Here is a 56,019-nt window from a genome sequence, read left to right as displayed (position 1 = left end):
GAATTGCGGGCGCTGATCGGAGCCCACGAAGCCAGCTATGTCGGGCTTCACAGGGTTGTTCATCAAGCGGGCAGCAGCAGCTGCGAACGCGAGAGGGCAGACCGGATTGAACAGAAAGCATTGCTGGCCATCTGCTCCTACCCTGCGACCAGCCGAGGCGACCGCCGGGCCAAGGCCGATTACCTGTTGACCGCCGAGACTCGGGGTGAACTCGACCTGGAAGAGCACATGCAGGCCATCCTGCACTCGATGAAGCGCTGATCGCGGCTCGACCGGGGCATCTCCACAACGAGACATCGCCGACTTTACCACCATGGCAAGCGGGTCGGACATTGCCGGTATCTCTAGGTCGATGCTCTATAAACTTGTTTGGCGAAGGCAAACTGCGTGCGAGCAAATTCGGGCGCGCGCACGTTAATCCTCAAATTCGAATCGGAGCGGTATTTGAGGGAGATGACCTGATCAATGGGGCAGCGTTCACAGCGGCCACAAATCGACTGCCGTAGGGATTTGGTGGGCGATGCAGGGATTGAACCTGCGACCCCACCCGTGTGAAGGGTGTGCTCTCCCGCTGAGCTAATCGCCCGCTCTTGCCCGAAGGCCAAGCGAGCCGCGATATAAGGGAGGCAGGTGCGGGAAGTCAAGGCGGTGTGGGGCGTTCCGGCAAGGATCGGATTTGCCGTCCTTTCAGCCGGTCTCCGACGCGATGCCGGCCGCTTTCCGGTCAGTTTCCGGCAGCGGCAATCAGCTTCTGCGCCAGATCGAGCGTCAGCGCGTCGAAATGCGAGATGACCGCCGAGGGTTCGAACTCGCGAACATGGCGGTCGGTGTAGCCGAAATCGACCGCCACCACCGGGATGCCGGCGGCTTTCGCCGTGTCGATGTCGGTTTGCGAATCGCCGACCATCAGCGCGCGGTGCGGGTCGCCGCCGGCCAGCTTGATGGTCTCGATCAGGTGGCGCGGGTCGGGCTTGCGGAAGGCGAACGTGTCCTGCCCGGCGATCGCGGAGAAATGTCTGGTCAGGCCGAGCGCCTCGATCAGCGCCAGCGAGTTGGCTTCGTATTTGTTGGTGCAGATGGCGAGGATATAGCCGGCCTCCTCGAAGCGTGCGATTGCCTCGACGACACCGGGGTAGGGGCGCGATTTGCCGGGGATGTTGAGCGTGTAGTGGTCGAGGAAAAGTTTCAGCAGGCGGTCGTGCTCCTCGACGGCAAGCGATCGCTGATGGGCTGCGTGCGCCCGCTCGATCATCACCCGGCCGCCGTGACCTACAAAACGCCTGAAGCCGGCTTCGTCAACCGCGGCGATCTCGCTGGCGGCCAGGCTGTGGTTCAGGCTGTCGAGCAGGTCCGGCGCTGTGTCGATCAGCGTACCGTCGAGGTCGAACACGATGATCGGTCGGGTCATGATCTGTCCTGGGCAGGTGTGCAATGGGCAGGCGATAGCGGCTGCGGCGCGTCAAGGCAAGCGCTGGGCCGGCTCGCTCAGGCTGGCCTGCCCATCAGGCCGGGCGTTCGCGGCGGACCGTCCTACATGAAAAACCCGCCTCGGCGGCGGGTTGTTGGCGCAAATCAGCCCGTCGCCGAGGGCTTTGACCGGACCGGCAAAAATGCTACGAGCCCGGCAGCGAATTTCCGGGACAATAGCCGACATGGATGCAAGGCAGTTGAAGGTCGAGGCCGCGCGAGCAGCACTTGCCCATGTGGGCGACGGCATGCGGCTCGGCATCGGCACCGGCACCACAGCCGAGGAGTTCGTGCGGCTGCTTGCCGAAAAGGTCGCCACCGGCATGACCGTCATCGGCGTGCCGACTTCGGAACGCACCGCGTTGCTGTGCCGCGAGCTTGGCGTGCCGCTGTCGACGCTGGAGGAAACGCCAGAGCTCGACCTCACCGTCGACGGCGCCGACGAAGTCGACCCGGAACTGACCTTGATCAAGGGCGGCGGCGGCGCGCTGCTGCGCGAGAAGATCGTCGCCGCGGCGTCCCAGCGCATGATCGTCATCGCCGACCGCTCCAAGATGGTCGAGACGCTCGGCCGTTTTCCCCTGCCGATCGAAGTCAATCCGTTCGGCCTGCGCGCCACTGAAATCGCGGTTGCCGCAGCGGCTGACAAGCTCGGTCTTTCCGGACCGGTCACATTGAGGATGACGGGGCAGCAGGCTTTTGTTACAGACGGCGGCCATTTTATCCTCGATGCATCTTTTGGCCGCATTCCGGATACAAGAGCGCTTTCGAATGCTCTCCACGCCATTCCGGGCGTGGTCGAGCATGGTCTTTTCATCGGGCTGGCTTCAGCGGCCATCATCGCCGGCGGCGACGGTATCCAAACCGTCCATGCCGCCCGAAAACCAGGGAGTTCTACCGATCATGATGTTGCATAACCGGGTTCGCAGCCTTTCCGTCCTTCTGGCGGCCTCGGCCGTTTTCGCCTTCTCTTCGCCGGCGTTTTCGCAGGATGTCACGGAATCGCACCTGAAGGCCGCCCGCGCGGCGGTCGCTGCGATCCACGCGACCGACCCGTTCGACAACATCCTGCCGCAGGCAGCCGCAGCGCTCGAATCGCAGCTGATCCAGAAGAACCCGGACATGCAGGAACTGATCGGCAAGACGATCAGCGAGAAGGCGCTGGCGCTGGCCTCGCGCCGCGCCGACCTCGAGAAGGAAGCCGCACTCGCCTATGCAAAAGTGTTCTCCGAAAAGGAACTGGCTGACATCGCCGCCTTCTACAATTCCGATTCGGGCAAGAAGCTGCTCGATAGCGGCCCGACGGTGACCCGCGAACTGGTCAAGGCAGCCGACATCTGGCAGAACGGCCTCGGCCGCGATCTCGCCCAGCAGGTCGGCGAAACGCTGGCCGCAGCCGCCAAGGCAAAGGCGCAGGCAGCACCTGCCGCGCCCGCCGACGGAGCCGCCGCTCCGGCCGATGGCGCAGCGCCCGCCGATGGCGCGGCCCCCGCGGACAACAACTGACCCGCATTTTCAAATGGCCTTGCGGCCTCCCGCGAAAGCCCGGCTTGTCCGGGCTTTTCTTTTGATGGTTTGCGGCCTACCTGTCTGACACATTTCTGAAGCCTGGAGAGCCGCGTCATGGCTGGTTACGACTACGATCTTTTCGTCATCGGCGGCGGTTCGGGCGGGGTGAGGGCGGCGCGCGTCGCCGCGGCTCTCGGCAAGCGTGTCGGCATCGCCGAGGAATACCGCTTCGGCGGCACCTGCGTCATCCGCGGCTGCGTGCCGAAAAAGCTCTACGTCTATGCCTCGCAATTTCCCGAGCACTTTGCCGACGCCGCCGGCTATGGCTGGACAGTGCCGGAAGCCAGTTTCGACTGGCAGACGCTGGTCGCCAACAAGGATCGCGAGATCAGCCGGCTGGAGGCGATCTACGTCAGGAACGTCGAGGGCGCCGGCGGCGAGACCTTCCACTCGCGCGCCATGATCGTCGATCCGCATGTCGTGCATCTCCTGGGCGAGGATCGCACCGTCACAGCAGACCAGATCCTGATTGCCACCGGCGGCCGCCCGGCGGCGCATCCGGCGCTGCCTGGCCATGAACATTGCATCTTTTCCAACGAGGCTTTCGACCTCAAGGAATTGCCCAAGGCGATCATGATCGAGGGCGGCGGCTACATCGCCGTCGAATTCGCCAACATTTTTCACGGTCTCGGCGTCGACACCACGCTGGTCTATCGCGGCAAGGAGATCCTCAGCCGGTTCGACATGGACCTGCGGCGCATGCTGCACGAGACGATGGAAAAGAAGGGGATAAGGATCCTCTGCCATTCCGTGTCCGAATGGATCCGCAAGCGGCCGGACGGCCGGCTCGACGCGCTCGTCAGCGGCGGCGAGGTGCTGACCGTCGACCAGGTGATGCTGGCCATCGGCCGCATTCCCAACACCGAGAATATGGGCCTGGAAGGCATCGGACTGGAGATGACCAAGACTGGCGCCATCGCCGTCGACCAATATTCCCGCACCAACATCGACAGCATCTGGGCGATCGGCGACGTCACCAACCGCGTGCAGCTGACGCCTGTGGCGATCCATGAGGCCATGTGTTTCATCGAAACCGCCTTCAAGGGAAATCCGACCGCGCCCGATCACGAGACGATCGCGACCGCCGTCTTTTCACAGCCGGAAATCGGCACGGTCGGCCTGTCGGAGGACGATGCCGTCAAACGCTTCCCCGACATCGAGATCTACCGCGCCACATTCCGGCCGATGCGGCACACGCTGTCCGGGCGCGACGAGAAGATGCTGATAAAACTGGTGGTCGATGGCGCGTCGAAGAAAGTGCTTGGCGCCCACATATTGGGGCCGGACGCCGGCGAGATGGCGCAGCTTCTCGGCATCCCGCTGAAGGCCGGCCTGACCAAGGACGATTTCGACCGTACGATGGCCGTGCATCCGACGGCGGCGGAAGAACTGGTCACCATGTACAAGCCGACCTATCGCGTGAAGGACGGCGCGCGGGTGGATTGACGGCAAAGCCGGACTGCGGAACTCCGCCGCGGCAAGGTATTTGCCACGGCGGAGATAGGAAGCGGCTACAGCAGCGTGCCGCGCAGGATCACCAGCGCCACCGAGAAGTAGATCACCAGCCCGGTGACATCGACCAGCGTGGCGACGAACGGCGCCGATGCGCTTGCAGGGTCGAAGCCGATACGTTTCAAGGCGAACGGCAGCATCGACCCCGACAGCGAACCGAAGGTGACGATGCCGACCAGTGCAGCGCCGACCGTCGTTGCGATTAGCGGCCAGTGCGGGCCATAGTCGTAGAAGCCCATATATTGCCAGAGAGCGATGCGGCAGATGCCGACCACGCCGAGCATGGCCCCAAGCACGAGACCGGTGGGCAGTTCGCGCAGCGCCACCCGCCACCAGTCGCCAAGACCGATCTCGCGCAGCGCCAGCGCACGGATGACCAGCGATGTCGCCTGCGAGCCGGAATTGCCGCCGGAGCTCATGATCAGCGGGATGAACAGCGTCAGCACGATCGCCTTCTCCAGCTCACCCTCATAGCTCTGCATGGCGTTGGCCGTCAGCATCTCCGAGATGAACAGCGCGCACAGCCAGCCGCCGCGTTTCTTGATCATGGCGAGGAAGCTCATCTTCATGTACGGCTCGTCCAGCGCCTCCATGCCGCCGAAACGGTGCACGTCCTCGGTCGTCTCCGCGATCATCGTGTCGATGATGTCGTCGATGGTGACGATGCCGATGATCTTGCCATGGTCGACGACCGGAACGGCGAGCAGATCGTATTTGGAGATCGTCTGCGCCAGGGTTTCGCGATCGGTCAGCGGGCTGACCGTCACCGGAAGATGATCCGGCGCCACCGTCATGATCGAATCGTCGGGCTCCCCGGTGATCAGCCGGCGCAGGCCCGTCGAGCGCACAAGCAGGTGCGTCTGCGGATCGACGATATAGATCGCGTAGACGGTCTCGCGCGTCCGCTCCACCTTGCGGATGTAGTCGAGCGTTTGCCCGACGGTCCAGTCCGAGGGCACGCTGACGAACTCCGTCGTCATGATCGATGCGGCGCTGCCTTCGGGATAGCCGAGGATGGAGAGCAGCGTTGTGCGCAGCGGCGGCGCAAGCCCGCCAAGCAGCTCGGAACGGGCCGGCTCTTCCAGCTCGCGCAGGATGTCGGCGGCACGGTCTACCGACATGGCGGTGAGCAGCTTGCCCGCCTTGGCGCGCGGCAGCGCCTCCATGAGTTCGGGCGCGCCGTCGAGTTCCGGCTGGTCGAAGATTTCGACCAGGCGTTCGAACGTCACTTCACAGAGCAGTTCCGTCGCGGTCTCTCGGGGCTCCCTGTTCAGGGCCTCGACAATGTCGGCGACGTGATCGTTGGCTAGGATGCGGGCAATCGCGACGGCCTCGTCGCTTACCACTGTGGTAAATTCGTTCATGGCTCACTCCTTGCCGTCCGGCAGGACATGAACCATGTGAGGTCACGTCTGGGCGGACGGCTGTTGCGTTCGACTGTGACTGTCGCCAGGCATGGCGCGGTGACCTTTCCGCTTGCGGGTTCGCGTTTTTACTATCTGCAAGCGGGCGCAACATAGGAGCGCGCCTTGCCGTGTCAATCGCGGTGAGGAGGGAAAGTGCCGACGAGCGGCCGGTATCGCGAGACTGTGATCACCGGCCGCCGTTCGACCAGGCGGACCGGGGTGGAATAACGGTTACTTCTGCTTCAGCCGGCGCGAGAAACGCAGCCACTTGTCCTCGACCGGCCTTGGGGCTGGCAGTGGCTGCGCGAGAATGGTGGTGAGCTCGACGGGCAGGGTCGGAACCAGCGGCTTCTTGGTGGCGACGCCGTCGGCGATCGCGACGATGCTGTGATAGAATTCGCTGCCCGTCATCGATCTTGGCGCAACCGCTTCGTGCATGACGCTGATCACCGTGACATCGGGGCAGTTGTCCTTGATGGCTTGGTGGAAGGCGACCTTGCCATCGGGGTCGAGCGCGCCGGTCGCCTCGTCGAGGAACAGCAGCCCCGGCTGCTGCAGCACGATGCGAGCCACCACCAGCTTTTGTTTCTGGCCGCCCGACAGCACCTGGTCCCAGCTTTTGCCTTCGCGGCTTTCGTCGCCCATGTGCTCGATAAAGTCGCCGAGCCCCGCCTTGTGCAGCGCCGACGCGACCTGCGCGTCGCCATGGTCCTGCTCGGAGCCCGGAAGGCAGACCAGTTGCTTCAGCGTCACCTGCTGCAGCTTGACCTCCTGGGCGGCATAGAAACTCTTGACGCCCTCGGGGAAGACGATGGTGCCGCGGCCATAGGGCCACAGGCCGTTGATCGCCTTGATCAGCGAAGTCTTGCCGCTGCCGGATTCGCCTTTCAGGAAGGTCCACTCGCCACGCCGGAAGCGCAGATTGGCGGCGCTGAGGAAGGGCGTTGCATCCTCACCCTGATGCGCCAGTTCGAGCTTCTGGATGGTAAGGCCGAAGACCGGGTTCTGGCTGGCATAGCGGAAGTCGGAGCGGCCTGTCTGGCTGTAGAACTCCTGCGGGTGCTGAACATTCTCGATCGCCTGCGCCAATTCGATGACGCGCTGGCTGTTGGCGCGCAACGTGGCAAGGGCAGGCATGACGTGGATGAACCACGAGCACTTGCTGATCAGCGCGTTGACCTGCTCAGAACCTGTTATGTAGCCCTTGAGGTCGAGGCCGTTGTGGATGAACGGCACCAGACCCGGTCCGTAAGCAACAACTTTGGCACCGACAAAATTATAGACCGATTCGAATCCCGCATAGACGGTGTTGACGATGTTGAACTTCGACCAAGTGCTATCGATGTCGAGATAGAGCCGGCCATGTATCGTCTTCTGCACGTCTTCGCCTTGCGAGGCCGCGACATGGAAACTGCGGCGCAATAACGTGATCAGTTCGCCGCGATAGCTGCCTTCAGCCTTCTGCATCCTGATGTTTAGCCACTCCAGCATTCCGCCGAGTTTCATCGCGATCCAAGTGTTGAAGGGGACGTAAATGGCGACCGCCAGCAGCGCAAGGGCGGCGCTGCCATAGCTTCCTAAAAACTCAAGTCCCTTCACCTCCACCGAGTTTTTCAGCAATGCGCCGCCAACAAAGTAGAACGAGGTGAAGACACCGAACACGCCCATAGCAAGCCCTATGGCGCCGCCTGTCATATCCTTGATCGATTCCTGCACGCGCTGGTCGATATTGTCGGGCGCTGCCGTGCCGGACGAGCCATGCTGGGCATGGTAGTGCGTGTGGTTGGTGTCGAGTAGCGCCTCATTGAATCGGCTGTTTAGCCAGCCGCGCCATTTGCGATGCAATGTCGCCGACACAAACTTGGAGGCACCTGTGATGCCCATGTCCTTGAGCACGACCAACAGCACAAGCAGGCCTGCATTGGTCAGCAGCGATTCAAGTGGGGTGGTATTCGCGGCGTCGTGGAAAAAAGCGATTGAGGTCGCTAGTTCACCCGCCGCCACGGTAAACCAGACGTCGGCTTTGCTGGAGAGCGCTGTCAGCAAGGCTATCACCAGCGTCAGCGTCCAGGCTTCCCTCCAGCGGCTCGAGAACCAGTAGGCTCTCATCAGGCCCCAGAAGCTGCGCATCGACGACACCGGCGTCAGAAGCGATCGCCCTGCGGCATCGCGAGGTGTTTTTTCCGGTACTGACTCTTGCGATGGTCTACCGACCCGAATCACGATCCCGCCCAAACCTTTTTTCTTTTGTTACGGATGGTAACACCAATTGATCATTTTCCATTAATTTAAAACCGGGCCGACCGGATTGCCTCGGCAGCCGTGGCCGTGAGGCAACAGATTACACGCTGAAACATGGCGACAACGGCCGGCAAAAATCGGAATATTGCTATTGATTTCAAATACTTGATCTGCGGTGGCATGCCGCCGGACAAGCTTCCCCTAGGGAAGGTTTTCACACGGTTTTGTGAACTCAAATCGTACGAACTGAGCGATTTTCTCAGTGCGGGGCTGCCCCGAACACCAGAAAGTTGCCGTCCGGGATCCCGCCGGACTTGCCGTCATCGTCATTGCCGGAGGCAGGAAGTGACCGGAAAATCGTCTGAGCGGCGCGTTCCGTCTTGTCGGGTCGGCTGATGAACTGCGTTTGACAATTCATCCGTCCGGGATTGAACCTTGCCCGGCATCGTCGACACCCATGCATATCCGGTTCTCCAACAAGGAAGCTCCCAATGCTTGCACGCGCGGCCGCAATCCTGTCCCTCTTCGCCTGGCTGCCCCTCGTACCTTTGGCGCATGCCGGCGAGCAGAGTATCCCGGCCAGCGCCGAAGGCCAGATCGAGTTCAACACGCCGTCCGGCAACATCGGCTGCATCTACACGCCCAAAGGCGGCACAAGCACCTATGAGCCAAGGGATGGTGGCCCGGAGCTGAGCTGCTCGCGCGTCGAGCCAAGCTACGTCACGATTATCCTGGGTCCAAAGGGGCCAGCCACGCTGATCAAGAACCCAGGCGAGCAGGGCTGCTGCAGCGATGTCGACAAGCTTGGCTATGGCAACAGCTGGAGCGCCGGGCCGTTCTCGTGCCAGTCGTCAACCAAGGGACTGACCTGCACGGCGACGAACGGCCATGGATTTTTCATCAGCAAGGCCAAGGCGACGGTGAAGTAACGTTTGCTGCTGTCGCGGAGAGGAGAGGGCGGTCGGCTCAGCCGGCCTTTTCCAGTTCGCCGCGCGCCTTGGCAGCCGCAACCTGGCGAATGGCATCGGCCAGCGTGTCGGCATCCTGTGCGCCCATGACCGCGTATTTGTCCTCGAGCAGGAAGCACGGCACACCAGAAATGCCCATGCGCGACGCGGTGGCGATCTCGGTGCGCACCGCCTCGACATCGGCCTCGGTCGGCAAAAGCGTGGCGACCACGGACGCATCCATGCCGGCCTCACGCGCGGCCTCGACCAGCACGGCATGATCGCCGATGTTGGCGCCTTCCTCGAAATTCAACTGGAACAGCCGGCGCACAAGCCTGTTTTGAACAGCTTCGCCGGCGGCCCCAGCCCAGCGGATCAGCCGGTGCGCATCCAGCGTGTTCGGCGCCACCTTGATGGCGTCGAAGGCGAAAGAAATGTCCTCCGCTTCGCCGAGCGGCTCGATGCGGGCGTGAATCTCGCGGATGCGCTCGTCGCTGCCGAATTTTGCCAGCATGTATTCGCGGCGATCCTTGCCTTCCGGCGGAATGGTCGGATCGAGCTGGAACGGTCGCCAGCGGACATGCACGTCGACATCGCCGACGGCGGCGATTGCCCTGTCGAGCCGCTTCTGGCCGATGAAGCACCACGGGCAGACGACATCGGATACCACATCGACGGTGATGGCGTTCGGTTCGCTCATCTCGATCTCCTGACTTTTCAATTCGGCTTGCGCCACCAGGTCGGCAGTTGATAGCCAAATATGGGCGTCTTTTGCGGATGTGCCAAATAGTTCCAGTAGGCAATCCATTGCTGCGAGTTGTGCTGCATCGGCACCATATAGTTGCCGGAGATCAGCAGCCGGTCGAGAACGCGAACGGCGGCAACATAATCCTCCTTGGAACGGGCGCGCAGCATCGCCTCGATTGCCGCGTCCACAGCCGGATCGGCGACGCCGGCGAGATTGAACGAGCCTTCCGTCCTGGCCGCGGCCGAACTCCAGCGTCCGCTCTGCTCGATGCCGGGTGACAACGAATTGTTGAAGCCGCTCGATCCGACCAGGACCTCGAAATCGAAGCGCTGCTTGCGCGACTGGATCTGATCGCCGTCGAGGCTGCGAATGGTGAGGTCGATGCCGATCTTCTCCAGCGTGCGCTGGTAGATGCCGGCAAGGCGCTCCTCGTCCTGCGAAGCGGTCAAGATCTCGAAGCCGAAGGGTTTGCCTTCGGGATCGAGCATCGTTCCATTCTGCACGTGGTAGCCGACACTTTTCAGCAGATCGAAGGCTGCCTTCAAGACGCGGCGGTCCTGACCGGATCCGTCGGTCACCGGCGGCCGCCATGTACCGTCCATGACATCGGCCGGCACGCGGCCGGGGTAGGGCGCCAGAAGCGCTTTCTCCCTGTCGTCGGCTGGATGGCCGAGCGCGGAAAGCTCGGAATTCTGCCAGTAACTCATCGTGCGCGTGTATTTGCCGCCGAACAGGTTCTTGTTGGCCCATTCGAAGTCGTAAAGCATGCCGAGCGCGCGCCGCACGACCGGGTTGGCGAATTTCGGCAACCGCGTGTTGAACAGGAAACCGGTCACCACGGGCGGAATGCCGGTGTCGAAGGTCTGCGCGACCACATCGCCCTTGTGGAAGGCCGGAAAATCGAGATCGCGCTCGCGTTTCACCGGATCGCTGTCGTCGTCGATGGCGCAAAGGCCTTTCTTGAACGCTTCGAGCTTGGCATTGGCGTTGAGGAAATACTCGATGGTGATCTGGTCGTAATTGTCGAAGCCGCGCTTGGCCGGGACGTCCTTGCCCCAATATTCGGGGTTGCGCTTGAACACGATGCGCTGGCCGGGCTGCACCTGAGCGATCGTATAGGGGCCACTGCCGATCACCGGCTTGAGCGTCGTCCTGTCGAAAGTCTCCTTGTCGAAGGTATGCTTCGGGATGATCGGGGTCAGCGCGATGATCAGCGGGAATTCGCGATCGGCCTTGTCGTTGAAGGTGAAGCGCACGCTGTGGTCGCCGGTCTTTTCGAGCTTGGCGACCCTGGCCATGCGGTCGCTGTAGGGCGGGCGACCTTTCTCGGTATAGACGTCATAACTGAACAGCACGTCCTCCGGCGTCACCGGCTGGCCGTCCGACCATTTGGCATTCGGGTTGAGATGGAATTCGATGCTCTTGCGCTCCGGGTCCATGTCGGCGCTGTCGGCCAGCAAACCGTAGAGCGTGAAAGCCTCGTCGGCATTGCGTTGCATCAACGGCTCGAAGACCAGATTGCCGAAGATCGTGTCCATCATGCCGCGCGCCGTCGTGCGCAGGCTCTTGAGGATGAAAGGATTGAGATTGTCGAAGCTGCCGACGACGCAATAGGTGATCGAGCCACCCTTCGGCGCATCGGGATTGACGTAGTCGAAATGCGTATAGTCGGCCGGCAGCGCCGGTTCGCCCTGCATGGCGATCGCGTGCTTCGGCTCCGATGCGGCCGGCTGATGCGAAAGTGCGAGAAACGACATCGCGGTGATCAGCCAAACAACAACGCGGCCCATGACCGTCTCCTTAACAGGTCGGCTTGATGATTCGGTGCGCACCCTAGCATGAGGCGGCTGTGCGCCGGCCAACCGCGCGCTCAACAATTGCTGACGCCGGGCTGGATTCGGCATCGCTTGCAGTGTAACACGCCCTCCGAAGTCATTCTGTTGCCTCATTTCGGCAACAGGTAGCTGGACCACACGGCACGAAGAAGCCGGTCCCGGGATCATTTGAGAGGAAGTGCACGACATGACGAGCCTGAACAGCAACGCGTACCGCCTGTCGGTCATGGCCGCTGGCGTGATCGGCTTTCTGGGCGCAGGACTCCCCGCCGCTTCCGCACAGCAGCAACAGCAGATTCCGCAAGGCTGGTTCAAGGCCTGCACCAAGCAGGAAGACGTCGACATCTGCAACGTCCAGAACATCACCACCGCCGGCAACGGCCAGTTGGTCACCGGCGTCAGCCTGATCGAGCTCAAGGGCAAGGTGAATCGCAAGGTGTTCCAGGTGACGGTTCCGACCGGCCGTCTGGTGCCTCCGGGCATCGGCCTGCAGATCGACACCGGCAAGGCGCAGAAGCTCGACTATGTGATCTGCTTCCCGGATCGTTGCGTGGCCGAAGTGCCGCTGACCGACCAGCTCGTCGCGGCATTCAAGAAAGGCCAGGCGATCACGCTGACCTCGGTGAATTTCCAGAACCAGCCCAATCCGATCAAGATCGCCCTGCAGGGCTTCAGCGGCGCCTACGACGGCCCGGCGCTGCAGCAGTCGGACATCGAGGACCGGCAGAAGAAGCTTCAGGACTTCGTCGCCAAGAACAACCAGGATTTCGCCAAGAAGCTCAAGGAAGAGCAGGACAAGGCGAAGACCGCCAACTGATCGGCCGATATCGCCGAGCCAACAAAAAAGCGGGGCATGCCCCGCTTTTTTTGTGCCGCCTCTCCGCGGGTTAATGCCTTGACTGCCGTTTCGGCTGGTAGCCGCCGTCCGGCTTCTTGTCGAACATCTCCTTGATCTGCGGATGCCGGACCGGCTCACCCGACTGATCCTCAAGCAGATTCTGCTCGGAGACGTAGGCGATGTATTCGGTCTCCGAATTCTCGGCGAGCAAATGATAGAAAGGCTGATCCTTGCGCGGCCGCACGTCGGCGGGGATCGCTTCATACCACTCGTCGGTGTTGGCGAATTGCGGGTCGACGTCGAAAATGATGCCCCTGAATGGAAACAGCCGGTGGCGAACCACCTGTCCGATTGCGAATTTGGCTGTTTTCATCGTACTCACCACTGAATTCCTTGGGCTTATTTGGCGCAGACCGCGCATCAATTCAATCCCGAGGCGCTTGACGCCCTATTAAGCAACGGGCTAGCCCGGCGTCAGGGTTTCGGACCAGCATAAAAATGTCTGACGTCGTCGGTCTTGTTCTTCCGTTCTTCGGCTTGATTTTTGTCGGGTTTCTGGTGGCGCGCATCACCAGGCAGCCGCTGGAGGCGCTCGGCTGGATGAACACGTTCATCGTCTATGTCGCGCTGCCGGCACTTTTCTTCCAACTGCTTGCCAAGACGCCGTTCGAAGACCTGACGGAATGGCGCTTCATCTTCGGTTCGGTCGTCTCCACCCTCATGATATTTTCCTTGATGTTCATGGGGTCGGTCCTGACCTCGCGCGGCGAGATAGCGCAATCGACCATCAAGGCGCTCGCGGCCGCCTATGGCAATATCGGCTATATGGGACCGGGGCTGGCATTGCTGGCCTTCGGCGAGGAGGCGGCTGTGCCGGTCGCCTTGATCTTCTGTTTCGAGAACATCATGCATTTCGCCATCGCACCCATGATGATGGCGCTGTCGGGCGACGAGAAGACCACTCCTCTCCGGCTTGCGCTGGGTGTCGTGCGCAAGATCGTGCTGCACCCGTTCATAATCGCAACCGTCCTGGGTGTCGGTGCCGCCTATATCGGCTTTCGACCGCCCGTGGCGGTGGAGCGATTTCTGGAATATCTTTCCCGGGCGGCCGCACCTTGCGCGCTGTTTGCCATGGGCGTCACCCTGGCGCTCAGGCCGCTCAATCGCGTCCCGCATGAGATGGTTCCGATCGCGGTGCTGAAACTGATCCTGCACCCGTTGCTCTGCTATGTCGTGCTGAGCTGGATCGGCAATTTCTCTGAGACATGGCTCTTCTCGGCGGTGCTTCTGGCGGCATTGCCGACCGCCACCAACGTCTTCGTCATCGCCCAGCAGTATGGCGTCTGGGTGCAACGGGCGTCGGCCAGTGTGCTGATCACAACCTGCCTGTCGGTCGTGACCGTCACCGGGCTGCTCTACCTGATCCGGCACAATATCCTAGCGCCGGACCTGTTTCCCTAACCCGCCGGCAAGCGCGGCAAAACCGCTGCCTGGACGAAGTCCCTCGCGCATGAAAAAAGCCCGAAGCGGCGCGAAGCCTCCGAGCACGCCGAGCCCGGCAACGCGGGCCATCTGGGCCGGCAGCATGTCGGAAAGCAGCGACATGTTGAGCAGGTTGACCGCGCTGCTGCGCGCCAGAATGTCGGGGCGGCGCTTGAAATCGTAGGCTGCAAGCGCCTTGGCTGCACCTGGATCGGCTCTATTCTCACAAGCGATTCCAATTAGATCGTCGACGTCCCTGATGCCGAGATTGAGGCCTTGCGCACCAATCGGGGGAAACACATGGGCGGCTTCGCCGACCAGCGCCACCCGATCTCGGGCGAAACGCAGTGGCGTCACCGCCGAAAGCGGATAGATCTGCCGGCCCGACTCAACCGTCACCCGGCCCAGCATCGACTGCATCTGCTGTTCGACCCGCTGAGAAAGCGTCGCATCGTCCAGTGCGGCGAGGTCGGTCGCGGTCTCGGGCTTGACCACCCAGACCAGGCTGGAGCGATTGCCGGGCAGGGGAACCTGCGTGAACGGACCGGTCTCGGTGTGGAATTCGGTCGAGGTGAAGGCGTGGTCGCCGCTATGGCCGAAATTGAGGACGAGAGCTGCCTGCGGGTAGGAGCGGGCCGAGGTCGAGATGCCGGCCGCCTGGCGCGCCGGTGACAACCGCCCATCGGCCGCCACCGCCAGCGCTGCGTCGGCCGTGCTGCCGTCGGTCAGGACGGCACGGACGTGCTCGGCGTCGAGATGCCAGTTCGCCACCATCGACTGCTGCCATTCGATGCCGGCATGCGCGACAACCTTGCTGGCGAGTGCCGGGTTGAGGACGCTGTTGGGAAGGTTCAGCCCGAACTGGTCCTCGTCGATCTCGCTGGCACGGAAGGTGACGACCGGGCTGCGGATCAGCCGTCTGGTGGCGTCGACGATGCGCATCACTTTCAAAGGCGCCGCTTTGGATTTGACGGCTTCGAGCACGCCAAGCCGATCGAGCACTTTCAAGGCAGGGTTCATCAGGGCCGTCGTGCGGCCATCGGGGGTGGTGGCCTCCGGCCCGACCAGTGTCACCGGGAAACCTTCGGCGGCAAAACCGAGCGCCGCGATCAGCCCTGCCGGCCCAGTGCCAGCAACCAGTATCCGCGCGGTTTGCTCGTGCTCCAAGATCGGCTTCCGGCTTGCAATGCGAGGCGGTCCACCCGACCTGCCGTTCGATCAAGCATATAGGTCAGATCATGCCGCTTGATCAACGCGGCGATTCGGCCCATTCGGATGACATGACCGGCCAGCAGGACGACTTCCGCCATCTCGATCGCGCCGGCCGCGCCATGGCCAACATAGCGCGCAATCCTCGCGTCGCGGTAAACGTCGTTGTCGGCGCTTGTATCCTGCTTGCCTGGCTGTCTCTTGCGGCGATGGCAATCCGCGGCGCCGAAGGCGGGATTGCGGGCGCCGGCGCCCCTGGCGACACGATCCTGCGCAGCCTGCCGCAACTGCCGCTGCCCGATTTCCTGGAACGGTTCTTTGTGCTGTGCCTCTCACCGGTGCCTTTGAACGCAAGTCTCGGCTTGCAGGCCGGCGCGCTCGTTTCGATGTGGTTCCTGATGGCGATTGCGACGATGCTGCCTTCGGCGGCGCCGATGATCCGTACCTATTGCGAGATCGCCGATACGGCTCGCATCAAAAGCGAGCCGGTCGTTCACCCGCTGGTGCTGGTCGCCGGCTACCTCAGCGTTTGGCTCGCCGCTTCAATGATGTTCGCGGCGCTGACCCTGGCCGCCCATGCATTCGCTTCGTCAGCCGGGATGCTCGATCCGGTCGTTGGCCTTGCCGGTGCGCTCGCTCTTCTGATTGCCGGCCTCTACCAGTTCAGTGGCCTGAAGGAAGCCTGCCTGAAGAAATGCAAGAACCCCTTCTCGATCCTGTTTTCGAACTGGAGCGCAAGGCCTCTCAGCATCTTCCGGCTTGGCGTCGAGCAAGGCCTGTGGTGCCTCGGCTGCTGCTGGGCACTGATGCTGGTGATGTTCGCCGTCGGCGTCATGAACGTCTTCTGGATGGCGTTGATCGGGCTGTTCACCCTGATCGAAAAACAAACAGCCAGCAGGGTTCCAACCCGGCTGGCCGGTGCGATACTGCTTGTCTGGGCAGCCGCGCTGCTAGTAGTCTCGCTGTGAGTGGGGGAAAATCGATGGCAGACCAGAGCTGGGCGATGAAGGGAGAGCTCGTACTCTCCTGCAATTGCACGGTTTTTTGCCCTTGCGTGCTGTCGCTCGGCAATCATCCGCCAACAGAAGGCTATTGCCAGACATGGGCCGGGTTTCGCATCGACGCAGGCCATTTCGGCGACGACGACCTGTCCAATCTCAATCTCGGGCTGGTCATGGAAATCCCCGGCTACATGAGCCGCGGCAACTGGACCGCGGGCCTGTTCATCGACAGCCGCGCCTCTGTCTACGCGGTCAAGGCGCTGACAAAGATCTTCACGGGCAAGGCAGGTGGAACCACATCGCTGCTCTCCATCCTGGTCGGCAAATTCCTCGGCGTCGAGCAGGTGCCGATCACCTATGAGACGCGTGACAAGACGCGTATCTTCCAGATACCCAGGATTATCGACGGAGCGGTGACACCCATCCCCGGCAAGGACCGCGACAAGGACACGGTGATCAGCAATTCGGAATACTGGATCGCCCCTGAGATCATCGTGGCCAGGTCCGACAAGAGCAAGATGCGGGCTTTCGGCCGCAACTGGAATTTCGCCGGCCGTTCGGCCGAAATCTGCAAGCTGGATTGGCGGGGCCCGTGAGCAAGAACACAACGGCCCGAAAAGCCGCCAAAAAGATCACGGACCGGATTCCCAGGCCGAAGAAGAAGGTCACCTGGCCACAGGCGAGGGCGTTCTCCGTCCACCTCTTGACCGCCTCGGGGTCGTTCCTGGCCTTCCTGTCGCTGGTCGCGGCAAGCGAAGAGCGCTGGACGGCGATGTTCTGGTGGCTCGGGCTCGCCCTGTTCGTCGACGGCATCGATGGGCCGATCGCGCGGAAGCTCGAGGTCAAGGAGATCCTGCCGACATGGTCGGGCGAACTGCTCGACAACATCATCGACTACGTGACCTACGTGCTGATCCCGGCTTTCGCGCTCTATCAGCGCGGCTTCATGGGCGAGGGCCTGTCATTCCTGTCGGCGGCGATCATCGTCGTTTCCAGCGCCATCTACTATGCCGACACCGGCATGAAGACGAAGGAGAATTTCTTCAAGGGTTTCCCCGTGGTCTGGAACATGGTGGTGTTCACCCTGTTCGTCATCGAGCCCGGACAATGGGTTTCGTTCGCGGTTGTGGTGGTGGCCGGCGTCCTGACTTTCGTGCCGATCAACTTCATCCACCCGGTGCGGGTGGTGCGGCTGCGGCGCATCAACCTTGGGATGACTCTCCTGTGGTGCGCTTTCGGCGCGCTTGCCCTGGCCCAGGCGGCACTCGCTGCCTTCTACGATCAGATCGGCGTGCTGGGCGAGCAGGTCAGCACCTTCACCAAGATCGGCATCACCATCACCGGGCTTTACCTTGCCTGCATCGGTGGCATCATGCAGTTCTTTCCCAATCTCGGTGCCAAAAAGGCCTGATCAGCCACTCCCACAGAGAGCCCAGCCCACAGGAAGCCTAGCAATGTCCAAAGCGATCCGTATCCACGCCAATGGCGGCCCGGAAGTTCTGACCTATGAGGACGCTGACCCCGGCCAGCCGGGATCCGGGCAGATCCTGGTCCGGCACACCGCGATCGGCCTCAATTTCATCGATGTCTATCACCGTTCGGGCCTTTATCCGCCACCCGGCGGCTTCCCGCTTGTGCCAGGCAGCGAAGCCGCCGGCGTGGTGCTGGAGGTCGGCCAGGGCGTCGACTGGCTGAATCCGGGCGATCGCATCGCCTATGCCGTGACGACGGGGGCTTACGCGCAACAGCGCGTCATCGATGCCAGCCGCGTCGTCAAGGTTCCGGATGGCATCAGCGACGAACAGGCCGCGGCGATGATGCTGAAGGGCATGACCGCGGAATATCTGCTTCGGCGGACGTTCAAAGTGAAGGCCGGCGACACGATCCTGTTCCATGCCGCGGCAGGCGGCGTCGGGCTGATCCTTGGCCAATGGGCAAAACACCTCGGCGCCACCGTCATCGGCACCGCCAGCTCGTCCGACAAGATCGAGCTCGCCAGGGCGCATGGTTTCGATCATGTCATCAACTACAAGGAACAGGATTTCGTTGCCGGCGTCGCTGCCATCACCGGCGGCAAAAAATGCGACGTCGTCTACGATTCGGTCGGCAACGACACATTTCCGGCTTCGCTCGACTGCCTGCGGCCGCTTGGCATGTTCGTCAGTTTTGGTCAGTCATCGGGACCCATACCGCCGTTCAGCATGTCGTTGCTGGCACAGAAGGGCTCGCTGTTCGCAACAAGGCCGACACTGTTCGTCTACAACGCAAAACGCGAGGACCTCGACGCTTCTGCTGCCGCCCTGTTCGAGGTCGTGCTCAGCGGCGCGGTCGAGATCAAGATCAACCAGCGCTACGCGCTCAAGGACGCCGGCAAGGCGCATTCCGACCTTGAGGGCCGCAGGACCACAGGGACGACCATTCTCATCCCTTAGTTCGTTCTGCCTTGCTATCCCTTGAATTTCCGCTGAAATTCTTGAAGCTCTTTCAAGACGTGTGCCGCTTTCCGATGAGAGCCGGCCGCGCCTACCATGTCTGCGGGAACACAGAACATATCTGGCTAACCAGATGGGAGGCACTGTGAGTGCAAATCAGGACGGCACGAACCTGCTCGAGGTGCGTGGCCTCACCAAGATATTCGGCACGCTGACGGCGTGCGATCACATCGATCTCGACATCGCCAGGGGTGAAATCCACGCCTTGCTCGGCGAAAACGGCGCCGGCAAGTCGACGCTGGTCAAGATGCTGTTCGGCTCGCTGGAGCCCAATGCCGGCGAGATCTTCTGGAACGGACAGGCTGTCAGGATTTCCAGCCCCGGTGTCGCGAAAAAGCTCGGTATCGGCATGGTGTTCCAGCATTTTTCGCTGTTCGAGGCGCTGACCGCGGCCGAAAACATCGCGCTATCGCTGGACGACGGCTCGCCGATCAGCAGCATCGCGGCGAAGGCGAGGGCGCTTTCCTTCAGCTATGGCCTGCCGCTCGATCCTGAATCGCTTGTCGGCGACCTGTCGGTGGGCGAACGCCAGCGCATCGAAATCATCCGCTGCCTGCTGCAGACGCCGCAGCTCATCATCCTGGACGAACCGACCTCGGTGCTGACGCCGCAGGAAGCCGACAAGCTGTTCGAGACACTGGAGCGCCTGCGCTCGGAAGGCAAATCCATCCTCTACATCTCGCACCGGCTCGAAGAGGTCAAACGCATCTGCGACCGCGCCACGGTGCTGCGCCACGGCAAGGTGGTCGGCCACTGCAATCCGCGTGAGGAAACAGCCTCTTCGCTGGCCCGCATGATGGTCGGCAATGAGGTGCAGGCTGTGGTGCGCGCGCCTGTCGAGGGCATCGCCACCGCGCTGCCGCTGCTCGAAATCCGCAACCTCAGCCGCAAGCCGGCAACGCCGTTCTCGATACCGCTCAAGGGCATCAACCTGAACGTCCGCGCCGGCGAGGTGATCGGCATCGCCGGCGTCGCCGGCAACGGCCAGGGCGAGTTCTTCGAATCCGTTTCAGGCGAAGTGCTGCAGCAGGATGCCGTCTCGGTGCGCATTCGCGGCAGGGATGCGGGAGGCCTCACCATCACCGGACGCCGACTGCTGGGCGCTGCCTTCGTGCCGGAGGAGCGCCTCGGCCACGGTGCCGCACCGCGCATGAAGCTTTCCGAAAACCTGTTGCTGTCGCGCCATGCCACCGACGGCAAGGCGTTCGTCGGTTCCGGCGGAATGGTCAAGAGCGCCGCCATCCAAGCCGCGTCCCAACGCATCATCGAGGCGATGGATGTGCGCAAGAGTGCGCCGGATCCGGAGGCCGCGGCCCTTTCGGGCGGCAATCTGCAGAAATTCATCGTCGGCCGCGAACTCGACCGCCGGCCAAGCGTCATGGTGGTGAACCAGCCGACCTGGGGCGTCGACGCGGGCGCCGCCGCTCATATCCGCCAGGCCTTGATCGAGTTGTCGCGCAGCGGATCGGCGGTACTGGTGATCAGCCAGGATCTCGACGAGCTGTTCGAAATATCGGATGCAATCGCGGTCATGCACAATGGCGAGCTGTCGAAGCCGATGCCGATCGCCGAGGCGACCTTCGAGAAGGTCGGCTTGCTGATGGGCGGCGCCGAACCAGGCCACGCCGAACACACGCTGGAGACGGCATGATGCGCCTCGAACTCGTCAAACGCCCACAGCGTTCCATGCTGTTTTCGGCCCTGTCGCCGTTCATTGCCTTCGCGCTGACCATCATTGCCGGCGCCGTCATGTTCGCGCTGCTCGGTGTCAATCCGCTGACCGCGTTCAATATCTATTTCATCGAGCCGATCAGCCAGGTCTGGCAGTTGCATGAGCTGGCGATCAAGGCCGCGCCGCTGATCCTGATCGCCGTCGGCCTGTCGGTCTGCTACAAGGCCAACATCTGGAACATCGGCGCCGAAGGCCAGTTCATCCTCGGCGGCATCGTCGGCTCGATGGTTCCGGTGCTGTTTCCGCAGTTCGAAGGCCCGCTGGTGCTGCCGCTGATGCTGTTGCTCGGCATGGTCGGAGGTGCTGCCTATGCGGCGATCCCGGCTCTGCTCAAGACGCGCTTCGGCACCAATGAGATCCTGACCAGCCTGATGCTGGTCTATGTCGCGCAGCTTTTCCTCGATTGGCTGGTGCGCGGCCCCTGGCGCGATCCGCAGGGCCATGGCTTCCCGCAGACCATCCAGTTCAACGATTCGGCCGTGTTGCCGGAACTGATGCCGGATGCCGGACGGGCAAACTGGGGTTTTGTCTTCGCGCTGGTCGCCGCGGTGCTGGTCTGGATCCTGATGGGCCGCATGCTGAAAGGTTTTGAGGTGCGCGTGCTGGGCTCGAGCCCGCGGGCAGGGCGCTTCGCCGGCTTCGGCCTCAACCGCATGGTGTTCTTCGCGTTCCTGCTCTCCGGTGCCTTGGCGGGACTTGCCGGCATCTCGGAAGTCTCCGGCGCCATCGGCCAGCTGCAGCCCGTCATTTCGCCCGGCTACGGCTTCACCGCCATCATCGTGGCGTTCCTTGGCCGCCTCAACCCGCTCGGCATCGTCGCCGCCGGCCTGGTGCTGGCGCTGACCTATCTCGGCGGCGAGGCGGTGCAGAGCGCGCTCGGCATCTCCGACAAGGTGGCGCGGGTGTTCCAGGGCATGCTGCTGTTCTTCGTGCTCGGCTGCGACACGCTCATCCACTACCGCATCCGGGTGATCGGCCTGGCGCTGACCAAACCGGAAGGCGTGGCCAAACTCGAAGCCGCACCGAAGCTGAAGGAAGCCCGTTAATGGACATCACCGTAAACATCCTTCTGACCATCGCCACCGCGGCAACGCCGCTGCTGATCGCGGCAATCGGCGAGCTGGTGGTCGAGCGCTCCGGCGTGCTCAACCTCGGCGTCGAAGGCATGATGATCATGGGCGCCGTCGGCGGCTTCGGCGCGACCTATCTCACCGGATCACCCTGGATCGGCCTTCTGGCGGCCATCGCCATGGGCGCGGTGTTCTCGCTGCTGTTTGCCGTCATGACACTGTCGCTGGCCACCAACCAGGTGGCGACCGGCCTGTCCTTGACGCTGCTCGGCCTTGGCCTGTCCGGCATGATGGGCACCAGCTTCGTCGGCCAGCCCGGCGAAAGGCTGCCCAACCTCTACATTCCCGGCCTGACGGAAATCCCTGTGGTCGGCAGGCTGCTGTTCGGGCAGGATCCGATCTTCTACATCTCGATTGCGCTGACCGCAGCGGTCATGTGGTTCCTGTTCAAGACCCGGACCGGGCTCACGCTGCGCTCGATCGGCGACAGCCACACCTCGGCGCATGCGCTTGGCATCAAGGTGATCCGCTATCGCTACCTCGCGGTCATCTTCGGCGGCGCCTGTGCCGGTCTTGCCGGCGGCCATCTCTCACTGGTCTACACGCCGCAATGGGTCGAGAACATGAGTGCCGGCCGCGGCTGGATCGCGCTGGCGCTGGTGGTGTTCGCCTCCTGGCGGCCTTGGCGGGTGCTGGCCGGCGCCTACATCTTCGGCGCAGTGTGGATCGGCCAGCTTCATGCACAGGCTTTTGGCATTCCGGTGCCCTCACAGTTCCTTTCTTCGCTGCCCTATCTGGCAACCGTCGTGGTTCTCGTTCTAATCTCGCGCAACAAGCGTCTGACGATGATGAACACGCCGGCTTCCTTGGGGCAGCCATTCGTTCCGGATCGTTGACAACAAAAACAAACGGGAAGCTCCAAGGCTTAACTCAGAGAGGTAACACAATGAAAAAACTGCTTATTGCCCTGATGACCACGACCGCCGCCATGTCGCTGGCAGCGACGGCCGAGGCCGCGGACAAGTTGAAGGCCTGCTGGGTCTACACCGGCCCGATCGGCGACTTCGGCTACTCCTACCAGCACGACCAGGGCCGTCTCGAGGTGGAGAAGGCGCTCGGCGACAAGGTCGAGACCGCCTATCTCGAAAACGTCTCCGAAGGCCCCGACGCCGACCGTGCTTTCGAGCGCCTGGCACGCGAAGGCTGCAAGATCATCTTCGGCACCTCCTTCGGCTTCATGGACCCGGAAGTGAAGGTCGCCAAGAAATTCCCAAAAGTGATGTTCGAGCACGCCACCGGCTACAAAACCGCTGACAATCTCGGCATCTACAATGCGCGTTTCTATGAGGGCCGCTATGTGCTCGGCCAGATCGCCGCCAAGGAATCGAAGGCTGGCGTCGCCGGCTACATCGTTTCCTTCCCGATCCCCGAAGTGGTGATGGGCATCAACTCCTTCATGCTCGGCGCACAGTCTATCAACCCGAACTTCAAGGCCAAGATCGTCTGGGTGAATTCCTGGTTCGATCCGGGCAAGGAAGCCGACGCCGCCAAGGCGCTGTTCGACCAGGGCGCCGATATCATCGTCCAGCACACCGACTCGACCGCTGCCCTGCAGGTGGCCCAGGAGCGCAAGCTGCACGGCTTCGGCCAATCCTCCGACATGATCAAGTTCGCCCCGAACGCTCAGCTGACCTCACTTACCGACGAATGGGGTCCGTACTACATCAGCCGGGTCCAGGCAGCCCTCGACGGCACCTGGAAGCCGGACAATGTCTGGCTCGGCATCAAGGACGGCGCAGTCAAGCTCGCCCCCTACACCAACATGCCCGACGACGTGAAGGCGATGGCCGAAGCCACGGAAAAGAAGATCGCCGGCGGCTGGAACCCCTTCACCGGACCGATTGCCAAGCAGGACGGCACGCCATGGCTGAAGGATGGCGAAGTCTCCGACGACGGTACGCTGCTCGGCATGAACTTTTATGTGAAGGGCGTCGACGACAAGCTGCCGCAGTAAGCAGCGCAAGAGATCGAAATGAGGAGTGCGCCGCGAGGCGCCCTCTTTCATTCGGCGGGCTGTGCTCCGGCAGAGACGCGACGAAACCGTGCCAGGCTGGCATCGACCGCGCGGCCGAGCCAAACCCTGAGCAGCCGCTGCGCGGGTCGTTCGCAGTTGCGCCAGATCGCCCACGAAACGAAGAGCATGAGCGCGACGCAGCCGAAGGCGGCAAACCATTTGCCGACAAGGGGCGTTGCCGCATTGATTGCGAGATAGCCGATCTCCTGGTGCAGCAAATAGAGCGGATAGGTCAGCCCGCCCAGCGCCAGGGTGAGCCCCGATGCCCTGACACGGTCGCGCAGCAGCACCGCGCCGATCAAGGCCGCGTGCATGACGACGTTGGCGACGACGAGATTGGCCGAGGCAACGGCAATGCCGTAGTGGCCAAGCATCCAGTGCTGCGTCACCGACAGCGTTCCGCACGAGATCAGGAACGCGGCGGCAAGCAGCAGCATTGCAGGCAATGAACGGCCATGAGCATGCAGGTGGTGGACCAGCGCGCCGGCGGCGAAGAACGGTCCGAACTCGGTGATGAACAGCAGCCTGGCGGCGCCGCTGCCGATGAAGAGCTCGTTCAAGGCCGAGATCGCCAGCCACACGAAGATCAATTCCAGCTTGCGTCTCTGAAACAGCCCGGTGAGCAGCGCCACCGTCACCCAGCCGTAGAACACGAGCTCAAGAACGATCGACCAGTAGACGCCGTCCATAAAGGGCTGGCCGAACGCCGGCGCGAACATCGACAGATTGGCGGCATACTGAACGAAAGAGGCCGAAAGCAGCGGCGACCCGACAAGGAAGACAATCGCGAAGGTGATCGTCATGCAGAGCAGGAAGCCCGGATAGAGGCGAACGAACCGCGCGATCGCAAACTGGGCCCAGTTGCGGTTTTCCGCCGACCAGGCAATGACGAAACCGCTGATCAGGAAGAACAGATTGACGCCGAGATAGCCGTAGAGGGCGAACGGTGCCGCAAGCGGATAACCCTGCGCGAGGTAGCCTTCGGCGGCAGCGCCGCGAAAGAAATAATGGAAGAACACGACGGCAAGTGCTGCCCCAAGCCTGAGCAGGTCCAGCGTTGCGATATGATTTTGTTCCGCAGATCTGGTGTTCATCCACATTTCCCGCATCTACGGTCAGCAAACCATAGAGCGGATCGCGGCTGCGCGGGTTAAGACGGCTGAATTATCGCCAGATGTAGTAAATACGGCCCGTCAGACCGCCGAACCATAGAGGTCATAGGCATCGGCACGGTCGATCTTGACGGTGACGATATCGCCTTGGCGTAGCGGCCGGCGCGACTGGATGTGCACCGAGCCGTCGATCTCGGGCGCGTCGTATTTGGTGCGGCCCTTTGCCGACGTGCCATTCGCCTCGTCGATCAGCACCGGCAGGCGCTTGCCGACCTTCCTGGCCAGCTGCGTCGCCGAAATCTTCTGCTGGCGCTGCATGAAGCGGTGCCAGCGCGCCTCCTTGATTTCCTGCGGGACCTGTTCGAGACCGAGATCGTTGGAGCGGGCGCCGCGGACCGGCTCGTATTTGAAGCAGCCGGCGCGGTCGATCTTGGCTTCGTCGAGCCAGTCGAGCAGCATCTCGAAATCATCGTCCGTCTCGCCGGGGAAGCCGACAATGAAGGTCGAGCGGATGGCGAGATCCGGGCAGACCTCGCGCCAGCCGCGAATGCGCTCGAGCGTCTTTTCGCCATGCGCGGGTCGCCGCATGTTCTTCAACACCTGCGGCGAGGCGTGCTGGAAGGGGATATCCAGATAGGGGAGGATCTTGCCGTCGGCCATCAGCGGGATGACGTCGGCGACATGCGGGTAGGGGTAGACATAGTGCATGCGCACCCAGATGCCGAGCTTGCCTAGTTCCTCCGAAAGATCGAGGAATTTCGCGCGCACTTCACGGTCGCCGAACATGGACGTCTGATACTTGATGTCGATGCCGTAGGCGCTGGTGTCCTGCGAGATGACCAGGAGTTCCTTGACGCCGGCCTTGGCCAGTTTCTCGGCTTCGCGCAGCACATCGGCGGCCGGCCGCGAGACGAGGTCGCCACGCAGTGCGGGAATGATGCAGAAGGTGCAGCGGTTGTTGCAGCCTTCGGAAATCTTGAGATAGGCGTAGTGGCGCGGCGTCAGCTTGACGCCCTGTGGCGGCAGCAGGTCGATGTAGGGGTCGTGCGAGGGCGGTGCGGCCTGATGGACCGCAGCCATCACGCTCTCATAGGCCTGCGGCCCGGTGATCGCCAGCACGTTGGGGTGCTTTTCGCGAATGACGTCCGGCTCGGCGCCCAGGCAACCGGTGACGATCACCCGGCCATTCTCCGAAAGCGCTGAGCCGATGGCGTTGAGCGACTCGTCGCGGGCGGAATCGAGAAAGCCGCAGGTGTTGACGACGACGAGGTCGGCGCCGTCATGCTTGCGCGCGATTTCGTAACCTTCGGCGCGCAGGCGCGTGATGATGCGCTCCGAATCCACAAGGGCTTTCGGGCATCCAAGACTGACAAAACTCACGCGAGGAGCGGACATAGGGGGTTTCCGGGCTTTTCAGGATTGCCGGCGCAGTACCACACTTATTGCGGCATTGGTATGGGCAGGCCCGCGATGCGGCAAAACGCACGGCGATCTTGCTTCCACGGAGCGAAAACGTGGATGTCCGCCAGCCTCAGCCGACCACGTTGTTTACATGTGGCCAGACTTCCACCGCGCCACGATAGACCATGTCCAGCGCGACATAGAGTATGATCAGCAGGCCGACATAGGCGATCCAGCGGTGGCGATGCAGCAGCTTGGCAATGAAAGTCGCGGCCAGCCCCATCAACGCGATCGACAGCACAAGGCCGATGACCAGCACCGGAAAATGATCACGCGCCGCTCCAGCCACCGCCAGCACGTTGTCGAGCGACATCGACACATCGGCGATGACAATCTGCAAGGCAGCCTGGCCAAGGGTCTTTCGCTTCGTCTTGCCGGCGACCGCCTGGTCACTGTTGAGGTCCGAATTCGACAGCGCCTCGGTCGCTTCCAGCTCATCGGCATGTGACGTGCGTAGCTCCCGGTACATTTTCCAGCAGACCCACAGCAGCAGGATGCCGCCGGCCAGCAGGAGGCCGACGATCGCCAGCAGCTTGACGGTAACGGCGGCAAAACCGATGCGCAGCACCGTTGCCGCAATCACGCCGATGAGGATCGCCTTCTTGCGTTGGTCAGCCGGCAGGCCTGCAGCGGCAAGGCCGATGACGATCGCATTGTCGCCGGCCAGCACAAGGTCGATGGCGATGACCTGGAGCAGGGCGGTCAGGCTGGCAGCGCTGAAAAAAATGTCCATCGACCGGAAGCCCTTGCTGATTTTGCCGAGTGTTCGTCGATTATCCAGAGGCCCTAACTTGGTGGTCCCTTGGCGTCAAGGGATCACGCGTGGCGCCGGCACCCAAGCATCGTTACGTCAAGCCGGCACCAAGGCTCGCGGCAATCGCCGACAGCCAGGCAAAACCATGTCGATCACAAATCAATCGTAGAGATTATACTTTGCCCAGTCGGCTTCCGGAATCTCGTCGCCGATCCGGTAGCGGAGCTGCAAGATTTCCATATGGTCCGGTGCGGTCTGGCACTTGAATTTCAGCCTGTACCACTGCCCCTTGCTGCGAAACGCAGCACCCGAGCTCTTGATTGCATCGGCACCCATCTCGGGCGTCGCAAAGGCGTAGGCTACGACGCGATCGGCTTTGAACTTGCGATCGTCATGGGTGATGCGATCGAGCACTTCGGCGTCGCAACGCTGTTCAAGACGGGTTTGGGGATCGAGTTTCATCAGGCCGGCGCGCAATGCATTGTCCATTGCGCTGGCTGGAAAACTCAGTGTCACTGACGCCAGGGCGGTCATGCAGAGCTTCTTCATGGGCGGGACAAGCAACATATTTTGTCGGAGAAATCAACCGAGCGGACCGCCTCGAGCGCTGCGGGAATCTTCAATCATATGGCCGGTGCGTTCAAAATTGCGTGTCGGGATTCGTCGTGCGATGCCTGCGGCCAACGGACCAAAGAGGCACGGCCGGCATCCGTAAGGTCGTACAGACCACGGTCGACGCGCGCGAACCAGCCATAGACATTGTGCTGCAGGATCTTCGGCGCGATCGCCGTCAGCGCCTTCAGATCGCGCGGGCGCTTCGGTCCATCCACCATGGCGGCAGCGCAGGCGAGGGCGCTTTGGCGATAGGCCGTCATGATCGGATTGCGCGATCCTCCTCCGGCAACGGGATCGCCGCGACGGCGCTGGTGCTCGTCGACCAGGCGAGAGCGCCGGCGGGCATTCTTGCGCGGCGCCGGCGCGATCGGGCTGAGAAGCACCTCGACCCGGTCCGTCGCGGTCACGCCAAGCAGGCCGAAACCAAGCCGGCGGCAGAGATTACGGAACCTGGCGTCGCTTTCGCGTCCCTTGCCGCGAGCCGACATGCGCGCGGCCAGCCACACCTCGTCGCAGACCGCGGCGCGATCGACACCTTGCAGCACCAGTTCCAGATTGAACTGCAGCTTCAGCTCGCAAATGACGACAATCGGCGGCTCGCCCTCACGCAGCGCGACGATATCGCAGCCGCCGATCTCGCCTTTCACGACGAAGTCGAGGCTTTCGAGAAACCGCTTCACCGGCGCATAGAGTGAGGTCTCGTTCATGCCTAGAAGGTTAGCCGATTCGAGGCGAAAAGCCTTCCGGTGGTGTTTTCGTGCTCGGCGCTGTCCGATTCAATGGCTTCCTGCGGCGCAGGAGCGGATAGCTGATCTGACCGAAATAGGTGGAAGGGATCGGATCGTCGACGCCGTACTTGTCCGGCACCTTGTCACCGGTGGGATTGTAGGTGCCGAACAGCATGTCGAGGAAAGGCAACTGCCCGGCGAAGTTCTTGTCATAGGCTTCGCGCTGGTTGGCATGGTGCCAGCGATGGAACTGCGGGCTGGCGATCAGCCACTTCAAGGGGCCGAACGGAATCCGCACGTTTGAATGAACAAGCATCGTGTGGCCAAAGTAGATCATCGAAAAGAGGGCGATCGAGGCGTCGGAGAAACCGAGGAAATAGACCGGCGTCAGCGATACTGCCTTTGTGACGATGATGTCGACCGGATGATTGTGGAAAGCACCGAGCCAGTCCAGTTCCTCGATGCCATGGTGAACGGCATGGAATTTCCAAAGCGCGGGGATTTTGTGGAAGGCCCGATGTGCCCAATAGACGCCGATGTCGGTGATCACGATGATTTCCGCAACCTGCAGCCAGACGGGCTGACCACTGACGGCTTGCGTAATCGATTGCGGGACCAGGATCGCAGCGGCGCCGAGGGCGCCTGCCGCCATCATGACGATGGCCAGCTTTATGATGAAGCCGTTGAACAGCAGATAGATCAGATCGACAGCGAAACCCTTGCGGAAGATCTTCTGCGGCCGCTCGGCAAACAGATGTTCGAACGGAATGAAGATCAGCGCGCAGATCAATAGTGCCTTGATGCCGAAGATATCCATCGATTCGCCTCATGCTGCCGGCGCGCCGCCTGCTCCGTCGAGAAGAAACACATCTCTCTTTCCAAAGGCTAAAGGCCCGGCCTTTTGCGTAAGGGCGCCGACGCGCGGAAGGTGCGAGCAATGTCGCCGAACGCGACGGCTCGGAACGGGGGCGTACCTGAAACTCCGATTTTTGCTGACCAAGGGAACCTGGCTCTGAAAATGAAGTTCGGTTGGTAGCTTGGCTTACACCCCCGGGCCAAGTGGTCTCGAGGCAGGGCCCGTCATTGCTGATCAGTGACGGGCCTATATGCTCGTGCGCTACACCAGCCCTCTGCCAATGACGCTACGCGAAAGGCTTGCTTGGGTCCGACTAAAGCCCGATGCCGAGGCGCAAAGGTCTGACCCTGAAACAACACAGCCTTTTCGACATTTTAGAACGTGGCCGTCGATCATCGTCCCTTCATCGCCGGCGTTGATTACCCGCCACGGCTCGCTTGGCGTGGCGGGTAATCATTCACGGAGAGCGCATGCAGCTTGGTGAGGTCATTGCGAACGCATTTGCAGCGGGGTTGGTCATCGTCCTGGTAGCAGTCGCTTTCCTGATTTTCGGGGCGCCGCTCTGGCCTGAACGAAACGTTCGGATGGTAATCATCCCGCCCGTCCATCGGATGACCACCACCGCCATCAACAAGGCGGGGCCCGACCTTCCAACCAAATTTGATTTGAGCATTGTGCGGTCGAGACCGCTTACCAATGAAGGGACATGAGGGCTGCCCGATTGACACGCAGCCGACTCCAAGGCAGAGGCTGACGGACTGAAAGATTTGGCAAAGGGGGAAGATCGATGAAGAAGACCTATCAGAAGCCCGTTTTCACGAAGCGTGAGCGACTGTCGTCGGTGACGGCGTCGCCCATCTCATCAACTGTCAGTGGCTAGTCCTTGGCAGCAGCGCGCACCGCGCTCCTGTTACTATCACTGGGCTATACTTGGCGACACCACAACTCCGCCCGCTGCCGAAAGGTGGCGGGCTTTTGTTTGTCCCGGAACCGAGAACGATGGAGCGGCCGGCGCGACGCACCTATTTCGAAAGTCCCAAAGCCCACCCCAGAGACAAGGCTAACGCCAATCCAATACAAACTGCCCCCAAAATCCACATTATCGCTATCTCCACTCGCCAAGCGAGCAACAACGCAGAACGCGATCAATGGTTGCGCACAGACGTCTAACGCCGGGTGCGGCGGGGTTACTCTGCCGGCGACAATAGCGGCTTGTGCTTTGACTGTTCGTGCCCAATTACCTAGCGCATGTCGACCTGCTGACCGCAAACTGGGCAGTGTAGAAATTATCCAGATCGTCCGCCGCCTCGCCATCGTGCGCCGTGTCACAACTGCTTGATAAATTAGATGGAATTAAGGTGCGGGTGGCGCGTTTCGGCGCGGATGTAGGGGTGCAATTCACCATGGAAAGCAGCTTGGTTCTGGAGACGAGCCACTAATCTTGCTCGACGTTGAAACGACCTTGGAACAGGCTGGCTTTCGGTTGTGGCAGTCCCCACTGCCGAAGCGGGGATTGAGGCGTTTAGCGCGAAGCCGGTGTGCGCCTATCGTTGCTAAGGCCGAGTTCTTGAAAGAGTTCGCCACCGGCAAAACGGCGCCCTCCAGACTGGAGACATTGACGCGCTGCTCTGGTCGTTCCTGCCGGAAGAAGCATTTGGAAGACGCGGTCAAGGCTTCGGAAGGCGGCGCAGCCTGAAACATGTCGCGTTTGGCCCGCTACCTCACGGTTGCGGGCTTCTCTGCGAATCTAGAGCGTAGCGGGCGATAACCCAGATACCGAACGCACACTACCAGCTGAGAAAACCACGAAGGCAAATATCAGGACGGCCGCAGCTACGATCAATGAGCCGCCAGCGACGATCGGCTCAAACGCCGGGTTGCCTTGCAGCATCAGATAGAGCGCTGGCAGCATCACCACCAATCCGGCCGTATACAGGCCATAATGGATCATCGCGATTTTACGGGCCGCCTTTGCCGGGTTAAGGGCGTAATAGCCGCCGAAAATTGCACTCGTAACCCATCCGAGAAGATTGATATGTGCATGCGCCGGAAAGGCACCATGATCGCCCGAGATTGCCATCTGCAATCCGGCGCCTATCCCCAGGATAAGCCACACGATAGCGGTCTTAAAAAAGAGATCCGAAACCTTAGGCATGATACTTCCTCCCCAGAGTGCCGGTTTCAACGCCGTGATATTAGGGCTTCCTAAAAAGGCAATGCAATAAGAATCAGCGACCATCCAAAATGACTCTGCCTCACGGTGGCGGGCTTCATCGTTCGTGGACGTTAGGCGCTGAGCTAGGCGCCAAATAAGGAAAACCCGAAAAACGATCTTATTGCAGCAAGATAGCTAAGATTCTGGCGGAGGAAGTGGGATTCGAACCCACGGTGAGCTTGCACCCACGCCGGTTTTCAAGACCGGTGCCTTAAACCGCTCGGCCATTCCTCCATCGTGATTTTTTAACCACTTGGGTAGCGCGGGGCCAACTCGTTCGGCCTGTTGGCACCGGATCGGCGCCGAAGGCGCTCCCGGCTGGTTCACGCACCATTCCTGTAAAGCGGCATTGAGGGCTGCGTCAACCACCGCTGTGTCGCTTCCTGGTGTCCTGGCAGGCCCTGAGCGTGTCGGAATCGAGCACCGGAACCCTCGCGATCCCAATGGTGCATCAAGAAGGAGCCCGCCGACTGGCGATGTGCAGTTTTGCGCGAACACGAGAAGCCTGACGCGCTGCAGTGCTTCCGCGCAGGAGCCCAGGCAAGTGCGCGGACCTGCCATCGACCAGAACCATCCTTGGAACTGGGCGCGAGGCTGGGCAATCCCCACCGCCCGCCTCTCGGGATAGCTGCGGTATTTCCCCAAAAATCCAGTTTTCCAAGGGAACAGTGCTCCTGAGGAAGGCCGAAGCTGCATATCGGCTCCGGCCTGCGTGTTCCTCAGTCTTTGCAGCTTTCGTCCGCCTTTGCCGCCGCGGCCTTATCACCATGCTGCTGCGCCTCAATGTCCTGCTGCGAGGTTGCAAGATTCTTGTCGCCGCCGCCTTCAGCCCCCGCCAATGGCATTGTGGCGCCATCCTTGGCGGCTGGCTTGCCCGCGCTGTCGGAGGCTTTCGGGGTCTCTAAAGGCGCGTGAGTTCCATCTTTCGAAATACCAGCGGTCTGTTCGGCATCCGTCCCTGCGTTGGAAGCCGACTTGTCCGGGCATGCGGCGATTGCAGCCCCGGCAGTAAGCGACATTGCGATCGCGATTATCGAAGCCATTTTCATCATGCTCGTCCTTCTGTTGGAGTGCCCTGCGGATGAAACTAGCGGCGCATTTCTTTGTTCCGAACGGTCGGTCCGCTGCCCGGCAGAACCGTCAACCGGCAGGCATGGCATGGCAGGAGCTAAGCCAGGCTCTCTGCGGCAGAGGGCATCACATCTCTCGCATGGAAGCACGAAAACCGTTACTTTTCAGAGAGCTCTCACGGTGGAGACGCCACAATCTTGCCCGGTTGCGGCCACAATCGGTTAATACCGTGATAAGCAATTCCTGCGCACAAAGGATCGGGGTCAAAGGGTCGTTGGTATTTGTCGGGTGAGTGTTTCGGCTTCTCCGACAGTTGGATGCGGCGTCTTAGCTCAAGACTAAGGGGATATCGGGAAAATGCAGGCTGTTGCGCAACCGCGCCTTCGTCGCGCTGCTACAGTCGCGTTGTTTGCCATGTCGGCCGCCTTGCTGGCTGCCTGCGCGTCGCAGCCTGAGCCGAAAGCGATGGTTCACAAGAAGACCCGCTCCAAGGAATATTTCGCCGAATCCGAATATGGCGTGAAGGCAAGCCCGCGTGTGATCTCCCAGAATGGGCGCATCCAGCGTGGCGGCGGCAGGGATCAGCTTGGCAAACCCTATCAGGTCCGCGGCAAGTGGTATTACCCGAAGGAAGACAAGCGCTACGCCAAGGTCGGCCTGGCCTCCTGGTATGGCGATGCCTTCCATGGCCGGCTTACCGCCAATGGCGAAGTCTACGACATGACCCATCTGACGGCGGCGCATCCGACCATGCCGCTGCCAAGCTATGCCCGCGTCACCAATCTCAAGACCGGCAGTTCGGTCATCGTTCGCGTCAACGATCGCGGCCCATATCACGAAGGCCGCATCATCGATGTGTCGGAGCGCGCTGCCCAGATGCTTGACTATGCCAACACCGGCACCGCTCAGGTGAAGGTTGAATATGTCGGCCGCGCGCCGCTCGACGGCGATGACGACCAGTATCTGATGGCTTCCTACCATCCCGGCAACAGGGCGCCAGACCCGTCGGATGGACTGCCGACCGGCGTCATGGTCGCCATGAACGGGCCGTCGCCAAGCCTGCCTGCGGGCGCCGCCGCCGTGCCGTTTCCGGGCCAGTTGACCGATTCCGGCGCTGTCCAGCCGGTCATGTCGACGCAGTCCTCGGCCTATGGCGATCTGGCGCTTCCGGATTTCGGCCCGATCGTGCCGGAGCGCCCGCAGATCAATCTGCCGCCGCAATCGCCGTTTGCCGTGGCCTCGCTGTCCTATGCCGACGAGCGGGTCGAACGCGCCTCAAATGCCTTCGCCGCGATGGGTGGCGACGGCATGTCGCCGGCCGACGTGCTCCAATCGTGGAAGCGGCAGCCGCCACCGGCCGGTCCATCCACCGATTATGTCGCTGCCGGTTCGTTCGAAGATGCGGCGGAGGCTAAGCGTATTGCCGCTCAGCTTGCGGCATACGGCAAGATCGAGATCCAGCGCTCGGAACTCGATGGCGAGGATTGGTATTCGGTCAATCTCTATCCCGATGGCCACCGCAATCTGGATGATTTGCTGCAAGCAGCGTGGTCGCATGGCGCGCCCGATGCGCTGGTTGTGCGCAACTGAGCGCAAGCCTAGTCGGATTTCCGCAGCGCGATTGATCCGCCGTGCAAAAAGCCTGATACTTTTCGCGGGCTTGCCGGCGGTGCCGGCCAATGGGTCGAACATCATGCAATTTCGCTTGCTCCCGCCTCTCGCCGGGCTTCTGGTTTTTGGCTTGCTGCTGTTTTTCCAGGCTCCGGCCGGAGCGCAGCTGTTCGAGACCAAGGCCGCACAGGCCTTCATGATCGACGCCGAGACCGGGACGGTGCTGTTTTCCAAGGATGCCGACAAGCCGATACAACCGGCCTCGATGGCCAAGCTGATGACCATGGAAGTGGTTTTCAACGCCATCAAGTCCGGCCGTCTGAAGCTCGACGATACGTTCGTGGTCAGCGAGAACGCCTGGCGCAAGGGCGGCGCCCCTTCGGGAACATCGACGATGTTCGCCAAGCTCAAGTCGTCGATTCGGCTCGAGGACCTGATTCAGGGCGTGACCGTGCAGGCGGCCAATGACGGCTGCATCGTCATCGCCGAAGGCATGTCGGGATCCGAGGACAATTTTGCCGCGCAGATGACCGAGCGTGCCCGCCAGATCGGCCTCAAGACGTCGACTTTCGTCAATTCGACCGGCCTGCCGGCGGATGGCCAGCAGACGACCGTGCGCGAGCTGGCGCAGCTTGCCCTGCACCTGTGGCGCGATTATCCGGATTTCTATCGCTATTACAGCGAGAAGGATTTCACCTGGAACAAGATCTCGCAGAGGAACCGCAATCCGCTGCTGGCGATGGACATCGGCGCCGACGGCCTGGCGGTCGGTGCGAGCGAGGCAGCCGGCTTCGGCATCGTCGGTACGGTCAGTCACAACGGCACACGGGTGATCGCGGCGATGAGCGGGCTGGCCTCGGACAGGGAGCGTGCCGAGGAGGCGCGAAAGCTGCTCGACTGGGGCGTCCGCTCCTTCGAGAAGACCGAGATTTTCGCCAAGGACGAGGTGGTCGGCGAGGCCGAGGTTTTTGGCGGTGCGAAATCCGGCGTGACGCTGAAGGCCAAGGGGCCGATCGACATCTTCCTGCCGATCACCAATCGCGACAAGCTGACCGCCAGGATCGTCTACAACGGCCCGGTTGCGGCACCCGTGGAGGAGGGGCAGCCAGTGGGCGCGCTGCGCGTCTGGATCGGCGATACGCTGAGCCAGGAGACGCCGCTTTTCGCCGCCGAATCGATCGGCGTCGGCACACTGCCGCAGCGCGCTCTCGATGCAGTCAAGGAACTTGCGATCGGCTGGCTGCGCTAACGCACGTCGCCCAAAACCAGCGATGGTTTTGGGGAACGACATGCATAAGGGCAAAAAATTGACGGCATGGACGTTTGACCGAACGCGGACTATCTAGAGCGCTACAATCCCATTCAGCCATGGACAAGAAGGCCTCTCGGTTGGCACGCGGTTTTTTCATCACCTTCGAAGGCGGCGAAGGGGCAGGCAAGTCGACGCAGATCGAGCGGCTGGCCAGGAAGATGCGCGCCAAGAAATACGATGTGCTGCTTACCCGCGAACCCGGCGGCTCGCCTGGCGCCGAAGCGGTCAGGCACGTATTGCTTTCAGGCGCCGCCGAACCGTTCGGGCCGAAGATGGAAGCGCTGCTTTTCGCCGCCGCGCGGTCCGATCATGTCGAGCAGGTGATCCGGCCGGCGGTCGAGCGTGGCTCCATCGTGCTTTGCGACCGCTTCCTCGATTCCTCACGCGTCTATCAGGGCGTCACCGGCGGCATCGATGCGGCGTTCATGGATGCGCTGGAACAGGTCGCCATCAACGGCATGATGCCGGACATGACGCTGATCTTCGACATCGACCCAGCGGAAGGCTTGAGGCGCGCAACGCTGCGGCGCGGCACCGAGGCAGTCGCCGACCGTTTTGAAAAGGAGACGCTGGCAATCCACCAGGCCCGCCGCGAGGCGTTTCTGGCAATCGCCAAGGCCGAGCCGGAGCGCTGCATCGTGGTCGACGCAGCCGCCGTGCCCGATGTGGTCGAGGATGTCGTCACCGCGGCGGTATTCGCGGCGCTGGCGGCGAGAGCGCCGGCACGCGACAGGCAGGCGACGCCGGCATGATCTTCGATCGCATCGCACCCGAGCAGCACGACACGCTCGACGGCGTGCCGGAGCCCTCCGAAACGCCCCTTCTGGTTGGGCACGGCCAGGCTGCAGGCGTGCTCACCGCCGCCTATCGCGCGGGCAAGCTGCCGCATGCGCTGATCTTCTCCGGGCCAGTCGGCATCGGCAAGGCGACGCTGGCCTTCCACCTTGCGCATCATCTGCTGAAGCACCCGGATTTTGCGCAGGCGCCGGAAAGCCTTGCCGCTCCCGATCCGGCGTCGTCGCTGTTTCGCCAGATCGCCACCGGGGCGCATCCTTCGGTGCTGCATCTGACCCGACCGCTGAACGACAAGACCAAGAGTTTCAAGACTGTCGTCACCGTCGATGAGATCCGCAAGGTCAGCCGCTTCCTGTCGCTGACCTCGCATGACGGCAGCTACCGGGTCGTCATCGTCGATCCGGCCGACGACATGAACGCCAACGCCGCCAATGCGTTGCTGAAAAACCTTGAAGAGCCGCCGGCACGGACGCTGTTCATCCTGATTGTCCACGCGCCGGGCAGCCTGTTGCCGACGATCCGGTCGCGCTGTCAGGTGGTGCGATTGAGCCCGCTCGACGCCGACGACCTGATGACGGTGCTGGAAATGACGGAGCCGGCGCCGCCTGACGACCCGGCGGCGCGCGCGGCACTGGTCGAGCGGGCAGGGGGCAGTGCCCGCAACGCCATCCTGCTGACGCAGTATGGCGGGCTGGAGATCGCCTCCACGCTCGACGCCCTGGTCACCGGAAAAAAGAGCGATGTCGGCGGCGCGTTCCGCCTCGCCGAAGCCGTGGCCGGCCGCGATCAGGCGATCCAGTTCGATATCTTCAACCGCCGGGCGCTGGACCTGTTGTCGGACGCGGCAAGCCAGGCAGCACTAACGGGCGATCTCGCACGGGCCAAAACGCTGTCGGACACTTGGCATGAGGCGCGGGACGCTATATCTGAGACCGATACCTACAATCTCGACAAGAAGCAGCACGCCTTGATCATGATCGACCGCCTGAATTCTGCAATGCGAATGTGACGGCCTTCGATGCATGCCGTTGGCCCCAAAACCGGGACCACTTTTGGGCGGCATGCATTGGGATCGGGATGGCAAATGCTGCCTCGATACGATATCCACCGCCACGCCTTTCCATTCAGACATTCATGACGGTTCATTCATGTCACGCGATAAATTCTACATCACCACCCCGATCTTTTATCCGAACGGCAAGCCGCATATCGGCCACGCCTATACGGTCATTGCAACCGACGCCCTGGCTCGCTTCCAGCGCCTGGACGGCAAGGACGTCTTCTTCCTGACCGGCACCGACGAACATGGCCTCAAGATGCAGCAGACGGCCGAGAAGGAAGGCATAACGCCGCTGGCGCTGGCCGACCGCAATTCGGCGATTTTCCGCGCCATGACCGAGGCGATGGGCGGCTCGAATGACCAGTACATCCGCACGACCGAACCGCGCCACTACGAATCCTGCCAGGCAATCTGGAAGGCGATGGCCGCCAATGGCGACATCTATCTCGACCGCTATAGCGGCTGGTACTCGGTGCGCCAGGAAGCCTATTTCGACGAGAGCGAGACGACGCTCGGCGACGACGGCGTGCGTCGTGAGCCGCTTGGCTCGCCCGTCGAATGGAACGAGGAAGAAAGCTATTTCTTCCGGCTTTCCGCCTATCAGGACAAATTGCTGGCCCTTTATGAGAGCCAGCCCGACTTCGTCGGTCCGACCGAGCGCCGCAACGAGGTGATGAGCTTCGTCAAGTCCGGGCTGAAGGATCTGTCGATCTCGCGCACGACCTTCAAATGGGGCGTGCCGGTGCCAGGCGACGACAAGCATGTGATGTATGTCTGGGTCGACGCCTTGACCAATTACATCACCGCCGCCGGCTATCCCGACACAAAGGCGGAGCAATGGCGCTATTGGCCGGCCACGCACATCATCGGCAAGGACATTGTCCGCTTCCATGCGGTCTATTGGCCGGCATTTCTGATGTCGGCAGGCATCGAGTTGCCAAAGCGCGTTTTCGCGCATGGCTTCCTGTTCAACCGCGGCGAGAAGATGTCGAAATCGGTTGGCAACGTCGTGGACCCATTCGCGATGGTCGAGCACTACGGTCTCGACCAGGTGCGCTACTTCTTCCTGCGCGAGGTGCCCTTCGGCAACGACGGCAGCTACAGCCATGACGCGATCGTCAACCGCACCAATGCCGACCTTGCCAATGGTCTCGGCAACCTGGCGCAGCGCTCGCTGTCGATGATCGCCAAGAACTGCGGCGGCGTGGTGCCGCAGCGCGGCGAGCTGACGGATGCCGACAGAGCGATCCTGGACCAGGCCGTCGCCGCTCTCGACACCGCGCGCAAGGCGATGGCCGAGCAGGGTATCCATCTGGCGCTGGCGGCGATCTTCGGCGTGGTGGCGGAAGCCGATCGCTACTTTGCCGGCGAGGCACCATGGGCGTTGAAGAAGACCAACCCGGCGCGCATGGAAACGGTGCTGTGGACGACCGCCGAAGTGGTGCGCCGCGTGGCGGTGCTGTGTCAGCCCTTCACTCCGGGATCAGCCGCGAAACTGCTCGACCTGTTGGCGGTGCCGGCGGAGAGCCGCGATTTCGCGCATGTCCACGCGGACCATGCGCTCGTGCCCGGCACTGCGTTGCCCGTACCGGAAGGGGTGTTTCCGCGTTACGTCGAAAAGCCGGACGCGAACGCCTGATGTTGGTCGACAGTCACTGCCATCTCGACTTTCCCGACTTCGCCGAGGAGCGGGCGGCCATCGTCGCCCGCGCTTTAGCCGCCGGAATCGGCCGTATGGTGACGATCTCGACACGCGTGAAGCGGTTTCCCCAAGTGCTTGAGATCGCTGAAACTTTCGACGAAGTTTATTGCTCTGTCGGCACCCATCCGCACAATGCGGCCGAAGAGCTGGATATCCCGGTCGAGGAGCTTGTGCGGCTATCCGCGCACCCGAAAGTGGTGGCCATCGGCGAGGCCGGGCTGGACTACTTCTACGACAAAGCGCCCCGCGATGCGCAGGCGCAAGGCTTTCGCACCCACATATCGGCCGCGCGCGAGACCGGCCTACCGCTGGTCATCCATTCGCGCGACGCCGACGACGACATGGCAGCCATCCTCGAAGACGAAACAGGGAAGGGCGCCTTCCCTTTCATCCTGCATTGCTTTTCTTCCGGACGCCGGCTTGCCGAGGTGGGCGTCGCTCTCGGCGGCTACGTGTCGTTCTCGGGCATCCTGACCTTCAAGAATTCAGCTGAATTGCGCGCCATTGCCGCCGATGTCCCGCATGACCGACTGCTGGTCGAAACCGATGCGCCCTATCTGGCGCCCATCCCGTTTCGCGGCAAGCGCAACGAGCCGGCCTATGTCGCGCACACGGCCAAGGTGCTGGCCGAAACAATCGGCGTCAGCGAAGCTGAAATCGCCGATCTGACCACGGATAATTTCTTCCGGCTGTTCGGCAAGATGCGGCGGCCTGTAGAGCAAAGTGCCTGAACGATGACCGACCGGCTGCGCGTCACCATTCTCGGCTGCGGCTCGTCCCCAGGTACGCCGCGCATCACCGGCGACTGGGGCAATTGCGACCCCGATAACCCCAAGAACCGGCGCATGCGCACTGCCGCGCTCGTCGAACGGATCGCGGCGAACGGCAGCCGCACGACTGTCGTCATCGATACAGGGCCGGATTTTCGGCAGCAGATGCTGCTGGCCGGCGTTAAACGTGTCGATGCGGTCGTCTACACCCACCCGCATGCCGACCATATCCATGGCATCGACGATCTGCGCGGTTTCGTCCTCGATCAACGCCAGCTGATCGATGTTCATGCCGACAGCGCGACAATGCTTCGGCTGCGGGAAGCGTTCGGATACTGCTTCGAGACGCCGCAAGGCAGTTCCTATCCGCCGATCGTCAGGCCGCATCTCATCGACCACGCCAGGCCGGTGGTCATCGAAGGAGAGGGGGGTACCCTCATCCTCGAGCCGCTGCCGCAGATCCACGGCGACATCGTATCGCTCGGTTTCCGCATCGGCGCGCTCGCCTATTGCCCCGACATCAGCGACTTTCCGGAACCCACCGCCGAACGGCTTCGGGACCTCGACGTGCTGATCATCGACGCGCTGCAGTACCGGACGCATCCAAGTCACCTGTCACTTGGCGAAGCGCTTGAATGGATCGAGCAGCTGGCGCCAAGACACGCCGTGCTGACGCATATGCATGTGCCGCTCGACTACGCCACCGTGACGGCCGAGACACCAGCCAACGTGGAACCGGCCTATGATGGCATGGTGATTGAAATCCCTTATGAATCAGCGCGATGCGAATAGACCTTCATCACGGCTTTCGGCTACTTAGTGCAAATATCAGCAGCGTTCCAATCCGTTCGTAGCCCATCCGGGGATAAAGCAATGCCCCGGCGTGGGTCGCAGCCAGCGCCGAGCATCTCGACCCAAAAGCCCGATCGTCGTGCAACATCTTCGAGATCAAAGCCTGGCCAATGCCGCGACGCCGGTGCGACGGCTCGACATACATGCTCGAACACCAGGTGGCTCCCACGGCATCCAGGCTGCGAACGCGCCCAACGATATCGGCGCCATCGACTGCCACATACTGGCGGAACGGCGCGCTGTCGCCGAGCAAATGATCCGGGACCGGCTGCCTGCGGATGATCTTTGCCAACTGCGCCGCCCGTTCGGCTGTCCGCACGCGTTCGATCGAAACAACCGCCGGCGAGCTGGGAATCCGGCGCAATCGGTGGACGAAAAAGCCTTCGGTCCGAAGCAGCCGGGAGCCGAGAGCTTTGTAGGCGGTTCGTGTCGGCCCATCCGGATCCTCGTTCGCGATCACAACGGAAATGGCAAAGCCCGGCCGTGCATGCTGCCGCACGATGGCATCGGCTTCTTGAGCGGCGACGTCATGGACGACCCATTCTTCGCCGCGGTAGTCGCGAGGATTCTTGCGCTCGGCGTCGCGCATCAGCCACAACGGTCCAACGCGGCTGGCCTCGTAAGGAAAGGTGCTGCTTCTGTCGGCGCTGAAGCCATGCACGAACACCTCGATCGCCGCTTCGATCCCGCTGTTTGCCATCTTCATTTCGACAGCCTAGCGTTGGCTATCCGCTCAAGGCAATACGCCAGGATTGGATCAAGCCTGTGAAAATCAGCGGCAATTTCCAGTTCTTGGCCGATGCGTTAGTTCCATAATCTATCTTATGCGACTTTCCGATATGGCTGGCTGGCTGTATGGATGCGGCGGTCCCCGACATCCCCCGACTCCACTTTCCAGTTCCTCGGCAAGGAGTTTGGAGGCTTCAGCCTGGAGACGTCAGGCTTCGAAATATCGGTTCGATATTGTGAACGCGCAGCTGTACGTCTGGCTCGCCTCCAAGGCGGCGCAGGCAGCGGGCAAGCCCCGGGTGCTCGATGCCACCGCGCCGGTGGCTGGCGCGGCTGCATTGCAGCTGAATTGTTGCAACTGGCGACATCGTCGTTACGCATCGCCAAACGCTGGTCGGAATCCTCTCGGCAGTCGATCTTTTGTGCAAACCTTTTTGCCTGACATGCGTTGTTTCCTTTCCAAGCCAAGGAGACGATCATGCAGATGAAGTCGGAAATAGCCGGTGAAGCGGCCAAGCAGCGCCATATCCAACGTGGCATAGATTCCAAGGACAAATCGAAAAGCGACGGGAAGCAGCGAGGCGCCATGCAGGCTGGCGCCCGTGAATATCCCGAGCCCCCCTTCCCTGAGCAACATCAGCCCAAACCGGGGCATGAATGGGCGCTAGAGCCGGAGCCGCTTTACGATGCGCCGTACTATCTCGGATCGAAAAAACTCGACCAAAAGGTAGCACTCATCACCGGCGGCGATTCCGGCATCGGCCGCTCGGTGGCGGTGTTGTTCGCCCGCGAGGGCGCCGACGTCGCGATCGTCTATCTGACCGAGGACAAGGATGCTGAAGAAACCAAATCCGCGGTGGAAAAGGAGGGACGACGCTGCATTCTGATCAAGGCCGATGTCAGCGAACGCAGCCACTGCCACAAGGCGGTCATGGAGACCGTTGAAAAGTTCGGCCGCATCGACGTGCTGGTCAACAACGCTGCGTTCCAGATCCATTCCAGCGATTTCGGCGAGCTGACCGAAGAACATTTCGACACGACGCTGAAGACCAATCTTTACGGCTATTTTCATATGGCGCAGGAAGCGGTGCCGCACATGAAGCCCGGTTCGGCGATCATCAACACCGGTTCGGTAACCGGTATCGACGGCTCAAAACAGCTGGTCGACTATTCGATGACGAAGGGCGGCATCCATGCCTTCACGCGGGCCCTGTCGGGCAATCTCATCGGCAAGGGCATAAGGGTGAATGCGGTAGCACCGGGTCCGGTGTGGACGCCGCTCAATCCGTCCGACAAGGAAGCCGACGACGTCTCGAAATTCGGCGCGGACACGCCAATGAAACGACCCGCGCAACCGGAAGAACTCGCGCCGGCCTATGTGTTCCTCGCCTCGTCGCATTGCTCGAGCTACATCACCGGCGAGATCTTGCCGGTCGTCGGAGGGTACTGAGGATGGGCCGTCTGCTTTTCATGGTGGCGCTCGCTTGTGTAGCGTACCGCATCTACGCGGAAACTGCAGGATCCGCTCGGCATGTGCCGCAGGATGACGGTGAGGCGCTGCGCAAGCAATCAGCGGCCCTGGGCGTCGACCCGTCCCGCTGACGGAGTGGAAACCTAGGCATCCGGCCGGCCGAGTTACCAGCCGGCCGGATGGCAGCCTTATTCGGCTGCCTGCAGGTTGATCTTGCTTTCCGCCATTTCGGTGAGCTTGCGATCGGTCGCCTGTTCTTCCCTGAGGTTCTTGGCCAGCACATTGGCGCAGTCGGTGCGGCCAAGCTGCTTGGCCCAGGCGATGAGCGTGCCGTAGCGGGTCATCTCGTAGTGTTCGACGGCCTGCGCCGAAGCAATCAGCGCGGCGTCGAGAACCTCCTTGTCATCGACGTCACCGCTCACATCGTCGGCCTCCTCGAGAATGCCGTCGATTGCCGGACAGTTGACCTCCTTGGCCTTGACGCCATGCAACTCAAACACCTGTTCGACGCGCTCGATGTGGCCTCTCGTCTGGTCGAGGTGTTTTTCAAATCCGGCTTTCAATTGCGCGTCGGTTGCCTTGTCGATCATCTTCGGCAGTGCCTTCTCGATCTGCTTTTCGGCGTAATAGATGTCGCGCAGCGTGTGCACGAAGAGATCGTCGAGTGTCTTGATGTCCTTCGAAAAGAAGCCCATGGCCTTACCTTTCATTGCACCTGGTGTGGATTTCGGCGACGGGGTTTGCGCGCCGCCAGCAAAGACCGGGACGGTTCCCGGCTTGTCTGGTCAACGTGCCGGCACCGAAGGAGTTCCTGATTCCGAGGGCGAACCGTCCCCTTCTCCAAGATCTGCGATCCGGTCGTTGGGGAGCCTTTGTCTCGATCACACGTTCTAGCCGCAGAGCAACCGGAACGAGAAGGTCGGCGGAATGTATTTCATTGCATTGGCGACAGACTATGACGGCACGCTGGCTCATGATGGCATCGTCGCCAAGAAGACGCTCGTCGCGCTTGAGCGGTTCAAGAAAAGCGGCCGCAAGCTGGTTCTCGTCACCGGGCGTGAACTGCCCGATCTCAAGCGCGTCTTTCCCGAGCTTAGCCTCTTCGACAAGGTCGTCGCTGAGAATGGCGCGATGATCTACACGCCGGCCAGCGAGGAAGAACGGGTGATCGCCCCATCGCCCGAGCCTAAATTCGTCGCCAGATTGAAGAGGCGGGGCGTCAAGCCGCTTTCGGTCGGGCGATCGATCGTCGCGACCTGGGAACCCCATCAGGCGGCCGTGCTCGACGTCATCAAGAAGATGGGCCTCGAACTGGAAATCATCTTCAACAAGGGCGCGGTGATGATCCTGCCGAGCGGCATCAACAAAGCCACCGGGCTCGCTGCGGCCCTTCAGGACCTTCGACTTTCGCCGCACAACGTCGTCGGCGTCGGTGACGCCGAGAACGACCACGCGTTCCTGCAAGCCTGTGGCTGCAGCGCCGCCGTCGACAACGCAATTCCGGCGGTCAAGGATACAGCCAACCTGGTCATGCGTGGCGTCCGCGGCAAAGGCGTGGAGCAACTCATCGCAAAGCTGATAAAGCGTGATCACGCGATAGTACCGAGGCGCCATGACGGCATCGTTCTTGGATCATCTGGAGGCGGTGACATCTTCCTGTCGCCGAGTGATACGATCCTCATTGCCGGGAGTTCCGGCATCGGTAAATCCACCTTGGCCACCGCGCTGACGGAACGCTTCGTCGAAAGCGGCTTTCAGTTCTGTGTGTTCGATCCCGAGGGCGACTATGACGGCCTCGAAGGCGCCGTTCGCCTGGGAGACGGCTCAAGCGCGCCGACAAAGGCGCAGGTGCTGGATCTGATCGCCCAAGCCGACAGCAACGTTGTCGTCAATGGACTGGCGCTGCGCGTCGACGAGAGGCCGGATTTCTTTGCCGACCTGCTGCCTGGCCTCAGCAGTTTCCGCCGGCGCACCGCGAGACCGCACTGGCTCGTCATCGATGAAGCGCATCATCTTCTGCCCAAGCGGCGCGACGATACGCGGGCGGTCTTGTCATTGGAATTGCCGGGCACAATCCTGATCACCGTTCACCCCGAGGCGATCTCGACAGACGCCTTGCGCCTTGTGACAGCCATCATTGCGCTTGGCCCCAAGGCGAAGGACGTTGTGAAGGTCTTCTGCAAGGAGACCGGCATTGAGCCGCCAAAGGACATCCCCGGCCCCAAGGGTGCGCGCGTGCTGTTCTGGCGGCCGCAGACGGGCAAGAAAGTCAAGACGGTCAAGGTGGTCGAACCACGTCAGTCACTCAAGCGGCACAGCCGGAAATATGCCGAAGGCCAGCTCGACGAAGCCGGCAGCTTCTATTTCCATGGCCCTGACAATGCGATGAATCTCAGGGCTCACAATCTGATGATCTTCGCTCAGATCGCCGAGGGCATAGACGACAAGACCTGGGAGTTTCATTTGCGCACCGGCGACTATTCCAAATGGTTTCGACATCAGATCAGGGACAAGGGCCTGGCGCGCGAAACCGCCGAGGCGGAAGAAGACAAGACCCTGTCGGCGGAGGAGAGCCGCAAGCGGGTGCTTGATGCTGTGCGCCGCCGTTACACGGCTCCCGCCACAGCCCCGGAGTGACACTCAAGAGCCAAGGCAACTAAGCTGTCACGCGAAAACTTTTCAGTCAGGCAACGCCGCCACCGCGACAATTTCAACGACGATGTCGGCTTGCGCAAGCGCTGCAACCCCGATCACCTCCGAGGGCGGCGGGTTGTTATAGCTGCAGTGCTTCGGGCAATGCTCGGCAAAGAACTCGTCCAGCACGTCGAGACGAAAATTGGGTGAACTCAGAACGCCGCCATCGGGAAATGGCCCCTTGATGAAGAAGGTCAGCCGGATGAGGTAGTCGAGCGCGCTGCCGAGTTCTTCCCATATCTGATTTGATGTTCGCCAGAATTGCGCGCCACTGTGCCGCCGCATCGCCAGTGAAGCCCCCTCCTCTCTTTACGGCAGGATCGTAATTTTCGGCGGTTGCCGTATTTCCGCAAAGGTAGACAAATCCCTTTGCTCCGGTGACGACCGTGCCTTTTCCCCACGGCATCAACCTGCCGTTTTTGAATTTCCTATGGGTTACGAGTTCCATGCTCCGTCCAGAGCTCTTGATCGTCAGTCTATCAAATCGTCTATTCTGATCGGCAGATCGCGAATGCGCTTGCCGGTGGCGTGATAGACGGCACTCGCCACGGCAGCAGCCGTTCCGACATTGCCGAGTTCGCCCAAGCCCTTGACGCCGGCAGGATTGACCTGATGGTCGATTTCGGGGACCAGGATAACGTCGACCTGTTTGATGTCGGCGTTGACCGGCACGAGATAGTCCTGCAGGTCGCGATTGACGTAGCGCGCGTATCGCTGATCGGTTTCCGTCGCCTCGTGCAACGCCTGGCCGATGCCCCAGATCATGCCACCCATCAGTTGGCTGCGCGCGGTGCGCGTGTTCATGATGCGCCCGGCAGCGAAGGCTCCGACGATGCGCGGCACCCGGATTTCGCGTGTATAGCTGTTGATGCGCACTTCGACGAACTCGGCGCCAAAGGCATATTTGACCGAATCTTCGTCGTTCTCTCCACCATGAAACTCCGACTGTCCGGCATAGAGTTTCCCCAAGGCTTCAGGCGAAGAACCCTTCGGCGCAAACTCGGCATATTCTTCGAGGGCGCCGACCTGCATGGCCTTGAAGACATCGGCCAGCTTTGCGGATTTGCCGGTCTCGGTGACGACCTCTTCGTCCTTCAAGTCCAGCTTCGCATTGCCCGAACCAGCCAGCGGAGCTCCCCTGCCCGCAGCGGCTGCGAACAGCTTTTCGCGTATCGCGTCGCAGGCTTTCATGACCGCCGAGCAGACACTGGCGGTCGAGATCGATCCGCCCGACACGGGAGCCGGCGGCAAGGCACTGTCGCCCATCTCGACGCTGACCTTGTCCATGCCGACCCCCAGCCTTTCGGCCGCCATCTGGCCGGCGATGGTGCGAATGCCGGTGCCGATTTCATGCGAGCCGCACTGGACCCGGACCTCGCCATCGGCGGTGAGACGAACCCTGGCCGCGCAGGGTGCGGCGGCAGTCGGATAGATTGCCGTCGCACAACCCATCCCGACCAGCCAATCGCCGTCGCGCATCGAGCCGATCCTGGGGTCGCGCTTCGACCAGCCAAAGGCATCCGACGCCTGGTCGTAGCACTTGATGAGTGAGCGACTGGAAAATGGCTTGCCTCCGATCGGCTCCTTCTCCGGTTCATTGATGCGACGAAACTCGACAGGATCCATGCCGAGGGCCACGGCCATTTCATCCATGGCGTTTTCCAGCGCGTAGACATAAGGCGTCTCCGGCGGCGATCGCATATAGCCAGGCGTGTTGCGATCGGCATGAACCAGCGAAACATGCGTCAGAACGGAGCCGTAATCGTACATGCGCGCGGTGGCGGACGTTCCGCCGACGACATAAGGATCAGGGCGTGACGTCACCTCCCAGGCCTCATGTCCGAACGCCGTGATGCGGCCGTCCTTGCGGGCGCCCATGCGGATCCGATGCCGCGTTTCGGCTCGATAGGTCTGCGTACCGAAAGCTTGCATGCGATTGACGACGCAACGAACCGGCCGGCCGATCCGCCGCGCCGCGACGGCAACGATCGCAGTGCGTGCCGTCATCGGCCCCTTGGAGCCGAAGGCACCGCCGATATAGGGACTGACGATCCGCACATTGGCCGGATCGAGCTTCAGTTGGCGTGCCAGTTCCACCTTCCAGCCCGTAACATTCTGGCTGGGCTCGTGTATCGTCAACTGGTCGCCCTGCCATATGGCCGTGGTCGAAAACAGCTCGATCGGATTATGATGCTGGGTCGGCGTCGAATATTTTTCGTCGATCTTCACCGTCGCATCCGCCCAGGCGGCGTCGAAGTCACCGGCCTTCGCATCCTCCTTGAACATAGGGCTTTTGCCGGCGGCCGGTTCCATCTTCACGCCCTTGGAATCAAAGCTGGCGCTGGGCCGTTCGTTCTCGTAGTCGGCACGGATCAACATCGCTGCTTCCTCCGCCGCCTCGAAGGTTTCGGCGACCACCAGAGCGACGATCTGACCGTCGTGAAAAACCGTCTTGTCGTGCAAGGGCCCGATCGAACTTGCGCCGGTGTTGCCGAATTTCGGCTTGTCGGTCTTGTCCATATCGCCATAGCTGACGATGTCCAGCACACCAGGTACGGCCCTGGCGTCTCTCGTGTGAAGTTCCGAAACCTTGCCCCGGGCAATGCTGCTGGTGGCAAGGGCACCGTAGGCGACGTTGGCCGTGACTATGTCGGCGGGATAGTCGGCCTGTCCGGTAACTTTTAGCCGGGCATCAATGCGGACAACCGGGTCGCCCTGGTTTTCCTTTGGAGTGGGTGCAGCTTGGTTCATGGCTCAGCCCTTCAAATCCCGTGTTTCGAGCAGCGCCCGCACCAGCGTGCGCTTGCCGAGCGGTATCTTGAATGCGTTATGCTCGCGCGGCCTGGCATCGGCGAAAGCAGCCTCGGCAGCCGCTTGCGCCGCGGCTTCGTCAAGCACTTTGCCCTGTAGCGCGTCCTCTGCTTCGCGCGCACGCCACGGCACCGTCGCCACACCGCCAAGCGCAATGCGCGCACTCCTTACCGTCTCGCCATCCATGTCGAGCGCGACAGCCGCGGACGCCAGCGCAAACGCGTAGGATTCGCGATCGCGTATCTTCAGATAGCGCGACCGGGTGCTCCACCGTGCGAGCGGCACTTCGATGGCGGTTATGAGCTCGTCGGCGGCAAGATCCGTCTCGATGTCGGGCGTTTCGCCCGGCCGTTTGTGCAGCTTGGCAAAAGCAAGCGTGCGCCTTCCCCGCGGACCTTCGACATCGACGGTGGCATCCAGCGCAACCAGCGCCTGCGCGAAATCGCCGTGATACGTGGCGATGCAGGCATCGCTCGTACCCAGCACTGCATGCTGGCGATTGGACCCTTCCATCGCAGCGCAGCCGGAGCCAGGGTCGCGCTTGTTGCACGGCCAAGAAATCTCCCGAAAATACTCGCAGCGCGTACGCTGCAGCACATTGCCGCCCAGGCTCGCCATGTTGCGAAGCTGACCGCTGGCGGCGAATTTCAGGCTGTCGGCAAGGACCGGGCAACGCCGCCTGACATCATTGTTGTCGGCTGCTTCACCCATGCGGACCAGTGCACCAAACCTGATCGTGTCATCGTCAATCCTGATCTGCCGCAAGGCCGGCTCGGCAAGAGTGTTGAGGTCGAGCAGTCGCTCCGGCCGCGCGACACCGAGCTTCATGTAGTCGGCCAGATTGGTGCCGCCCGCGATGAACTGCGTGCTGGCGCCGGTTGGCGGAACACGCACGGCATCGGGATCGGACGCCATGGCGATGGCCGCGGAGACGCTGGTTGGTCTTTCATATACGAAGGGGCGCATCCTAAGCCCTCCTGATCTCGTCGCGTGCCTGAACGATCGCCGCAACGATGTTGGGATAGGCCGCGCAGCGACATAGATTGCCGCTCATGTATTCGCGAATATCGTCTTCCGACCCAGCATGGCCTTCGTTGATGCAACCGATGGCGGACATGATCTGACCCGGTGTGCAATAGCCGCATTGAAAGGCATCGTGGTCGATGAAGGCCTGCTGAACCGGATGCAGGTCCCCGCCCGTCGAAGCCAGCCCTTCCACCGTTGTGATCTCCCGCCCCTGGTTCATGACGGCAAAGCTCAAGCAGGACAGTACCCGCTTCCCGTCGATCAGAACCGTGCAGGCGCCGCACTGACCGTGGTCACAACCTTTCTTGGTGCCGGTCAGGCCAACATGGTCGCGCAGAGCGTCAAGCAGGCTGGTTCGATTGTCGAGCGCGAGATTGTAGGTCTGTTTGTTGATACGCATTGAAACCGCCGACAAGTCGCGCGGTTCGCCTGGTTTTGCGGGCGCTGGCTGGGCAGCTCTCGTCGGGGAATTAACAAGCGGCATCACCGCCGCCGCCGAAACAGAGGCCGTCATGAACATGCGTCTGCTCAGGCCACTGGACATCTTGGCATCGGACATGGCTGGCTCCGGGCTGGCTGGGTCTCAAGCGGCCCAAACCAATCGCGGAGGACAAAGTTCCCCTCCTCACGAGCCTGTGATCCTTTTTCTGCTGGCGGGATCGATGTAACCGGAACCTCACCTGTCGAGCGATGGTTGTGTGCCAAGAGCCGGAAGGAGCGATCATGAGCGATGGTCGGGAATAGGACGGTGACGCGCACGCGCCAGGTTATCTTCATAGCCGGCTTGGTCGGTCGTGATCCTGGCCATCGTGGTCAGGTTGGCAATCGGCTGAACGAACGCGAACTTCTGTTGGAACCAGCGCATCCAGTCGACGTTCAGCCCTTATTCAACAGGAGGAATAGGCCATGCCACGAGGCGAAAAATCGAAATACACTGACAAGCAGGAGCGTAAAGCCGACCACATTGCCGAAGGCTATGAGAAGCGCGGGGTTTCCGACAAGGAGGCAGAGCGGCGGGCATGGGCAACCGTCAACAAGGACGATGGCGGTGGCAAGAAGGAAGGCGGTTCCGGCCGCGGCAAACACACGGGCCATCCTGCGGCGCACAAAGGCGGCAGAAGCGGCGGCAAGGCATCGGCATCACGGTCTGCCGCGAGCCGATCGGAATCGGCAAAGAAAGCTGCAGCGACCCGCAAGCGCAACGCGGAACACCGCGCCCATTGATCTGGGTGACGGCACTCAATGGGCCGAACGATGGAAGCACAGCGATGAAATCGCAGCTCGTCAACGAGATCGGCGGACAAAGGACTTTTGTCGTGGTGCTCGACCCGGGCGAAGAAGCGTTCGCGGCGCTGACCGCCTTCGCGGTCGAGCAGAAGATCGGTAGCGCGTCCTTGACGGCCATAGGGGCTTTCGAGAAAGCCACGGTGGGCTGGTTTGATCCGGACGCGAAGACCTACCTCAAAATCCCTGTCGACGAACAGTGCGAGGTTCTGAGCGCGATCGGCGATGTCGCACTGGGAGATGACGACAAGCCCAGCCTGCACGTCCATGCGGTGCTTGGATTGAGCGATGGCACCACCCGGGGTGGACATCTGCTTGACGGCATCGTCCGGCCAACGCTCGAAATCACCCTGGTGGAAGCGCCCGGCCATCTGCGCCGCAGCAAGCGCCCGGACCTCGGTGTCGCGCTGATCGATCTGGACGATTGATCTACAGCCGCTCTAACACGTTCTCACGCTTTCTTGCTCCGCTCAGCAGGCGCTGTATCCGGCGCCGCTTCCCACCCGAACACGCTGCGCCCGCCAAGCAGATGCGACTGGTCGAATTCTCCCGCGACAATTTCCTTCAGGCTGGGGCCGGTCACGTATCGTTCGACTTGCCGCGACTGATCGTCGAGCCGCCTCAAGGCACCGATTTCTTCATCGCGACCGAGCTTTGCCTTCTGCATGGCCGACTTCAGAACCCCAATCGTCTCATCATAGACCTTCAGCGGTACAGGAAATGGATGCCTGTCCTTGCCGCCATGCGCCAGCGAGAAGCGACCGGGATCGGAAAAACGGCAAGGCGCGCCATGCACCACCTCGGCAACGAGGGCCAGCGCGCGCACCGTGCGCGCGCCGACGCCAGGAACCAGAAGGAGTTCGGCGAAATCGGTAGGACCGCGGTCCGCGGCGGCTGCGATATTGCCGTGAAGACGATGCATGACGACATCGCTTTCGCGAACGTCATGGTGAGCGGGCATGACCAAATGCGGGAGCAGCGGCTGCTCCGGTTCCTGCCGGCGCGGCGGCTCTGCGCCACGCTGCAATGCTGCAAACTCGCTCAGGATGCGATCGGGTCCGAGGTCCTGCAAAAGGTTCAGTTGCCCTTGGCGCGACGCGTCGGCGCGCCTGTCCGTCAGGTTGACGATCTCACCTTGATGGGCGCCCTCGATGGCGGCATGCGGCTGGTCGACAAAACTCTTGAGGCCCTCGGAGAGCCAATGGTAGCGGCGCGCCACCTTGCTGTCACCGTTCATGCCTTGCTGCACAACGACCCAGCGACCGTCATCCGTGACGATGAAACCATGCAGGTAAAGATCGAAACCGTCCTGGACTGCGGCGCTGTCGACCTTGGCGACAAGCCGACTGACGGTGGCCAGGCCCGCTCCGTCGAAGCCGACGCGTTGGCCGATGGCCTCCAGCTCATGCGGGGTTTTGCGCGAATGCGCGCCGCGACCGCCGCAGACATGAATGCCGAGCTCGCCGGAAAGCGGCGTGAGGCCACGCTTCAAAGCGCCCACGACGCTGGTCGTGATCCCCGACGAGTGCCAATCCATGCCCATGACAGCACCAAACGACTGGAACCAGAACGGATGCGCCAGCCGCCGCAGCAGCTCGTCTCGACCATAATGATGAATGATCGCCTCGCACATCACGGCGCCAAGACGCGTCATGCGGTCGCCGAGCCATTTTGGCACGCGCCCACCATGGAGTGGAAGATCAGCACTTCCCGATCGTTGCGTCACGTCTGCTACCTGTCCTAGTGTCCGTCGTTCTCTTAACAGATAGGCAGCCCAACCGCGCAAGGAAGCATGGACACTTCCCGCCCGAGCCGGGTTGGCGGACGTCACGTCCAGTTCGAGAGAACCGTTTCCATTTCAACCGTCTCGACCTGCTGCGCGAAACGTTGGTGGTAAACGGTCAGCAGTGCGTCATGAGTTGCATCGGAAGAACTGCATAGCGCGTCGGTGACGAGAACCACGCGATAGCCGAAATCGATGGCCCCTAGCACCGTGGCGAGAACGCAAACATCCGTTTCGCCGCCAGTGATGACCAGCGTATCGATCCCGCGTTCCACCAGAAGGGCTCTAAGGCGCCCTTCGAACCAGGGCGAGTAGATGTGCTTGTCGATGATCGCCGCGGGCGGGCAGTAGCCGGCCAAAGACGGCAGCAGTTCGATCATTTCGGGCCCGATCTTCTCGATCGTCAGTGAAGCCCAGCGCTCATAATAGCGCTTCCATGTGCCGACGCCCTGCCCCGGCTTCCCGGCGGGCAGGAAGCGTGTAAAGACCGTCTGTGGCGCGCGTCTTTCGACCAGCCTCTCGATCTGCGGGAGAACCCGGGTGATCCAGGGTGTTGCCCATTGAGACGGCTCGGCAAACAGCCGCTGCATATCCACGCAGACATGCATGCATCGATCGCCCAGGGGACCGTATGCCAGGCCCGGCATCGACATCAGGGCGTCTCCGACCGGCCATGCATTCCCAGACTCCTCACTGCCAGCAAAGACACGCAACGCCGCGCGCAAGCACTGGTTCCTGAGATAGCCACAGGAACCGACGCAAATGGCTGGCGTTTCCGATGAGATGAATGGAGGTGCTCGCATGAGACCGCGCGAGAGGCGTTGGAGCCGCAAGTCAGCCGGGGCCCCAAAATGGAGCTGAGCGGAGGATGTCTCTGCGGCACGATCCGCTTCCGCGTTGGAAGCGAACCGCGAGTGCATTACTGCCATTGTGATATGTGCCGGCGAGCGACCGGCAGTGCGTTCGCGGTTCTGGCTTGGGTGCCTTCGCAAAGCGTGACCTGGACCAATGCGACGCCGACCTATCGCAGGTCTTCGCCGATTGCCCGCAGGGGGTTCTGCTCGGCCTGCGGATCACCGCTCAGCCTTGCCTATGACGCATCACCCGGAGAGATCGCGCTGCATGTCGGAACGTTCGACGATCCGGCTCGCCTGGAGCCGCGCTACAACTATGGATCGAGGCAGCGACTTGGCTGGGTTTGCTGCGGAATAGACCTACCGCACCACGATACCGAAGAGCGATGGTGAAACCATGTCTGAAGGGCAAGCCAGATGAGCATGTTTTACCGGGCGGCCAAGATTGCCGAAGAGGTCCACGCAGCACAGCGCGACAAGACCGGGCGACCCTATGTCGAGCACTGCCGCCGGGTCGTTGACGCTGTCGAAACCATGGACCAGAAGGTCGTCGCCTATCTCCATGACGTCGTGGAAAAAGGCGAAGGCTGGAACCGGACCAGGTTGGACGAGGCCGGTTTTGGCCCAACGATCGTTTCGGCCGTCGACGCCATGTCGCGCAGGAACGGCGAGGATTACTTCGCGTTCGTGCGACGAGCGGCAGCAAATCCATTGGCGCTGCCGGTGAAGCGCGCGGATCTGACGGACAATATTTGGCAGGCACGACAGGTCGGCGCATCGACTGTCAAATACGAGGAGGCACTACGCATCCTTGATGACGAGTTTCCGCGCCGTCAGCCCCAGCCTTGAATTCAGCTCGCCCCGCCTCGAAAGCGCAATCTACTCCGGGACGTGGGGCGTGTGCCGTCTGTCCTCCGCGGGCTCAGCATCGATGCGCGCCTTTTCCGGATCGAATGCACCATGCCGTGCAATGGCCCGCGCCGCGGTTTCAGGCGTCTCGTATGCCCACATGAAATCGTCAGCCGAGCTGCCCACGGCATGGACGCGCCAGTAGCTCGCGGTGCCTTTCAAAGCGGAGCGGCTGGTGGTGTTCGTCTTTTCGAAAAGGTCGAAATAGATATCTTCGAAAGGGATGTAGAACACGGGCTCCTGTCCTTCTTCCTGAAGTACTTTCGCCCGCTCCGTGGCAGCGACTATGGCGTCGGAAAATCGTACCGTCACCGTCCCCGCAAACGGTTCTATGGCCAATTGGCCAGCATGGTGTGTTGAGATTGCGCCTGAAGCTTGCATCCAAATTCTCCCTGGCTGCCGATTGATTGCGAGACCTAGCATGAAGACGAAATGCGCGGCGATGCGTCAGGTTCCGGCTTCAGCGCTTGCAATGGCTATCGAGAAACGCCGCCAACAATCGCGAAACTTGATCCGATGCCTCACGCGTCGGGAAGTGTCCGATGCCATCCAGCACCACCCGCCTGTAGAACGCGGTGAAATGCTCTTCGAGCCCCTCTGAAGACTGGGCAAACACAACGCGGTCGTCGCCACCATGAAGCATCAGGATTGGCACCGTGATGATCTTGACCGCTGCTTGCCGGCGGGCGAGTTCGGCATAGCGCGGATCGGGCTCGGCCTCTTCCCATCGGACCCGATAAGAATGCAACGTCACATCCGCCCAGTCAGGATTTTCGAACGAACTCGCGACACCATCGAAAATAGCGTCGTCGAACCAGCCTGATGGACCCCAGCTGTCCCACTGGTATCTGGCGAATTCCTTGCCGTTGTTTCGTACGAACTCAGCGCCCCGTGCCGTCGCCATGAACCATTGATACCAAAATGCTTTCGCTTGTCCGGGCGTCGGCGTTGCTGGTTTGCCCGGTTGCCAGCCGAGCGACAGCGCAGCACAGCACTTGATGCGGTCCGGGAAAACCGACGCGAGCAGATAGGATATCCGAGCGCCCCAATCGTGTCCGACGACTGCAAAGCGGCTGAGGCCAAGCGCATCGGCAAAATCCAGCACATCCTGCGCCATCGCGGCAATCTCGCCCGAGCGCATGATATCTTTCGACAGGAACGATGTCGGCCCAAAGCCTCGCAACCAAGGCGAAAACGTCCGGAAGCCAGCCTCATGAAGGACCGGCGAAATGCGAGCGTATGTCGTCGCGTCGTCGGGCCAGCCATGCAGCAGGATAACCGGAGCGCCGTTCTGCGGTCCCCCATCGAGATAGGCGACGCGCAGGAGAGGTGTGTCGCAATGTGAGACGGAGTTCATTGGCTCTGGGGCACAGTAGCTGATTACCACCAGTCGTGGACTCTGGTCTGGCGGCCTGGTCAACCTGTGGGTTCTTGTTGATGCTGCCGGTGTTGGCTTTCATCGGCTCGGTATTGTTGTCGCAGGCGCCGAGCGCAAGGACAGCGGCCAAGACCAGGAGTGAAAAGAACCTCTTCATCGAAACCTCCTCTGGTTGCTGTCCGGCAAACGAGGTTCCACCAATTTGGTTGCCTGATCGGGCTCTCAAGACGCCACGGCATTTGACGATCAACGCTTCAAGCTATTGGAATCGGCTGCAACTGTCGGGTCAGGCAAAACCGGGCCACGTTCAGTCTCCGAACCCTCAGCTTCGATCTCCTGCACGGCCCGATCCCAGTGCTCCTGTTCGCGGCCGGCCGGGCGGCCCTCTTGCTCCCAGATTTCATGGGCTCGCCGTTTGATCTTTTCTTCCCTGCTGTCCATGGCTAAATCCTCCAATCCGTCAGTCTCAATTCCGGGCCCTTTTTTTTGTTCCTCCTCTGTCGGGAGCAGCCGCTGCCGGAGCCGCGATTTGGGGAAAGCCTT

At 61.7% G+C, this 56,019-nt stretch carries 54 protein-coding genes and 2 tRNA genes (2 of these 56 only partly in view); 28 read left to right on the top strand and 28 right to left on the bottom strand.

The window, feature by feature from the left end:
- Window positions 1–261, top strand: partial view of a hypothetical protein gene (locus EOA16_RS17100; RefSeq protein WP_127259315.1) — the 3' portion only. The gene continues 93 nt to the left of window position 1, outside the view; only the last 261 of its 354 coding nucleotides appear in the window; the start codon falls outside the window, past its left edge; it ends in the stop codon at window positions 259–261.
- Between the two features lie 250 nt (window positions 262–511).
- On the opposite strand, the gene EOA16_RS17095 is transcribed toward EOA16_RS17100, so the two are convergent.
- Both EOA16_RS17095 and EOA16_RS17090 read right to left on the bottom strand, forming a co-directional pair.
- Window positions 512–586 (bottom strand) — tRNA-Val (locus EOA16_RS17095).
- Between the two features lie 138 nt (window positions 587–724).
- Window positions 725–1,408, bottom strand: a complete 684-nt coding sequence (locus tag EOA16_RS17090) for a phosphoglycolate phosphatase (RefSeq protein ID WP_127259314.1) — start codon at window positions 1,406–1,408, stop codon at window positions 725–727.
- A 244-nt stretch (window positions 1,409–1,652) separates the two neighbouring features.
- On the opposite strand from EOA16_RS17090, the gene rpiA reads away from it, so the two are divergent.
- From rpiA to gor, 3 genes are all read left to right on the top strand, one after another.
- Window positions 1,653–2,384 (top strand): ribose-5-phosphate isomerase RpiA, encoded by a 732-nt coding sequence (gene rpiA / locus EOA16_RS17085; protein WP_127259313.1) that lies wholly within the window; start codon window positions 1,653–1,655, stop codon window positions 2,382–2,384.
- On the top strand, window positions 2,371–2,973 hold the full coding sequence (locus tag EOA16_RS17080) for a DUF2059 domain-containing protein (protein ID WP_127259312.1): 603 nt from the start codon (window positions 2,371–2,373) through the stop codon (window positions 2,971–2,973). Before rpiA ends, EOA16_RS17080 begins: the two co-directional genes overlap by 14 nt.
- A gap of 117 nt (window positions 2,974–3,090) precedes the next feature.
- A complete protein-coding gene (gor, locus tag EOA16_RS17075; RefSeq protein WP_127259311.1) occupies window positions 3,091–4,482 on the top strand; it encodes a glutathione-disulfide reductase in 1,392 nt (463 codons plus the stop codon).
- Window positions 4,483–4,547: 65 nt separating this feature from the next.
- Here gor and mgtE read toward each other — a convergent pair whose 3' ends face one another.
- Both mgtE and EOA16_RS17065 read right to left on the bottom strand, forming a co-directional pair.
- Window positions 4,548–5,912 (bottom strand): magnesium transporter, encoded by a 1,365-nt coding sequence (mgtE, locus tag EOA16_RS17070; protein ID WP_127259310.1) that lies wholly within the window; start codon window positions 5,910–5,912, stop codon window positions 4,548–4,550.
- Between the two features lie 273 nt (window positions 5,913–6,185).
- Window positions 6,186–8,084 carry an ABC transporter ATP-binding protein/permease gene (locus EOA16_RS17065; protein WP_164754293.1) on the bottom strand — a complete coding sequence of 633 codons (1,899 nt, stop codon included), beginning with the start codon at window positions 8,082–8,084 and terminating at the stop codon, window positions 6,186–6,188.
- 602 nt (window positions 8,085–8,686) lie between these two features.
- On the opposite strand from EOA16_RS17065, the gene EOA16_RS33230 reads away from it, so the two are divergent.
- Window positions 8,687–9,124: a hypothetical protein gene (locus EOA16_RS33230; RefSeq protein ID WP_245455957.1), complete on the top strand. Its 438-nt coding sequence runs from the start codon at window positions 8,687–8,689 to the stop codon at window positions 9,122–9,124.
- Between the two features lie 37 nt (window positions 9,125–9,161).
- Here EOA16_RS33230 and EOA16_RS17055 read toward each other — a convergent pair whose 3' ends face one another.
- Both EOA16_RS17055 and EOA16_RS17050 read right to left on the bottom strand, forming a co-directional pair.
- On the bottom strand, window positions 9,162–9,842 hold the full coding sequence (locus EOA16_RS17055; protein WP_127259308.1) for a DsbA family protein: 681 nt from the start codon (window positions 9,840–9,842) through the stop codon (window positions 9,162–9,164).
- Between the two features lie 17 nt (window positions 9,843–9,859).
- The gene (locus tag EOA16_RS17050) at window positions 9,860–11,680 is read right to left on the bottom strand and encodes an extracellular solute-binding protein (protein ID WP_127259307.1); all 1,821 of its coding nucleotides are present in this window, start codon (window positions 11,678–11,680) and stop codon (window positions 9,860–9,862) included.
- Window positions 11,681–11,912: 232 nt separating this feature from the next.
- Between EOA16_RS17050 and EOA16_RS17045 the strand changes: the two genes are divergently transcribed.
- The gene (locus tag EOA16_RS17045; protein WP_027036590.1) at window positions 11,913–12,542 is read left to right on the top strand and encodes an invasion associated locus B family protein; all 630 of its coding nucleotides are present in this window, start codon (window positions 11,913–11,915) and stop codon (window positions 12,540–12,542) included.
- A 70-nt stretch (window positions 12,543–12,612) separates the two neighbouring features.
- Here EOA16_RS17045 and hspQ read toward each other — a convergent pair whose 3' ends face one another.
- Window positions 12,613–12,936 (bottom strand): heat shock protein HspQ, encoded by a 324-nt coding sequence (hspQ, locus tag EOA16_RS17040; RefSeq protein WP_056587784.1) that lies wholly within the window; start codon window positions 12,934–12,936, stop codon window positions 12,613–12,615.
- Between the two features lie 125 nt (window positions 12,937–13,061).
- On the opposite strand from hspQ, the gene EOA16_RS17035 reads away from it, so the two are divergent.
- Complete coding sequence (locus EOA16_RS17035; protein ID WP_127259306.1) at window positions 13,062–14,024, top strand: AEC family transporter; 963 nt, start codon at window positions 13,062–13,064, stop codon at window positions 14,022–14,024.
- On the opposite strand, the gene EOA16_RS17030 is transcribed toward EOA16_RS17035, so the two are convergent.
- Window positions 14,001–15,212 (bottom strand): UbiH/UbiF family hydroxylase, encoded by a 1,212-nt coding sequence (locus EOA16_RS17030; RefSeq protein WP_127259305.1) that lies wholly within the window; start codon window positions 15,210–15,212, stop codon window positions 14,001–14,003. The genes EOA16_RS17035 and EOA16_RS17030 overlap by 24 nt on opposite strands.
- A gap of 71 nt (window positions 15,213–15,283) precedes the next feature.
- Here EOA16_RS17030 and EOA16_RS17025 point away from each other — a divergent pair, with 71 nt between their 5' ends.
- The 8 genes from EOA16_RS17025 to EOA16_RS16990 all read left to right on the top strand — a co-directional run bounded on the left by EOA16_RS17025 (window position 15,284) and on the right by EOA16_RS16990 (window position 23,563).
- On the top strand, window positions 15,284–16,222 hold the full coding sequence (locus EOA16_RS17025; protein ID WP_127259304.1) for a DUF2182 domain-containing protein: 939 nt from the start codon (window positions 15,284–15,286) through the stop codon (window positions 16,220–16,222).
- 14 nt (window positions 16,223–16,236) lie between these two features.
- Window positions 16,237–16,851, top strand: a complete 615-nt coding sequence (locus EOA16_RS17020) for a DUF1326 domain-containing protein (RefSeq protein ID WP_127259303.1) — start codon at window positions 16,237–16,239, stop codon at window positions 16,849–16,851.
- Window positions 16,848–17,666, top strand: coding sequence for a phosphatidylcholine synthase (pcsA, locus tag EOA16_RS17015; protein WP_023811884.1), 819 nt, complete (start codon window positions 16,848–16,850; stop codon window positions 17,664–17,666). The genes EOA16_RS17020 and pcsA overlap by 4 nt, the downstream gene beginning before the upstream one ends.
- 43 nt (window positions 17,667–17,709) lie before the next feature.
- A complete protein-coding gene (locus EOA16_RS17010; protein WP_127259302.1) occupies window positions 17,710–18,687 on the top strand; it encodes a quinone oxidoreductase in 978 nt (325 codons plus the stop codon).
- 133 nt (window positions 18,688–18,820) lie between these two features.
- Complete coding sequence (locus EOA16_RS17005) at window positions 18,821–20,398, top strand: ABC transporter ATP-binding protein (RefSeq protein ID WP_164754292.1); 1,578 nt, start codon at window positions 18,821–18,823, stop codon at window positions 20,396–20,398.
- Window positions 20,395–21,525 carry an ABC transporter permease gene (locus EOA16_RS17000; protein ID WP_127259300.1) on the top strand — a complete coding sequence of 377 codons (1,131 nt, stop codon included), beginning with the start codon at window positions 20,395–20,397 and terminating at the stop codon, window positions 21,523–21,525. Before EOA16_RS17005 ends, EOA16_RS17000 begins: the two co-directional genes overlap by 4 nt.
- Window positions 21,525–22,445, top strand: coding sequence for an ABC transporter permease (locus EOA16_RS16995; protein WP_031213469.1), 921 nt, complete (start codon window positions 21,525–21,527; stop codon window positions 22,443–22,445). The genes EOA16_RS17000 and EOA16_RS16995 overlap by 1 nt, the downstream gene beginning before the upstream one ends.
- Before the next feature lie 50 nt (window positions 22,446–22,495).
- Complete coding sequence (locus EOA16_RS16990; RefSeq protein ID WP_127259299.1) at window positions 22,496–23,563, top strand: BMP family ABC transporter substrate-binding protein; 1,068 nt, start codon at window positions 22,496–22,498, stop codon at window positions 23,561–23,563.
- A 47-nt stretch (window positions 23,564–23,610) separates the two neighbouring features.
- On the opposite strand, the gene EOA16_RS16985 is transcribed toward EOA16_RS16990, so the two are convergent.
- The 9 genes from EOA16_RS16985 to EOA16_RS16935 form a co-directional block, all read right to left on the bottom strand.
- Window positions 23,611–24,717, bottom strand: a complete 1,107-nt coding sequence (locus EOA16_RS16985; protein ID WP_127259298.1) for an acyltransferase — start codon at window positions 24,715–24,717, stop codon at window positions 23,611–23,613.
- Between the two features lie 99 nt (window positions 24,718–24,816).
- Window positions 24,817–26,130 (bottom strand): 30S ribosomal protein S12 methylthiotransferase RimO, encoded by a 1,314-nt coding sequence (rimO, locus tag EOA16_RS16980; protein WP_127259297.1) that lies wholly within the window; start codon window positions 26,128–26,130, stop codon window positions 24,817–24,819.
- Window positions 26,131–26,266: 136 nt separating this feature from the next.
- Window positions 26,267–26,929 carry a TerC family protein gene (locus tag EOA16_RS16975; protein ID WP_127259296.1) on the bottom strand — a complete coding sequence of 221 codons (663 nt, stop codon included), beginning with the start codon at window positions 26,927–26,929 and terminating at the stop codon, window positions 26,267–26,269.
- 180 nt (window positions 26,930–27,109) lie between these two features.
- Entirely contained in the window at window positions 27,110–27,517 is a 408-nt protein-coding gene (locus EOA16_RS16970) for a DUF930 domain-containing protein (RefSeq protein WP_164754291.1), read from the bottom strand.
- 56 nt (window positions 27,518–27,573) lie between these two features.
- Window positions 27,574–28,272: a DUF2161 domain-containing phosphodiesterase gene (locus EOA16_RS16965; protein ID WP_127259294.1), complete on the bottom strand. Its 699-nt coding sequence runs from the start codon at window positions 28,270–28,272 to the stop codon at window positions 27,574–27,576.
- A gap of 10 nt (window positions 28,273–28,282) precedes the next feature.
- Window positions 28,283–29,110, bottom strand: coding sequence for a sterol desaturase family protein (locus EOA16_RS16960; protein ID WP_127259293.1), 828 nt, complete (start codon window positions 29,108–29,110; stop codon window positions 28,283–28,285).
- A gap of 1,786 nt (window positions 29,111–30,896) precedes the next feature.
- Entirely contained in the window at window positions 30,897–31,304 is a 408-nt protein-coding gene (locus EOA16_RS16945; RefSeq protein WP_127259290.1) for a hypothetical protein, read from the bottom strand.
- Between the two features lie 204 nt (window positions 31,305–31,508).
- Window positions 31,509–31,598: transfer RNA gene (locus EOA16_RS16940), tRNA-Ser, on the bottom strand.
- A gap of 485 nt (window positions 31,599–32,083) precedes the next feature.
- Complete coding sequence (locus EOA16_RS16935) at window positions 32,084–32,416, bottom strand: hypothetical protein (RefSeq protein WP_127259289.1); 333 nt, start codon at window positions 32,414–32,416, stop codon at window positions 32,084–32,086.
- 376 nt (window positions 32,417–32,792) lie between these two features.
- Here EOA16_RS16935 and EOA16_RS16930 point away from each other — a divergent pair, with 376 nt between their 5' ends.
- From EOA16_RS16930 to EOA16_RS16900, 7 genes are all read left to right on the top strand, one after another.
- On the top strand, window positions 32,793–34,025 hold the full coding sequence (locus EOA16_RS16930) for a septal ring lytic transglycosylase RlpA family protein (RefSeq protein ID WP_127259288.1): 1,233 nt from the start codon (window positions 32,793–32,795) through the stop codon (window positions 34,023–34,025).
- 103 nt (window positions 34,026–34,128) lie between these two features.
- Window positions 34,129–35,295: a D-alanyl-D-alanine carboxypeptidase family protein gene (locus tag EOA16_RS16925; protein WP_164754289.1), complete on the top strand. Its 1,167-nt coding sequence runs from the start codon at window positions 34,129–34,131 to the stop codon at window positions 35,293–35,295.
- Window positions 35,296–35,435: 140 nt separating this feature from the next.
- Window positions 35,436–36,110: a dTMP kinase gene (gene tmk / locus EOA16_RS16920; RefSeq protein ID WP_164754288.1), complete on the top strand. Its 675-nt coding sequence runs from the start codon at window positions 35,436–35,438 to the stop codon at window positions 36,108–36,110.
- Window positions 36,107–37,162, top strand: coding sequence for a DNA polymerase III subunit delta' (locus EOA16_RS16915; protein WP_127259285.1), 1,056 nt, complete (start codon window positions 36,107–36,109; stop codon window positions 37,160–37,162). The genes tmk and EOA16_RS16915 overlap by 4 nt, the downstream gene beginning before the upstream one ends.
- Before the next feature lie 139 nt (window positions 37,163–37,301).
- Window positions 37,302–38,852, top strand: coding sequence for a methionine--tRNA ligase (gene metG, locus EOA16_RS16910; RefSeq protein ID WP_127259284.1), 1,551 nt, complete (start codon window positions 37,302–37,304; stop codon window positions 38,850–38,852).
- Window positions 38,852–39,646: a TatD family hydrolase gene (locus EOA16_RS16905; protein ID WP_127259283.1), complete on the top strand. Its 795-nt coding sequence runs from the start codon at window positions 38,852–38,854 to the stop codon at window positions 39,644–39,646. The genes metG and EOA16_RS16905 overlap by 1 nt, the downstream gene beginning before the upstream one ends.
- Window positions 39,647–39,649: 3 nt before the next feature.
- A complete protein-coding gene (locus EOA16_RS16900; RefSeq protein WP_127259282.1) occupies window positions 39,650–40,477 on the top strand; it encodes an MBL fold metallo-hydrolase in 828 nt (275 codons plus the stop codon).
- Window positions 40,478–40,484: 7 nt separating this feature from the next.
- Here the strand turns inward: EOA16_RS16900 and EOA16_RS16895 are convergent, their stop codons facing one another.
- Complete coding sequence (locus EOA16_RS16895; protein WP_245455956.1) at window positions 40,485–41,126, bottom strand: GNAT family N-acetyltransferase; 642 nt, start codon at window positions 41,124–41,126, stop codon at window positions 40,485–40,487.
- Between the two features lie 618 nt (window positions 41,127–41,744).
- Here EOA16_RS16895 and EOA16_RS16890 point away from each other — a divergent pair.
- The gene (locus EOA16_RS16890) at window positions 41,745–42,716 is read left to right on the top strand and encodes an SDR family oxidoreductase (RefSeq protein ID WP_127259280.1); all 972 of its coding nucleotides are present in this window, start codon (window positions 41,745–41,747) and stop codon (window positions 42,714–42,716) included.
- A 209-nt stretch (window positions 42,717–42,925) separates the two neighbouring features.
- Here the strand turns inward: EOA16_RS16890 and EOA16_RS16880 are convergent, their stop codons facing one another.
- On the bottom strand, window positions 42,926–43,432 hold the full coding sequence (locus EOA16_RS16880; RefSeq protein WP_127259278.1) for a ferritin-like domain-containing protein: 507 nt from the start codon (window positions 43,430–43,432) through the stop codon (window positions 42,926–42,928).
- A 232-nt stretch (window positions 43,433–43,664) separates the two neighbouring features.
- On the opposite strand from EOA16_RS16880, the gene EOA16_RS16875 reads away from it, so the two are divergent.
- Window positions 43,665–45,374, top strand: coding sequence for an HAD-IIB family hydrolase (locus tag EOA16_RS16875; RefSeq protein WP_127259277.1), 1,710 nt, complete (start codon window positions 43,665–43,667; stop codon window positions 45,372–45,374).
- 42 nt (window positions 45,375–45,416) lie between these two features.
- On the opposite strand, the gene EOA16_RS33225 is transcribed toward EOA16_RS16875, so the two are convergent.
- From EOA16_RS33225 to EOA16_RS16855, 4 genes are all read right to left on the bottom strand, one after another.
- Window positions 45,417–45,716: a hypothetical protein gene (locus tag EOA16_RS33225; RefSeq protein ID WP_245455955.1), complete on the bottom strand. Its 300-nt coding sequence runs from the start codon at window positions 45,714–45,716 to the stop codon at window positions 45,417–45,419.
- Between the two features lie 186 nt (window positions 45,717–45,902).
- Window positions 45,903–48,182, bottom strand: a complete 2,280-nt coding sequence (locus EOA16_RS16865) for a xanthine dehydrogenase family protein molybdopterin-binding subunit (protein ID WP_127259276.1) — start codon at window positions 48,180–48,182, stop codon at window positions 45,903–45,905.
- A 3-nt stretch (window positions 48,183–48,185) separates the two neighbouring features.
- Window positions 48,186–49,208, bottom strand: a complete 1,023-nt coding sequence (locus tag EOA16_RS16860; RefSeq protein ID WP_127259275.1) for a xanthine dehydrogenase family protein subunit M — start codon at window positions 49,206–49,208, stop codon at window positions 48,186–48,188.
- A 1-nt stretch (window position 49,209) separates the two neighbouring features.
- Window positions 49,210–49,827 carry a (2Fe-2S)-binding protein gene (locus EOA16_RS16855; RefSeq protein ID WP_127259274.1) on the bottom strand — a complete coding sequence of 206 codons (618 nt, stop codon included), beginning with the start codon at window positions 49,825–49,827 and terminating at the stop codon, window positions 49,210–49,212.
- A 347-nt stretch (window positions 49,828–50,174) separates the two neighbouring features.
- Here EOA16_RS16855 and EOA16_RS16850 point away from each other — a divergent pair, with 347 nt between their 5' ends.
- Window positions 50,175–50,492 carry a plasmid stabilization protein gene (locus tag EOA16_RS16850; RefSeq protein ID WP_127259273.1) on the top strand — a complete coding sequence of 106 codons (318 nt, stop codon included), beginning with the start codon at window positions 50,175–50,177 and terminating at the stop codon, window positions 50,490–50,492.
- 44 nt (window positions 50,493–50,536) lie between these two features.
- On the top strand, window positions 50,537–50,980 hold the full coding sequence (locus EOA16_RS16845) for a PPC domain-containing DNA-binding protein (protein ID WP_127259272.1): 444 nt from the start codon (window positions 50,537–50,539) through the stop codon (window positions 50,978–50,980).
- 23 nt (window positions 50,981–51,003) lie between these two features.
- Here the strand turns inward: EOA16_RS16845 and EOA16_RS16840 are convergent, their stop codons facing one another.
- Entirely contained in the window at window positions 51,004–52,278 is a 1,275-nt protein-coding gene (locus EOA16_RS16840; protein ID WP_127259271.1) for a DUF763 domain-containing protein, read from the bottom strand.
- 101 nt (window positions 52,279–52,379) lie between these two features.
- Complete coding sequence (locus tag EOA16_RS16835; RefSeq protein WP_127259270.1) at window positions 52,380–52,988, bottom strand: cysteine hydrolase; 609 nt, start codon at window positions 52,986–52,988, stop codon at window positions 52,380–52,382.
- A 198-nt stretch (window positions 52,989–53,186) separates the two neighbouring features.
- Here EOA16_RS16835 and EOA16_RS16830 point away from each other — a divergent pair, with 198 nt between their 5' ends.
- Both EOA16_RS16830 and EOA16_RS16825 read left to right on the top strand, forming a co-directional pair.
- Window positions 53,187–53,582: a GFA family protein gene (locus EOA16_RS16830; RefSeq protein WP_127259269.1), complete on the top strand. Its 396-nt coding sequence runs from the start codon at window positions 53,187–53,189 to the stop codon at window positions 53,580–53,582.
- Between the two features lie 24 nt (window positions 53,583–53,606).
- Window positions 53,607–54,038 (top strand): HD domain-containing protein, encoded by a 432-nt coding sequence (locus EOA16_RS16825; protein ID WP_127259268.1) that lies wholly within the window; start codon window positions 53,607–53,609, stop codon window positions 54,036–54,038.
- Window positions 54,039–54,068: 30 nt separating this feature from the next.
- Here EOA16_RS16825 and EOA16_RS16820 read toward each other — a convergent pair whose 3' ends face one another.
- The 3 genes from EOA16_RS16820 to EOA16_RS33220 all read right to left on the bottom strand — a co-directional run.
- Entirely contained in the window at window positions 54,069–54,479 is a 411-nt protein-coding gene (locus EOA16_RS16820) for a DUF427 domain-containing protein (protein ID WP_127259267.1), read from the bottom strand.
- A gap of 79 nt (window positions 54,480–54,558) precedes the next feature.
- Window positions 54,559–55,485 (bottom strand): alpha/beta hydrolase, encoded by a 927-nt coding sequence (locus EOA16_RS16815; protein WP_245455953.1) that lies wholly within the window; start codon window positions 55,483–55,485, stop codon window positions 54,559–54,561.
- 237 nt (window positions 55,486–55,722) lie between these two features.
- Window positions 55,723–56,019, bottom strand: the 3' portion of a protein-coding gene (locus tag EOA16_RS33220) for a DUF2934 domain-containing protein (protein ID WP_245455952.1). 102 nt of this gene lie beyond the right edge of the window; 297 of the gene's 399 nt are visible here — the last part of the coding sequence; its start codon lies off the right edge, out of view; it ends in the stop codon at window positions 55,723–55,725.

The organism is Mesorhizobium sp. M7A.F.Ca.US.008.03.1.1 (genome assembly GCF_003997495.1).
Lineage (GTDB): Bacteria > Pseudomonadota > Alphaproteobacteria > Rhizobiales > Rhizobiaceae > Mesorhizobium.
The sequence above is the reverse complement of the archived record's forward strand: the minus strand, read 5'-3'. Positions and strand labels throughout refer to the sequence as shown.

What these genes read in the sequence shown, in the direction of transcription:
- EOA16_RS17025 (WP_127259304.1), top strand. Translation starts at nt 15,284, where the DNA reads ATGCCGCTTGATCAACGCGGCGATTCGGCCCATTCGGATGACATGACC.
- EOA16_RS17090 (WP_127259314.1), bottom strand. Translation starts at nt 1,408, where the DNA reads ATGACCCGACCGATCATCGTGTTCGACCTCGACGGTACGCTGATCGAC.
- EOA16_RS16970 (WP_164754291.1), bottom strand. Translation starts at nt 27,517, where the DNA reads ATGTTGCTTGTCCCGCCCATGAAGAAGCTCTGCATGACCGCCCTGGCG.
- EOA16_RS16830 (WP_127259269.1), top strand. Translation starts at nt 53,187, where the DNA reads ATGGAGCTGAGCGGAGGATGTCTCTGCGGCACGATCCGCTTCCGCGTT.
- EOA16_RS16965 (WP_127259294.1), bottom strand. Translation starts at nt 28,272, where the DNA reads ATGAACGAGACCTCACTCTATGCGCCGGTGAAGCGGTTTCTCGAAAGC.
- EOA16_RS16825 (WP_127259268.1), top strand. Translation starts at nt 53,607, where the DNA reads ATGAGCATGTTTTACCGGGCGGCCAAGATTGCCGAAGAGGTCCACGCA.
- rimO (WP_127259297.1), bottom strand. Translation starts at nt 26,130, where the DNA reads ATGTCCGCTCCTCGCGTGAGTTTTGTCAGTCTTGGATGCCCGAAAGCC.
- rpiA (WP_127259313.1), top strand. Translation starts at nt 1,653, where the DNA reads ATGGATGCAAGGCAGTTGAAGGTCGAGGCCGCGCGAGCAGCACTTGCC.
- EOA16_RS16855 (WP_127259274.1), bottom strand. Translation starts at nt 49,827, where the DNA reads ATGTCCGATGCCAAGATGTCCAGTGGCCTGAGCAGACGCATGTTCATG.
- EOA16_RS17055 (WP_127259308.1), bottom strand. Translation starts at nt 9,842, where the DNA reads ATGAGCGAACCGAACGCCATCACCGTCGATGTGGTATCCGATGTCGTC.
- EOA16_RS16915 (WP_127259285.1), top strand. Translation starts at nt 36,107, where the DNA reads ATGATCTTCGATCGCATCGCACCCGAGCAGCACGACACGCTCGACGGC.
- EOA16_RS16960 (WP_127259293.1), bottom strand. Translation starts at nt 29,110, where the DNA reads ATGGATATCTTCGGCATCAAGGCACTATTGATCTGCGCGCTGATCTTC.
- EOA16_RS16890 (WP_127259280.1), top strand. Translation starts at nt 41,745, where the DNA reads ATGCAGATGAAGTCGGAAATAGCCGGTGAAGCGGCCAAGCAGCGCCAT.
- EOA16_RS16905 (WP_127259283.1), top strand. Translation starts at nt 38,852, where the DNA reads ATGTTGGTCGACAGTCACTGCCATCTCGACTTTCCCGACTTCGCCGAG.
- EOA16_RS16820 (WP_127259267.1), bottom strand. Translation starts at nt 54,479, where the DNA reads ATGCAAGCTTCAGGCGCAATCTCAACACACCATGCTGGCCAATTGGCC.
- EOA16_RS17065 (WP_164754293.1), bottom strand. Translation starts at nt 8,084, where the DNA reads ATGCGCAGCTTCTGGGGCCTGATGAGAGCCTACTGGTTCTCGAGCCGC.
- EOA16_RS33230 (WP_245455957.1), top strand. Translation starts at nt 8,687, where the DNA reads ATGCTTGCACGCGCGGCCGCAATCCTGTCCCTCTTCGCCTGGCTGCCC.
- EOA16_RS16990 (WP_127259299.1), top strand. Translation starts at nt 22,496, where the DNA reads ATGAAAAAACTGCTTATTGCCCTGATGACCACGACCGCCGCCATGTCG.
- EOA16_RS16945 (WP_127259290.1), bottom strand. Translation starts at nt 31,304, where the DNA reads ATGCCTAAGGTTTCGGATCTCTTTTTTAAGACCGCTATCGTGTGGCTT.
- EOA16_RS16935 (WP_127259289.1), bottom strand. Translation starts at nt 32,416, where the DNA reads ATGATGAAAATGGCTTCGATAATCGCGATCGCAATGTCGCTTACTGCC.
- EOA16_RS16895 (WP_245455956.1), bottom strand. Translation starts at nt 41,126, where the DNA reads ATGCGCGACGCCGAGCGCAAGAATCCTCGCGACTACCGCGGCGAAGAA.
- EOA16_RS17010 (WP_127259302.1), top strand. Translation starts at nt 17,710, where the DNA reads ATGTCCAAAGCGATCCGTATCCACGCCAATGGCGGCCCGGAAGTTCTG.
- EOA16_RS16995 (WP_031213469.1), top strand. Translation starts at nt 21,525, where the DNA reads ATGGACATCACCGTAAACATCCTTCTGACCATCGCCACCGCGGCAACG.
- EOA16_RS16860 (WP_127259275.1), bottom strand. Translation starts at nt 49,208, where the DNA reads ATGCGCCCCTTCGTATATGAAAGACCAACCAGCGTCTCCGCGGCCATC.
- metG (WP_127259284.1), top strand. Translation starts at nt 37,302, where the DNA reads ATGTCACGCGATAAATTCTACATCACCACCCCGATCTTTTATCCGAAC.
- EOA16_RS16875 (WP_127259277.1), top strand. Translation starts at nt 43,665, where the DNA reads ATGTATTTCATTGCATTGGCGACAGACTATGACGGCACGCTGGCTCAT.
- EOA16_RS17035 (WP_127259306.1), top strand. Translation starts at nt 13,062, where the DNA reads ATGTCTGACGTCGTCGGTCTTGTTCTTCCGTTCTTCGGCTTGATTTTT.
- EOA16_RS16975 (WP_127259296.1), bottom strand. Translation starts at nt 26,929, where the DNA reads ATGGACATTTTTTTCAGCGCTGCCAGCCTGACCGCCCTGCTCCAGGTC.
- EOA16_RS16925 (WP_164754289.1), top strand. Translation starts at nt 34,129, where the DNA reads ATGCAATTTCGCTTGCTCCCGCCTCTCGCCGGGCTTCTGGTTTTTGGC.
- EOA16_RS17005 (WP_164754292.1), top strand. Translation starts at nt 18,821, where the DNA reads ATGGGAGGCACTGTGAGTGCAAATCAGGACGGCACGAACCTGCTCGAG.
- EOA16_RS16985 (WP_127259298.1), bottom strand. Translation starts at nt 24,717, where the DNA reads ATGAACACCAGATCTGCGGAACAAAATCATATCGCAACGCTGGACCTG.
- EOA16_RS17000 (WP_127259300.1), top strand. Translation starts at nt 20,395, where the DNA reads ATGATGCGCCTCGAACTCGTCAAACGCCCACAGCGTTCCATGCTGTTT.
- EOA16_RS16880 (WP_127259278.1), bottom strand. Translation starts at nt 43,432, where the DNA reads ATGGGCTTCTTTTCGAAGGACATCAAGACACTCGACGATCTCTTCGTG.
- EOA16_RS17020 (WP_127259303.1), top strand. Translation starts at nt 16,237, where the DNA reads ATGGCAGACCAGAGCTGGGCGATGAAGGGAGAGCTCGTACTCTCCTGC.
- EOA16_RS17050 (WP_127259307.1), bottom strand. Translation starts at nt 11,680, where the DNA reads ATGGGCCGCGTTGTTGTTTGGCTGATCACCGCGATGTCGTTTCTCGCA.
- EOA16_RS16930 (WP_127259288.1), top strand. Translation starts at nt 32,793, where the DNA reads ATGCAGGCTGTTGCGCAACCGCGCCTTCGTCGCGCTGCTACAGTCGCG.
- EOA16_RS17045 (WP_027036590.1), top strand. Translation starts at nt 11,913, where the DNA reads ATGACGAGCCTGAACAGCAACGCGTACCGCCTGTCGGTCATGGCCGCT.
- EOA16_RS16850 (WP_127259273.1), top strand. Translation starts at nt 50,175, where the DNA reads ATGCCACGAGGCGAAAAATCGAAATACACTGACAAGCAGGAGCGTAAA.
- EOA16_RS16835 (WP_127259270.1), bottom strand. Translation starts at nt 52,988, where the DNA reads ATGTCGATGCCGGGCCTGGCATACGGTCCCCTGGGCGATCGATGCATG.
- EOA16_RS16900 (WP_127259282.1), top strand. Translation starts at nt 39,650, where the DNA reads ATGACCGACCGGCTGCGCGTCACCATTCTCGGCTGCGGCTCGTCCCCA.
- mgtE (WP_127259310.1), bottom strand. Translation starts at nt 5,912, where the DNA reads ATGAACGAATTTACCACAGTGGTAAGCGACGAGGCCGTCGCGATTGCC.
- EOA16_RS16845 (WP_127259272.1), top strand. Translation starts at nt 50,537, where the DNA reads ATGAAATCGCAGCTCGTCAACGAGATCGGCGGACAAAGGACTTTTGTC.
- EOA16_RS16865 (WP_127259276.1), bottom strand. Translation starts at nt 48,182, where the DNA reads ATGAACCAAGCTGCACCCACTCCAAAGGAAAACCAGGGCGACCCGGTT.
- hspQ (WP_056587784.1), bottom strand. Translation starts at nt 12,936, where the DNA reads ATGAAAACAGCCAAATTCGCAATCGGACAGGTGGTTCGCCACCGGCTG.
- gor (WP_127259311.1), top strand. Translation starts at nt 3,091, where the DNA reads ATGGCTGGTTACGACTACGATCTTTTCGTCATCGGCGGCGGTTCGGGC.
- EOA16_RS33225 (WP_245455955.1), bottom strand. Translation starts at nt 45,716, where the DNA reads ATGCGGCGGCACAGTGGCGCGCAATTCTGGCGAACATCAAATCAGATA.
- EOA16_RS17080 (WP_127259312.1), top strand. Translation starts at nt 2,371, where the DNA reads ATGATGTTGCATAACCGGGTTCGCAGCCTTTCCGTCCTTCTGGCGGCC.